The organism is Pseudomonas sp. UBT (genome assembly GCF_050915955.1).
In the GTDB taxonomy this organism is placed as follows: domain Bacteria; phylum Pseudomonadota; class Gammaproteobacteria; order Pseudomonadales; family Pseudomonadaceae; genus Aquipseudomonas; species Aquipseudomonas antarctica_A.
Map to the genome: position 1 here is coordinate 2949654 of NZ_CP168079.1, position 55264 is coordinate 3004917.

General features: G+C 61.5%; 52 protein-coding genes and 4 pseudogenes (1 of these 56 running past the window's edge). 28 read left to right on the top strand and 28 right to left on the bottom strand.

Annotated features, from left to right (window positions below):
• Window positions 1-79: 79 nt before the first annotated feature.
• From argE to ACDZ94_RS13450, 4 genes are read right to left on the bottom strand one after another with little or no spacing between them, the layout of a single operon-like run.
• On the bottom strand, window positions 80-1225 hold the full coding sequence (gene argE / locus ACDZ94_RS13435) for an acetylornithine deacetylase (RefSeq protein WP_432750279.1): 1146 nt from the start codon (window positions 1223-1225) through the stop codon (window positions 80-82).
• On the bottom strand, window positions 1222-1899 hold the full coding sequence (locus ACDZ94_RS13440; protein WP_432750280.1) for a DUF1028 domain-containing protein: 678 nt from the start codon (window positions 1897-1899) through the stop codon (window positions 1222-1224). Before ACDZ94_RS13440 ends, argE begins: the two co-directional genes overlap by 4 nt.
• A 10-nt stretch (window positions 1900-1909) precedes the next feature.
• A complete protein-coding gene (locus ACDZ94_RS13445; protein ID WP_003207327.1) occupies window positions 1910-2320 on the bottom strand; it encodes a RidA family protein in 411 nt (136 codons plus the stop codon).
• 22 nt (window positions 2321-2342) lie between these two features.
• Window positions 2343-3674, bottom strand: a complete 1332-nt coding sequence (locus ACDZ94_RS13450) for a flavin-containing monooxygenase (protein ID WP_432750281.1) — start codon at window positions 3672-3674, stop codon at window positions 2343-2345.
• 214 nt (window positions 3675-3888) lie between these two features.
• Between ACDZ94_RS13450 and ACDZ94_RS13455 the strand changes: the two genes are divergently transcribed.
• Window positions 3889-4323: a GNAT family N-acetyltransferase gene (locus ACDZ94_RS13455; RefSeq protein WP_432750282.1), complete on the top strand. Its 435-nt coding sequence runs from the start codon at window positions 3889-3891 to the stop codon at window positions 4321-4323.
• 12 nt (window positions 4324-4335) lie between these two features.
• Window positions 4336-4809: pseudogene (locus tag ACDZ94_RS13460) on the top strand (GNAT family N-acetyltransferase).
• Window positions 4810-4945: 136 nt separating this feature from the next.
• Here ACDZ94_RS13460 and ACDZ94_RS13465 read toward each other — a convergent pair.
• Window positions 4946-5428: an HIT family protein gene (locus ACDZ94_RS13465; RefSeq protein ID WP_432750283.1), complete on the bottom strand. Its 483-nt coding sequence runs from the start codon at window positions 5426-5428 to the stop codon at window positions 4946-4948.
• 140 nt (window positions 5429-5568) lie between these two features.
• Here ACDZ94_RS13465 and ACDZ94_RS13470 point away from each other — a divergent pair, with 140 nt between their 5' ends.
• Window positions 5569-5898: a DHCW motif cupin fold protein gene (locus tag ACDZ94_RS13470; protein ID WP_432750284.1), complete on the top strand. Its 330-nt coding sequence runs from the start codon at window positions 5569-5571 to the stop codon at window positions 5896-5898.
• 238 nt (window positions 5899-6136) lie between these two features.
• Here the strand turns inward: ACDZ94_RS13470 and ACDZ94_RS13475 are convergent, their stop codons facing one another.
• Together ACDZ94_RS13475 and ACDZ94_RS13480 are read right to left on the bottom strand one after the other, a co-directional pair.
• Window positions 6137-6613, bottom strand: a complete 477-nt coding sequence (locus ACDZ94_RS13475) for a copper chaperone PCu(A)C (protein WP_432750285.1) — start codon at window positions 6611-6613, stop codon at window positions 6137-6139.
• Window positions 6613-7221 (bottom strand): SCO family protein, encoded by a 609-nt coding sequence (locus ACDZ94_RS13480; RefSeq protein ID WP_053255622.1) that lies wholly within the window; start codon window positions 7219-7221, stop codon window positions 6613-6615. The genes ACDZ94_RS13475 and ACDZ94_RS13480 overlap by 1 nt, the downstream gene beginning before the upstream one ends.
• Before the next feature lie 194 nt (window positions 7222-7415).
• On the opposite strand from ACDZ94_RS13480, the gene ACDZ94_RS13485 reads away from it, so the two are divergent.
• The gene (locus tag ACDZ94_RS13485; RefSeq protein WP_432750286.1) at window positions 7416-7799 is read left to right on the top strand and encodes a DUF2946 domain-containing protein; all 384 of its coding nucleotides are present in this window, start codon (window positions 7416-7418) and stop codon (window positions 7797-7799) included.
• 62 nt (window positions 7800-7861) lie between these two features.
• Complete coding sequence (locus ACDZ94_RS13490) at window positions 7862-8407, top strand: putative natural product biosynthesis protein (RefSeq protein ID WP_432750287.1); 546 nt, start codon at window positions 7862-7864, stop codon at window positions 8405-8407.
• Window positions 8408-8518: 111 nt separating this feature from the next.
• Here ACDZ94_RS13490 and ACDZ94_RS13495 read toward each other — a convergent pair whose 3' ends face one another.
• The 3 genes and pseudogenes from ACDZ94_RS13495 to ACDZ94_RS13505 all read right to left on the bottom strand — a co-directional run bounded on the left by ACDZ94_RS13495 (window position 8519) and on the right by ACDZ94_RS13505 (window position 9707).
• Window positions 8519-8806 carry a hypothetical protein gene (locus tag ACDZ94_RS13495; RefSeq protein ID WP_432750288.1) on the bottom strand — a complete coding sequence of 96 codons (288 nt, stop codon included), beginning with the start codon at window positions 8804-8806 and terminating at the stop codon, window positions 8519-8521.
• Window positions 8807-8866: 60 nt separating this feature from the next.
• A pseudogene (locus tag ACDZ94_RS13500) lies at window positions 8867-8974 on the bottom strand (general stress protein); the annotation flags it as partial.
• Between the two features lie 175 nt (window positions 8975-9149).
• On the bottom strand, window positions 9150-9707 hold the full coding sequence (locus tag ACDZ94_RS13505) for an ATP-dependent Clp protease proteolytic subunit (RefSeq protein ID WP_064451927.1): 558 nt from the start codon (window positions 9705-9707) through the stop codon (window positions 9150-9152).
• Between the two features lie 160 nt (window positions 9708-9867).
• Between ACDZ94_RS13505 and ACDZ94_RS13510 the strand changes: the two genes are divergently transcribed.
• Window positions 9868-10074: a hypothetical protein gene (locus tag ACDZ94_RS13510; protein ID WP_064451928.1), complete on the top strand. Its 207-nt coding sequence runs from the start codon at window positions 9868-9870 to the stop codon at window positions 10072-10074.
• A gap of 60 nt (window positions 10075-10134) precedes the next feature.
• On the opposite strand, the gene ACDZ94_RS13515 is transcribed toward ACDZ94_RS13510, so the two are convergent.
• Together ACDZ94_RS13515 and ACDZ94_RS13520 are read right to left on the bottom strand one after the other, a co-directional pair.
• Window positions 10135-10695 carry a type 1 glutamine amidotransferase domain-containing protein gene (locus ACDZ94_RS13515; protein WP_432750289.1) on the bottom strand — a complete coding sequence of 187 codons (561 nt, stop codon included), beginning with the start codon at window positions 10693-10695 and terminating at the stop codon, window positions 10135-10137.
• A 29-nt stretch (window positions 10696-10724) separates the two neighbouring features.
• Window positions 10725-11228, bottom strand: coding sequence for a DUF4142 domain-containing protein (locus ACDZ94_RS13520; protein WP_064451930.1), 504 nt, complete (start codon window positions 11226-11228; stop codon window positions 10725-10727).
• A 202-nt stretch (window positions 11229-11430) separates the two neighbouring features.
• Between ACDZ94_RS13520 and ACDZ94_RS13525 the strand changes: the two genes are divergently transcribed.
• Genes ACDZ94_RS13525 through ACDZ94_RS13535 form a run of 3 tightly spaced genes read left to right on the top strand, consistent with a single transcriptional unit; the run spans window position 11431 to window position 12814 of the window.
• Window positions 11431-11655 (top strand): hypothetical protein, encoded by a 225-nt coding sequence (locus ACDZ94_RS13525; RefSeq protein WP_064451931.1) that lies wholly within the window; start codon window positions 11431-11433, stop codon window positions 11653-11655.
• Between the two features lie 2 nt (window positions 11656-11657).
• The gene (locus ACDZ94_RS13530) at window positions 11658-12089 is read left to right on the top strand and encodes a hypothetical protein (protein WP_064451932.1); all 432 of its coding nucleotides are present in this window, start codon (window positions 11658-11660) and stop codon (window positions 12087-12089) included.
• A complete protein-coding gene (locus ACDZ94_RS13535; RefSeq protein WP_407017492.1) occupies window positions 12086-12814 on the top strand; it encodes a DUF72 domain-containing protein in 729 nt (242 codons plus the stop codon). Before ACDZ94_RS13530 ends, ACDZ94_RS13535 begins: the two co-directional genes overlap by 4 nt.
• Here the strand turns inward: ACDZ94_RS13535 and ACDZ94_RS13540 are convergent.
• A complete protein-coding gene (locus ACDZ94_RS13540; protein ID WP_407017491.1) occupies window positions 12779-13564 on the bottom strand; it encodes a DeoR/GlpR family DNA-binding transcription regulator in 786 nt (261 codons plus the stop codon). The two genes, ACDZ94_RS13535 and ACDZ94_RS13540, sit on opposite strands and share 36 nt — an antisense overlap.
• 121 nt (window positions 13565-13685) lie before the next feature.
• Here ACDZ94_RS13540 and ACDZ94_RS13545 point away from each other — a divergent pair.
• Window positions 13686-14847 (top strand): annotated as a pseudogene (locus ACDZ94_RS13545) (alpha-hydroxy acid oxidase).
• Window positions 14848-15039: 192 nt separating this feature from the next.
• Here ACDZ94_RS13545 and ACDZ94_RS13550 read toward each other — a convergent pair.
• Window positions 15040-15966, bottom strand: coding sequence for an alpha/beta hydrolase (locus tag ACDZ94_RS13550; protein ID WP_221294477.1), 927 nt, complete (start codon window positions 15964-15966; stop codon window positions 15040-15042).
• A gap of 162 nt (window positions 15967-16128) precedes the next feature.
• On the opposite strand from ACDZ94_RS13550, the gene ACDZ94_RS13555 reads away from it, so the two are divergent.
• The gene (locus ACDZ94_RS13555) at window positions 16129-16269 is read left to right on the top strand and encodes a hypothetical protein (RefSeq protein WP_432750290.1); all 141 of its coding nucleotides are present in this window, start codon (window positions 16129-16131) and stop codon (window positions 16267-16269) included.
• Here the strand turns inward: ACDZ94_RS13555 and ACDZ94_RS13560 are convergent.
• Window positions 16248-17399, bottom strand: a complete 1152-nt coding sequence (locus ACDZ94_RS13560) for a GGDEF domain-containing protein (protein ID WP_064451937.1) — start codon at window positions 17397-17399, stop codon at window positions 16248-16250. The two genes, ACDZ94_RS13555 and ACDZ94_RS13560, sit on opposite strands and share 22 nt — an antisense overlap.
• Before the next feature lie 116 nt (window positions 17400-17515).
• Between ACDZ94_RS13560 and ACDZ94_RS13565 the strand changes: the two genes are divergently transcribed.
• The 8 genes from ACDZ94_RS13565 (at window position 17516) to uvrA (ending at window position 29567) form a co-directional block, all read left to right on the top strand.
• Window positions 17516-18103, top strand: coding sequence for an NUDIX domain-containing protein (locus tag ACDZ94_RS13565; protein ID WP_064451938.1), 588 nt, complete (start codon window positions 17516-17518; stop codon window positions 18101-18103).
• Between the two features lie 6 nt (window positions 18104-18109).
• Complete coding sequence (locus ACDZ94_RS13570; RefSeq protein ID WP_432751500.1) at window positions 18110-19273, top strand: lipase family protein; 1164 nt, start codon at window positions 18110-18112, stop codon at window positions 19271-19273.
• A 222-nt stretch (window positions 19274-19495) separates the two neighbouring features.
• Window positions 19496-20113 (top strand): transcriptional repressor LexA, encoded by a 618-nt coding sequence (lexA, locus tag ACDZ94_RS13575; RefSeq protein WP_064451939.1) that lies wholly within the window; start codon window positions 19496-19498, stop codon window positions 20111-20113.
• A complete protein-coding gene (imuA, locus tag ACDZ94_RS13580) occupies window positions 20113-20727 on the top strand; it encodes a translesion DNA synthesis-associated protein ImuA (RefSeq protein WP_064451940.1) in 615 nt (204 codons plus the stop codon). The genes lexA and imuA overlap by 1 nt, the downstream gene beginning before the upstream one ends.
• A gap of 7 nt (window positions 20728-20734) precedes the next feature.
• Window positions 20735-22150: a Y-family DNA polymerase gene (locus ACDZ94_RS13585; RefSeq protein WP_064451941.1), complete on the top strand. Its 1416-nt coding sequence runs from the start codon at window positions 20735-20737 to the stop codon at window positions 22148-22150.
• Window positions 22126-25218 (top strand): error-prone DNA polymerase, encoded by a 3093-nt coding sequence (locus ACDZ94_RS13590; protein WP_262667594.1) that lies wholly within the window; start codon window positions 22126-22128, stop codon window positions 25216-25218. Before ACDZ94_RS13585 ends, ACDZ94_RS13590 begins: the two co-directional genes overlap by 25 nt.
• A 120-nt stretch (window positions 25219-25338) precedes the next feature.
• Entirely contained in the window at window positions 25339-27051 is a 1713-nt protein-coding gene (locus ACDZ94_RS13595) for an ATP-binding protein (protein WP_432750291.1), read from the top strand.
• Window positions 27048-29567, top strand: coding sequence for an excinuclease ABC subunit UvrA (gene uvrA, locus ACDZ94_RS13600; protein WP_432750292.1), 2520 nt, complete (start codon window positions 27048-27050; stop codon window positions 29565-29567). The genes ACDZ94_RS13595 and uvrA overlap by 4 nt, the downstream gene beginning before the upstream one ends.
• Window positions 29568-29678: 111 nt before the next feature.
• Here the strand turns inward: uvrA and tkt are convergent, their stop codons facing one another.
• Window positions 29679-31739, bottom strand: coding sequence for a transketolase (tkt, locus tag ACDZ94_RS13605; RefSeq protein ID WP_221294485.1), 2061 nt, complete (start codon window positions 31737-31739; stop codon window positions 29679-29681).
• 175 nt (window positions 31740-31914) lie between these two features.
• On the opposite strand from tkt, the gene ACDZ94_RS13610 reads away from it, so the two are divergent.
• Window positions 31915-32154: a YdcH family protein gene (locus ACDZ94_RS13610; protein WP_064451946.1), complete on the top strand. Its 240-nt coding sequence runs from the start codon at window positions 31915-31917 to the stop codon at window positions 32152-32154.
• 124 nt (window positions 32155-32278) lie between these two features.
• Here the strand turns inward: ACDZ94_RS13610 and hglS are convergent, their stop codons facing one another.
• On the bottom strand, window positions 32279-33667 hold the full coding sequence (gene hglS, locus ACDZ94_RS13615; protein ID WP_432750293.1) for a 2-oxoadipate dioxygenase/decarboxylase HglS: 1389 nt from the start codon (window positions 33665-33667) through the stop codon (window positions 32279-32281).
• A gap of 287 nt (window positions 33668-33954) precedes the next feature.
• Between hglS and ACDZ94_RS13620 the strand changes: the two genes are divergently transcribed.
• From ACDZ94_RS13620 to ACDZ94_RS13630, 3 genes are all read left to right on the top strand, one after another.
• On the top strand, window positions 33955-35364 hold the full coding sequence (locus tag ACDZ94_RS13620) for an OprD family outer membrane porin (RefSeq protein ID WP_064451948.1): 1410 nt from the start codon (window positions 33955-33957) through the stop codon (window positions 35362-35364).
• Window positions 35365-35509: 145 nt separating this feature from the next.
• Window positions 35510-38152: an MGH1-like glycoside hydrolase domain-containing protein gene (locus ACDZ94_RS13625; protein ID WP_064451949.1), complete on the top strand. Its 2643-nt coding sequence runs from the start codon at window positions 35510-35512 to the stop codon at window positions 38150-38152.
• Window positions 38153-38195: 43 nt separating this feature from the next.
• A complete protein-coding gene (locus ACDZ94_RS13630) occupies window positions 38196-38816 on the top strand; it encodes a hypothetical protein (protein WP_432750294.1) in 621 nt (206 codons plus the stop codon).
• Between the two features lie 81 nt (window positions 38817-38897).
• Here the strand turns inward: ACDZ94_RS13630 and ACDZ94_RS13635 are convergent, their stop codons facing one another.
• Together ACDZ94_RS13635 and ACDZ94_RS13640 are read right to left on the bottom strand one after the other, a co-directional pair.
• Window positions 38898-39212 (bottom strand): SCP2 sterol-binding domain-containing protein, encoded by a 315-nt coding sequence (locus ACDZ94_RS13635; RefSeq protein ID WP_003215671.1) that lies wholly within the window; start codon window positions 39210-39212, stop codon window positions 38898-38900.
• Between the two features lie 56 nt (window positions 39213-39268).
• Window positions 39269-39979, bottom strand: coding sequence for a histidine phosphatase family protein (locus ACDZ94_RS13640; RefSeq protein ID WP_064451951.1), 711 nt, complete (start codon window positions 39977-39979; stop codon window positions 39269-39271).
• Window positions 39980-40173: 194 nt separating this feature from the next.
• Between ACDZ94_RS13640 and sohB the strand changes: the two genes are divergently transcribed.
• Window positions 40174-41199 (top strand): protease SohB, encoded by a 1026-nt coding sequence (gene sohB, locus ACDZ94_RS13645; protein WP_064451952.1) that lies wholly within the window; start codon window positions 40174-40176, stop codon window positions 41197-41199.
• A gap of 114 nt (window positions 41200-41313) precedes the next feature.
• Here the strand turns inward: sohB and ACDZ94_RS13650 are convergent, their stop codons facing one another.
• Window positions 41314-42849 (bottom strand): MFS transporter, encoded by a 1536-nt coding sequence (locus ACDZ94_RS13650; RefSeq protein ID WP_432750295.1) that lies wholly within the window; start codon window positions 42847-42849, stop codon window positions 41314-41316.
• A 150-nt stretch (window positions 42850-42999) separates the two neighbouring features.
• On the opposite strand from ACDZ94_RS13650, the gene ACDZ94_RS13655 reads away from it, so the two are divergent.
• Window positions 43000-43896: a LysR family transcriptional regulator gene (locus tag ACDZ94_RS13655; RefSeq protein ID WP_262667609.1), complete on the top strand. Its 897-nt coding sequence runs from the start codon at window positions 43000-43002 to the stop codon at window positions 43894-43896.
• On the opposite strand, the gene dhaL is transcribed toward ACDZ94_RS13655, so the two are convergent.
• From dhaL to ACDZ94_RS13690, 7 genes are all read right to left on the bottom strand, one after another.
• A complete protein-coding gene (dhaL, locus tag ACDZ94_RS13660) occupies window positions 43853-44500 on the bottom strand; it encodes a dihydroxyacetone kinase subunit DhaL (RefSeq protein ID WP_407017479.1) in 648 nt (215 codons plus the stop codon). The genes ACDZ94_RS13655 and dhaL overlap by 44 nt on opposite strands.
• A 3-nt stretch (window positions 44501-44503) precedes the next feature.
• Entirely contained in the window at window positions 44504-45505 is a 1002-nt protein-coding gene (locus ACDZ94_RS13665; protein ID WP_407017478.1) for a dihydroxyacetone kinase subunit DhaK, read from the bottom strand.
• 156 nt (window positions 45506-45661) lie between these two features.
• Window positions 45662-46777: an MDR/zinc-dependent alcohol dehydrogenase-like family protein gene (locus tag ACDZ94_RS13670; RefSeq protein WP_064451957.1), complete on the bottom strand. Its 1116-nt coding sequence runs from the start codon at window positions 46775-46777 to the stop codon at window positions 45662-45664.
• A 26-nt stretch (window positions 46778-46803) separates the two neighbouring features.
• The gene (locus tag ACDZ94_RS13675) at window positions 46804-47559 is read right to left on the bottom strand and encodes an SDR family oxidoreductase (protein WP_064451958.1); all 756 of its coding nucleotides are present in this window, start codon (window positions 47557-47559) and stop codon (window positions 46804-46806) included.
• A 152-nt stretch (window positions 47560-47711) separates the two neighbouring features.
• Window positions 47712-48719: a substrate-binding domain-containing protein gene (locus ACDZ94_RS13680; protein ID WP_064451959.1), complete on the bottom strand. Its 1008-nt coding sequence runs from the start codon at window positions 48717-48719 to the stop codon at window positions 47712-47714.
• 58 nt (window positions 48720-48777) lie between these two features.
• Window positions 48778-49755, bottom strand: a complete 978-nt coding sequence (locus ACDZ94_RS13685) for an ABC transporter permease (protein WP_064451960.1) — start codon at window positions 49753-49755, stop codon at window positions 48778-48780.
• The gene (locus ACDZ94_RS13690) at window positions 49752-51239 is read right to left on the bottom strand and encodes a sugar ABC transporter ATP-binding protein (RefSeq protein ID WP_432750296.1); all 1488 of its coding nucleotides are present in this window, start codon (window positions 51237-51239) and stop codon (window positions 49752-49754) included. Before ACDZ94_RS13690 ends, ACDZ94_RS13685 begins: the two co-directional genes overlap by 4 nt.
• Window positions 51240-51522: 283 nt before the next feature.
• Here ACDZ94_RS13690 and rpiB point away from each other — a divergent pair, with 283 nt between their 5' ends.
• From rpiB to ACDZ94_RS13705, 3 genes are all read left to right on the top strand, one after another.
• Window positions 51523-51984 carry a ribose 5-phosphate isomerase B gene (rpiB, locus tag ACDZ94_RS13695; protein WP_432750297.1) on the top strand — a complete coding sequence of 154 codons (462 nt, stop codon included), beginning with the start codon at window positions 51523-51525 and terminating at the stop codon, window positions 51982-51984.
• A 63-nt stretch (window positions 51985-52047) separates the two neighbouring features.
• Window positions 52048-53028: a sugar-binding transcriptional regulator gene (locus ACDZ94_RS13700; protein ID WP_053255665.1), complete on the top strand. Its 981-nt coding sequence runs from the start codon at window positions 52048-52050 to the stop codon at window positions 53026-53028.
• A gap of 372 nt (window positions 53029-53400) precedes the next feature.
• Window positions 53401-54966 (top strand): TerC family protein, encoded by a 1566-nt coding sequence (locus tag ACDZ94_RS13705; protein WP_064451962.1) that lies wholly within the window; start codon window positions 53401-53403, stop codon window positions 54964-54966.
• A gap of 100 nt (window positions 54967-55066) precedes the next feature.
• Here ACDZ94_RS13705 and ACDZ94_RS13710 read toward each other — a convergent pair.
• Window positions 55067-55264: pseudogene (locus ACDZ94_RS13710) on the bottom strand (thioredoxin domain-containing protein); its annotated part runs 15 nt beyond the window's last position; the annotation flags it as partial.

Below are 55264 nucleotides of genomic sequence, written 5' to 3' on the forward strand. Positions count from 1 at the left end.
GTGTTGGCGGGTACACCGCCATCGCAGGCAAGCCAGCTCCCACAGGAGAGCTGTGTTGCCCATTGGGGGTGTGTTCGGCTCAGGTGCGGATCGAGTCGAGCATGCGCTGCAGCATGGCGTCACAGCCTGCCAACTGCTCGATACTCACAAACTCATCCGGCTTGTGCCCCTGGTCCATACTCCCGGGCCCGCACACCACCGTGGGAATGCCCACTGCTTCAAACAACCCGCCCTCGGTGCCGAATGCCACGGTGCCGAAGTCCCTTGAGCCGCTGAATGCCGCAATCAATTCCGCTGCCTGGCTGCGCTCATCGGTCACCAACCCCGGGTACGCCGACAGCTCGGTAAACCGGATCGCACTCTGCGCACTCACCGCCTGCATGCGCGGTAATACCTGTTGCAGGGCGTAGGCTTGCAGTTCCTCGGCCACTTCACCCGGGTCCATAGAAGGTAATGCGCGAATCTCGAAATCAAACCGGCAGTCTGCCGGGACGATATTCAGTGCTTTACCCCCGGCAATCACGCCGGTCTGCACGGTGCTGAAGGGCGGATCAAACCTCGGGTCCTGCGTCTGCCGCAGCCGCTGGCCAATTCGCCCCAGTTCACCGATCAAGTCGGCGGCATGCTCAATCGCGTTCACCCCAGACGGCGCATACGCCGAATGGCAGGCCTCGCCATGCACGTCGCAGCGCATCGCCAGCTTGCCCTTATGGCCGAGCACCGGTTTCAGTTCAGTCGGCTCGCCGATGATGCACAGCATCGGTTTCACCGGCCGTTGCTCCAACACCGCGAGCAACGAGCGTACGCCCAGGCAGCCGACTTCCTCGTCGTAAGACAGGGCGATATGCACCGGTAGGCGCAAGTTGGCCTTGACCAACGCCGGCACCAGCGCCAGCACACACGCGATGTAGCCCTTCATGTCCGCCGTGCCACGGCCAAACAACTTGCCGTCGCGCTCGGTCAATTCAAACGGCGGCAGCGTCCACGGCTGGCCGTCCACCGGCACTACGTCGGTGTGCCCCGACAGCACAATGCCCGGCAACTCCACCGGACCGATGCTGGCGAACAGGTTGGCCTTGCTGCGTTCCGCGTTGTAGACCAGCTCACTGGCCACGCCGTGCCCCGCCAGGTAATCGCGCACGAACGCGATCAGCAACAGGTTGGATTCGCGGCTGGTGGTATCAAACCCCACCAGCGCGCGCAGCAACTCGCGGCTGCTGCTCATCGGTCGTCTCCGGCTACGCCGTAACCGGGGGAACGGTCGGGGGCGAGGGCGCGGTCGATGTAGTCCTGCACTTGCGGGCGGTAGGCGTCCCAGAGTTTTTGCAGTTCGCCGATGGGGTGCGCATCGGCCCAATCCACCCGCAGGTTGATGATTGGCCAGGTCAGCTCGCCCACCACCACCAGTGCGGCGGAATGCACCGGCCCGGCTTCGCCACCGGCGGCGATGGCGGCGTGCATCGCCGCCAGCAGGCGGTCTGCCAACTGGCCTTCGCCGTGCTCGAAGGCCTTGACCATCGCTTCGATCACTGCGCGGTCGGCGAGCATGTTGCCCGCCGCCACGCACTGTTCGCCCGATACGGCATTGTGCGTGCCGAGGGTTTCACTGCCGCTGAAATGCACACTGCGGCCCAGGTGATCAATCGCCGTCAGCTGCCGGTATTGGCTGTAGCCGTTGCGCGTCAGGGCTTTGTCGACGGCCTCGGCCGGCGCCAGGCCTTGTTCGAGCAGGTCGAGCACGTCCGGGCCCAGCGCCGGCAGGGTGATGTTCTGGGTCGAGACCGCGCCCACACCGGGCCGCAGCCAGGGGCAGCGGGCGCCCACGGCGATGCTCGATGAGCTGATGGCGATGCCCAGCTGGCCGGTGTCCGCGCAACGGGCGACGATTGAAAAGGTCATGGGTGGCTCCTTATTCGGGGATGACCGCGATCACGTCAATTTCCATCAGCCACTGCGGCTGGCCCAGGGCCGAGACCACCAGCCCGGTGGAGATCGGGAACACGCCTTTGAGCCATTTGCCGACTTCCTGGTACACCGGCTCGCGGTAGCGTGGGTCGATCAGGTAAGTGGTGGTCTTGACGATATGGCTCAGGTCGCTGCCAGCTTCTTCAAGCAGTTGCTTGACGTTTTTCATCGCCTGTTCGGCCTGGGCACGCGGGTCGCCGAGGCCAATCAGGTTGCCGTCGAAATCGGTGCCCACCTGGCCGCGCACATACACGGTGTTGCCGGCGCGCACGGCCTGGCACAGGTCGTTGTCGAGGCTTTGGTTAGGGTAGGTTTCCTTGGTGTTGAACATGCGGATGCGAGTGTGAGTAGGCATCAAAAAACTCCAGAAAAAAGGATCAGGCGCTGACAGGGGCGGTGTGAACAACCGGTGCGGCTTCGCGGTACTCAAGGTATTGGCGCTGGATGGCGATGTGGTCGGCCACGTACTTGGCGTCATGCCACACGCCCCAGATAAACGATGAGCCACGGCGCGACTGCCACGGCAAGCCGAGGAAGTAGATGCCCGATTCGCTGGCCACGCCGCGCTGGTGCTGCGGCTTGCCGGCGGCGTCAAACGCATCGACTTTCAGCCAGCTGTAATCCACGGCAAACCCGGTGGCCCAGATGATCGAGGTGATACCGGCCTCGGCCAGGTCGAGCTCAAGGATCGGGTGTTTGATGCATTCGGCGTCGGGGAACACGCGGCGGGCTTCGGGTTCCACGGGCAGGTCGAGGCCGTTGCGCTCGATATAGGCATCCGCCGCTTCCAGCAGCGCCAGGTAGTTCTCATCGCCGCGTGCCAGGTTGTCCACCAGGTTGGGCTGGAAGGTGGCGGTGCTGCCATTGAACGCTTGCGTGAGGCCAACCAGGGTCATGCCTTGCTGGGCCAGTTCACGGAAGTCGATGGTCTTGCCGCCGTGGGCGCCGCTCACGGCGATGGTTACGTGCTCGCGGCCGGGTTTCATCGCGGCCTGATCCCACTCGCCCAACACGCCCAGCCACCAGCAGAAATCACGGTTGCGATAGGCCCGCGGCGGGCGGTCATGGGCGCCGACCGACAGGTACACCCGGCGCCCGGCGCGCTGCAATTCATCGGCGATCTGCACGCCGGACGAACCGGCGCCCACCACCAGCACCGCGCCTGCCGGCAGTTGCGCCGGGTTGCGGTAGTCGGCGGAATGGATCTGGTGCAGCGCGGTGTCTTTAGGCGCGATGGCCGGAATCACCGGTTTCTGGAACGGCCCGGTGGCCGCGACGACGCGGTTGGCTTCGATCACGCCGTCGCTGGTGTGCACGGTAAAGCCCGGGCGGCCGACATTGCGTACCACGGAGGTTACGTCCACACCGGTGCGAATCGGCGCATTGAATTTGCGCGCATAGGCTTCGAAGTAATCCGCCACGCGTTCTTTCGGCGCGAAGCCATCGGCAGCGACGTCGTCGAATTCAAGCCCCGGAAAGCGGTCATGCCAGGCCGGCCCGTTGGCCACCAGCGAATCCCAGCGCCCGGTGCGCCAGCGCTCGGCGATACGGCTGCGCTCCAGCACCAGGTGCGGCACGCCTTGCTTGCTCAAGTGCTCGCTCATGGCCACGCCAGCCTGACCGGCTCCCACCACCAGGGTGTCTATTGTTGTTATTGCTTGCGTCATGTGTCTGTCCTTGCGTAATGCAGTTGGATTCAGCTTGGGCATGACTTCAAGGTAGGGGGAGGGCGGTTTTTAATAAAATATTATTAAGCTGGGAACAGAGCATAAATATCGGATGCAGAGGCGGTGGATAGGTTTATCAACCACCCTGAATCCTCTGTGGGAGTGGGCTTGCCCACGATTGCAGTCGTCCAGGTGATAGAGTCCCGACTGACCCACCGCCATCGCGGGCAAGCCCGCTCCCACAAGGTTTCATGCCATGCCTACGATCCGCGTCATGACCCCAACCGACTACGACGCTGTGCTCGAACTGATGCAAAACACCCCCGGTATTTCCCTGCGTGACGCCGACTCCCGCGAGGCCACGCAGCGTTATCTGGCGCGTAACCCGCAGATGAGTTTTGTCGCCGAAGCCGAGGGCCGGTTGATCGGCTGTGTGATGTGCGGCCATGATGGGCGTCGCGGGTATTTGCAGCACCTGCTGGTGTTGCCGGACTATCGTCGCCAAGGCGTCGCCCAAGCGTTGGTGCAACGCTGCCTCGCTGCGCTGGCGCAGCAGGGCATTCACAAATGCCACCTCGACGTTTTCAAAACCAACACCCACGCGGCCGAGTATTGGCAAGGGCAGGGGTGGACACTTCGAACGGATATCGACCGTTATTCATTCACCCGAAAGGGCAATGAAAACGCATGAAAGGACAACGCAATGCTCGAGATCAAACGGGCCACGCCCGACGACGCCAACGCCGCGTTTAACATCCGCCGCGAAGCCATTCGTAGCCAATGCATCGGCGCCTACACCGCTGAACAAATGGCGCTGTGGACGCGTGGCTCCGCTGAGGACGGCTACAGCGTGCTGATGGACAAGCCGTTTTACCTGGGCTGGGTACAGGGTGAACCGGTCGCCACCGGCATGCTCGACCTCGACAACAACGAAGTGGGCGCGCTGTTCGTGCTGCCTGCGTTCACCGGTCGCGGGTACGGCAAGAACATGCTGGACCATCTGGAAAAGATCGCGCGGGAATCAGCGATTGAACAGGTGGTGCTGGACGCCACGTAGAACGCGGCGAGCTTTTACAGGGCGTGCGGGTATGTGGGCGATGAGCAGGCGGTGTATCACTCGCCGTCGGGATTAACGTTGGCGTGCATCCCGATGGTAAAGCGGCTGTCTGCGATGTAATGAACACCGCCGAACCCCTGTGGGAGCTGTCGAGCCCCGGCGAGGCTGCGATGGCGGCGGCACTGTCAAAATAGTTGCCGCCTGATACACCGCTATCGCAGCCTCGCTAAAGCTCGACAGCTCCCACACTTGATCTTCACTCGACGCTGAAGGCCGCACGCAGCCGCTCAATCACCTGCTCGACCGAAGCCCCCTGAATCATTGGCGGCGTCAGGCTCTCGCCAAACTCGCGCCACACAAACAACGTCAACTCCGCCCCATCGGTAAGCGCCTGTTCGTGTGCGCCAAAACCTTGCAGCACCCGATACCGCTCATCCCGCCAAAACGCCTGTTCCACCCAGTCATACACCGGGATGAAATGAAAATGCAGTGGAAAGCCCGGCATATGCCCATAGCGGCTGATATACAGCCATTTCGGCTGCAGCTGTGCCTCCATCACCCGTTGGGTGTTCGCCAGTAAGCCACCCAGCTCCGCGAGTGCGGCTTCGGGCATGTCGGCGAGGGTGTCGATGGCGGCTTTGGCGCCGAGCATCAGGTAACCCGGCAGCTTCGAGGCCAGGTGATGGTTGAGTAACCAGTGCTCGGTTTGATGAAGGATGAAAGCGGGGTCGATCTGCATAAACACGCGTCCATGAGAACAGGGCGGGCAGGATAACAAGCACGGGCGCCTGTATCGCGCAAAAGCGCGCGATCTGTGTCTACCCCTGCGTCTGCCGAGTGGATAGTGTCGAGCCCCGTTCACTGATTTGCGAGCACACGATGGAACTGACTGCCGTCCCGTTTAGCATCACCGACTGGTCCAGCCTCGACGCCGTGATCCATCCCGGCGTTACCGGCAATGCCCTGTGGCGCACTTGCCAGTTTGGCACCACCCGTGTGCGCATGGTCGAGTACACCCCCGGCTACCTGGCCGACCACTGGTGTTGGCGCGGCCACGTCCTGCTGTGCCTCGAGGGCGAGTTACATACGGAGCTGGAGGATGGCCGCCAGTTCACGCTGAAGGCCGGGATGAGTTACCAGGTAGGCAATGACATGGAAGGGCATCGCTCATCCACAGGCGTGGGGGCGAAGCTGTTTATTGTGGATTGAGCCTCACCCTTGCGAAACATCCTACCCAACTCCCGCGCCAAGCCAATGCTGAACTCAATCAACGGTGGAGCTGGCTTGCCTGCGATGGCATCGACGGTGTGTCACTGATGGGCCGGGTTGCCGCATCGCAGGCAAGCCAGCGCCCACAAAAAAGCGAATCTGCGGCGTACGCAAATTCGCTGTTGATCTAACCACTCAGGGCCAGGCGCGGTGCCGGGCTTTTGCTTACTGTTGCGGCTTAATGCATCTTGCTATGGTCCATGCCACCCATGTCGTTCAAGGCGCGGGCCGGCGCTTTCACGTCGATCGACTGCTTCTCGCCCTTGGCGTTTTCGACGGTCAGGGTCAGTGGCACCTGGTCGCCTTCCTTGATCTGGCCGGTCAGGCCCATCAGCATCACGTGGTAGCCCTCCGGGTCGAGCTTGATCGCTTTGTCGGCGGGCAGGGCGACCGCGTTCACCGGGCCCATGCGCATCACGTCGTCTTTCATGCTCATTTCATGGATCTGCACGTCCTTGGCCACCGGCGACGCCACGCTGAGCAATTTGCTGTCGCTGTCGGCGGTGAGGGTCATGAACGCGCCGCTGGACGGTTGGCCCGCCACGGTCGCGCGGACCCACGCGTCGGTCACTTGTACCTGGGCGCTGGCGTGTGCCGCGAGGCCCAGCAGGGTCAGGCCGAAGGTGATGCGCTTGAGGTGTTGAACGGCAGTCATTAGCAGACCTCCATGACGGTGAGCAGGTCTTCTGCGCACTCTTTAGCGGTAAGGGATGCCGACAGGCCCAGGCGCAGGTTGCCACGGGTGTCGAAGACGAAACTGGTCGAGGTATGGGACAGGGTGTAGGTGTCACCGGCGGGGATCTTTTCATAAAAGATCCCGAATTCCTTGGCGGCCACGGCGATTTCTTCCGGAGTGCCGTAGAGTGCTTCGAAGCTGGGGTCGAAGGCCTTGACGTAGCGGTCGAGCAGTTCCGGTGTGTCGCGCTCGGGGTCGAGGGTGATAAACACCACCTGCATGATCTCGCCGTCGCGGCCCATCAGCTTCTTGGCCTGGGCGGCGCGGGCCAGGGTGGTCGGGCACACGGCCGGGCACTGGGTGAAACCGAAGAACACCACCGGCATGAGGCCACGGAACGAGCTCAGGGTGACGGTTTCGCCGTCAGTATTCTTGAGCTTGAAGGTGCGGCCCATGATCTTGTCACTGAGGTCCTTGCCGTACTTGAAGTTCAGCTTGGGGCTGTAGTCACAGCCGCCCAGTAAACTGCCGAGGCCCAGCAGGCCCATACCGGTCAGCACTTTGCGGCGGGTGAATAACGTACTCATCAACTGTGCATCCTGTGAAACGCCTGCATTGCTCTGGATCTACACATCAGGCTTTGACAGCCAGGCATTGAAACGTAGAAACGAGGAGGGCGCCCAGTCTACCAACCCTGGCCAGCCCGCGTAATCTGCGACGTTCTGCCACAGGGGCGCGTGGCGCTTCATCCTTTTGCGGCTTCGATGGTAAAGTCGCCGCCATGAAATTGAGCCACCCTGACCGTTCGCTGATCGCCTGGGCCCTGTACTTTTGCGTGCTGATGAACCTGTTCGCCTGCGGTTTGGGGCATGGGCAAATGTTGGGCCAGCAGCTCAATGGCATCGGGGGGGCGTTCTGTTCGGTGGGCGGTAGCCAGGCGCCAGTTTCCGACAAAGGGTCAGGTATCCCGGCCTCCAGCAACATCTCGAACTACTTTGCCTGCCCGGTGTGCGCTGCCGTGACGGTGGCCATCGTGTTCCTCATCGGCCTGGCCTGGTTGCTGAGCCTTAAGCAAACCCCGCGCCCTACCCACGAGCGCCGCAACAAAGCCCCTCCGCGCTACTCATGGCCCTCGGCCAACCCTCGCGCTTCCCCCGCATTCTGACGTGTGCCTTGGGCCTCCTGTGATCAGGAGGCGTTCTATCGTCACGACTGTGAGTGCGTTTCATGAACCCTCTATTGCCTGCCGGCGCCAGCCGCCTGGTCAGCAAGGCGTCCCGTCGCTTGCGCGCGGAGCCGTTGCGGCCCGAATACCCCAGCAATTCCCGCTGCTTCGTGCATTTGGATGCACGCTTGTTGCCGCATTGGCATGCCTTGTTCGATATTTGCCCGGCACTGCTCAAGCTTGATCCGCCGGAGGGCTTGAACCTGTTTCGCAGCTTCATGACATGGGCCTATCGCAACCAGACGCCGCAGGATTGGACCTATCACCTGAATGTCTGCCGCTGGCTGCTCACGTCGCCGTATCGATTACAGATCGACGACGAACCCATTGAGGCGTTTATGGCGGCAGCGGCAGCCCGCTGGATCAATACCGATGAAAGCCAGGCTCAGGGCGTGGTTCTTGGCTGGCGCGATTCGACGGTGTTTGATTGGAAGAGCGCTGCGGTGGTCGGCGTCGAACAGCAGGTACTGCCGGCCCCTACAGGCGACTTTGCCTGGTGCCCGCTGACCCGGCAGGCGGGCTTCAGCGGCTGGTTGCCGGTGCCGTAGGGTTAAGGCGAACCCATTGCGCAACGCTGGCCACGACGATGCCTTGAGCGCAGGCCGGTGGCGGCCTCAATCGCGAAGCGTTTCGTCACGGCTTGAAGGCGATGCGGGCGGCTAGCTGCCGCTGCGCGTTGCCTTCTTCTTGGTCTTCTTGCTGGTGGGCTGCTTGTTTGACGAGCCACTGGTGGAGGCCTTTTCTTTCGGCGGTGTGTCAGCTTTTTTGGTGGAGTCCGAAGGGCTGCTGGGATAGGTGCCCGGAGGCAATGCGGAGCCGGCGAAGCGGTTGCCGTTAAGCGAGTTTGCCGGAGCGACATTATCGCCAAAAGCGGCGAAGGCTGGGCTTGCCAGCAGGGCCGTAAAACCGACGATAAGCAAAATCCTTTGGGAAGTACTGGTCTTCATGACGCTTTCCCCTTGATTAGGCCGAAGCCCGGAAAAAACCGGGCCCCGGTGGTGTTTCAATCAAGACTTCTTGCCGCCGCCGGCGCTGTGCGCGCCGCCTTTTTTACCGGCTTCAGAAGCCTTTTCACGGTCATTGGCAAAATTGCCGCCGGAGCCTTGACCACCGCTTTTGTGCGGGGTGTCCGGCTTGCCTTTGCCGCCTGCGCCTGTCGTGGTTTTTCCGTTAGTAGCCATTTCCAAATTCCTCATCAATGAGTGAATCAATTCAATGGTGTCGCTTAATTGGGAATGCGCCATCCAAATCAAAGTTTGAAAAAGTTCGCGAGCATGCGACGAGCGGTTATTACCCGCCGCTGACTTTCCAATGCTTGATGTCTTCGGAAAACACCACCTGCTTGACCTCATGGGCGATCCCGTAAGCCAGTGATTCATGGGCGGCAATGACTTTTTCCTCGGCCGACAGGCACTTGAAAATATCCAGCTGGGTATCGGCCTGGGTGGTCTCCAGCTCATAGATTTTCACATAGCGCGCCAAATCGTTATCCAGGCTCGACAGGTACTCGCGCAGGCGCTGGTGGTCCACCGAGCTTTGGCTGAAATACCAGTTCATCGGGTGGATCAAAAAACGCGAGTGCGGTGTGGTGATGCGACGGTTCGCCGCCAGGAACATGATGATGCCCATGGATTCGATATTGCCCGCGTTAATCGCGCACAACGGCACCGGCAGCGCCTTGAGGAAGGTGTAGAGGGTAAAGCCGAAATTGGTGCTGCCACCGGTGGTCGAGAGGTTCAGCAGCAGGGAACTGGCGCCTTCGTCAATCGCATCCAGGCAACAGTCGCGAAAGCGTTCGCTGGTACCCTGGTCGATCTGGCAGTGAAAGTGAATAACGTGCTCTGTCATCCTGAACCTCCGTAGTCCAACGCAAAAGAGGTAACTGGGGTTGAGTCTAGAAGGTTGCTCAAGATGCGCCGCGATGATTGGGCGTGAGTGCTGGCTGAAAATCAGATGGAACCCTGAAGCGATCTGCTTGACCTAACGCATAGACCTCAGGAGGTGAATCATGCAATTAGAATATATCTGGATCATTTTGGCAGTGGTTCTGCTGATTCTGGAATTGTGGGCGATCAACGTCGTTTTGCGCAGCACCGGTGGCTGGGAGACCAAAGGGTTGTGGTTGATCATTCTGATCTTCGTACCGCTGTTCGGGCTGATCGCCTGGGCCATGTTCGGGCCAAAACGCGAGATGCCTGAAGTTCGAAAAAACTGACGCTGAACCCGACTGAAAACAGGCGCCCAAGGGGCGCCTGTTTGCATTCCAGGCCCTGCGTTAACCTGCAACGGCCTTGGCAATCGCCTCGTTGAACGCCGGCAAGTCATCCGGTGTACGCGAGGTAATCAAGGTCCAGCCATTGGCGGTGCACGCTTTGACTTCGGCGTCGACCCAGCCGGCAGCGCCGGCATTTTCGAGGTCGATGCGTACGCTCTTGTAGGAGGTCAAGGTCTTGCCCTTGATCACCCCCGCGTCGATCAGCGCCCAGGGTCCATGACAGATTGCTGCGATGGTTTTGCCGGCCTTGACGAAATCGTTGATCAGTTTCAACGCTGCCGCATCCTGGCGCAGGGTGTCGGCATTGACGGTGCCGCCAGGGATGACCAGGGCGTCAAAGTCGCTGCTGGTGACATCCGCGAGCTGCACGTCGGATTCCACGGCTTGATCCTTCTCGGTATCGCCGACGAAGGTCTGGGTGGTGCCACCTTTGCTGGAGGCGTGAGTGACAGTCGCACCGTAACCGCGCAGGGCTTGCAGCGGCTTGAGCAGTTCATCGCGCTCGATACCGGTGTTGGAGGTGATGATGAGGATGTTCTTGCCGTTGAGTTGCGAACTCATGGTCGAGTGTCTCCTAAGTCAGGGAAGGATCAATGGGCGTGATTGGCTTGCAGCTCCTTGGCCATTTTCAGGTGGGCTTCAAGGGTCGGCAGCGTTTTGGTGGCGAAGGCTTTCAACTCGGCGTTGTCCGAAGAAGCAGCTTCTTTCTTGAACAGTTCGACGGTTTTTTCGTGGGCCGCCACCTGGTTGTTGGCGTAGGCCTTGTCGAACGATTCGTCGCGCAGTTCCAGGATGGCCTTCTTGGCTTTGTCGGTCAGCGCGGCGTCATCGGGGACTTCGATGTCCAGCTTCTTCGCCAGTGCCGCCAGTTCCTGGTTGGCTTTGGTGTGGTCGGTGACCATGTGTTGGGCGAAAGTCTTCACGTCGCTCGCGCTGCTTTTTTCCAGCGCCAGCTTGCCGGCTTCCACCTCGGTGATACCGCCTTGGGCGGCGTCGTCGACAAAGCTGTTGGACGTGGCGGCCATGGCCGTGGTCATGGAGCCCGCAACCAGCACAAAGGTCAGGCCCATTTGTTTCATCAGCAGAGTAGTCATGGTGAATCTCCTTGAAATCGACAATGGCGTGATGCCGTACCTGATGGTTGAGCGAGTGCTGGAGCAAAAGGTTTAAATTAATTCGCAGTTATTTCGCCGGTGGCACTGGCGGGCAATTTCCTTGAACTAACCCAATTCGCAGGGCTCTGCTGCATAAGTGCCTGCCGATTTAGGTGGGCGTTCAACTGCCTGGAGATACACCGTGACCGATCACAAAACCGTCGATAAAACCCCGTCGCCCATCAGTTCGGAAGACGCGCAGAAAGGCACCGAAAAACCTGCCAAAGGGCAGACGCTGGAACGTGCGAACCCGCATACCGAAACCGTGGACAAGGTGCTGACGCCCACGTCGATCAAGGACACCGAGCGCCAGACCGACGCCATCAACGAGCAGGCCGCCAAGGCTGAGCGCAAGTTGGGCCACTGAGCATGGCTCGGTCCATTACGGCGTCTGAACTGGGCATCGAGCTCAAGCCCGGGGATGACGCCAGCCTGTTCAGATGGTTCATTGCCAGCTTCCTGATGGGCAAGCGTATCCAGGCGCCCATTGCGGCGCAGGCTTACAAGGTGATCGTGGAAGAGCAGGGCCGCGACACTGCGCGCAAGTTGCAGCACTGCACATCGCGTGAACTGGTCAGCATGCTCGGGCGCGCCCATTACGTGCGTTACGACGAAACCACGGCGCAGCGCTTGCTCGACCTCAGCGCCAAATTGAACGCCGAGTACGCCGGCAAAATCACCCATATTCGCAGCGCCAGCCAGGACCGTCAGGCTTTTGAAAAGCGCTTGGGCGAATTCGATGGCGTCGGGCCCAAGACGATCGAGATTTTCATGCGCGACGCGGCCACGGTGCTGTTTTGACGGCACGGCTGTATGTGGGGTGTGCCGGCTGGAGTTTGCCCCGCGAACGCTGGCCGGACTTTGCCGGCCAGGGCACGCATTTGCAGCGTTATGCAGCGCGTTTCAATGCGGTGGAAATCAACAGCTCGTTTTACCGCCCGCACCAGCCCAAGACTTACCAGCGCTGGGCGGAATCGGTGCCGCCGGCGTTTCGGTTTTCGGTCAAGGTGCCCAAGCGCATCACCCATGAACTGCGTTTACAGCACTGCGAGGCGGCGCTGGATGAGTTCCTTGGGCAGTGCCTGCATCTGGGGGAAAAGCTCGGCTGCCTGCTGGTTCAACTACCGCCTTCGCTGAGCTATGACCCCGTTGTGGCCGCAGGGTTTTTCAGTGCAGTGCGCCAGCGCTTTGCCGGTGCCGTTGTGCTGGAACCGCGCCATGCCACGTGGCTTGAGGCTCAAGCGTTGTTGGTGGAGATGCAGATGGGGCGCGTGGTCGCCGACCCAGCGGTGATCGACGCGGGCGTGGGTTGGCAGGGCGTACAGTATTGGCGCCTGCACGGTTCGCCGCGTATCTACCACAGCGCCTATGGCCCGCAACGGGTGCAGGCGTTCGCGCGACAGTTGAACCACGCTGTCGCAGCCGGCGTTCCCACCTGGTGCATCTTCGATAACACCGCCAGCGGCCACGCAGTGACCGATGCGTTGTGTCTAGTCGACCTCCACGCGCAGCACTTCCAGGCCTAACTGCTCATACGCCTCGACACTCGGCACATGCCACTCCGTGATAAGCGTATGGATTCGGTTGCACGGCGCGACCACAAAGGGTTCCACCGCGCCGAGCTTATCGGCCAGGGTCACGGCCACGACATGGGATGCGCTGTCGAGCAAGGCTTGTTTGACCGCTACTTCATCGAAATGCAGCGAGCTGATACCGACCTGTGGATGCAGCGCGCACACGCCGGTAAACAGCAGGTCGGCCTTGATGCTCTGGATCAGGCGCACGGCATCCTGGCCGCTGGTGGACAAGGTGGCGGGGTTGAGCTGGCCACCGGCGAGGATCACTTTTACCTCGGGATGATCCGCCAGGGCGATGGCGATCATCGGCGACGGCGTGACCACGGTCAGGCGGATCGAGCGCGGTAACGACTGGGCAATCTGCAGTGTGGTAGAGCCGGAATCGAACAGTACGATCTGGCCATCCTCCACCAGGTCAGCCGCCAGTTGCGCGAGGTGGCGCTTGACCTCGTTGGTCTCGCCGACGCGGGTGAAGAAGTCCTTTCCGGTGTCTTTGGGCCGGGGCAGGGCGCCGCCGTGCACGCGTTGTAACAAGCCGGCAGCGGCGAGTTCGCCGAGGTCGCGGCGAATGGTGTCCTGGGACACGGCAAAGTGTTCAACCAGCTCAGACGCGGTGACTTTACCGTCGCGCTCCAGCAGCAACAGGATCTTTTGTTTGCGCAAAGAAGGCAGGTCGACAGCTTGGTGGGTGTTGTGCATGTTTGTGCTTCTTTTTGCGGGTTTATGCGAGATTAATCATCTGCCGAAGTAAACGCAATGGCTGGTTGCGCAGCCGATCGGCGGTTACTCTCTGCGCTCAGTTCAGGGAGAGGTGACCCAGATGTCGTTGATCACAACCATCGAAGACTTACGCAAACTGGCGCAGAAACGTGTCCCCCGGATGTTTTACGATTACGCCGATTCCGGCTCCTGGACTGAAAGTACCTACCGGGCGAATGAAAGTGATTTTGCCCGCATCAAATTCCGCCAGCGGGTGGCGCGCAATATCGATGAGCGTTCGATCCGCGCCACCATGATTGGCCAGGACATGGCCATGCCTGTCGCCCTTGCGCCCACTGGTCTGGCGGGTATGCAGCATGCCGATGGCGAGATCCTGACCGCCCGCGCCGCCGCCGCTTTTGGCCTGCGCTATACCTTGTCGACCATGAGCATCTGCTCGTTGGAAGACATTGCCGAACACGTAGGCCAGCCGTTCTGGTTCCAGCTGTATGTGATGCGTGATCGCGGGTTTATCGAGCAGTTGATCGAGCGCGCCAAGGCCGCCGGGGTGGACGCGCTGGTGCTGACTCTCGACTTGCAGATTCTCGGGCAACGCCATAAGGACTTGATCAACGGTCTGTCGGCGCCGCCCAAACTGACCCTGCCGAATATCCTCAACATGATGACCAAACCGCGTTGGGTGATGGGCATGCTGGGCACCCAACGTCGCGGCTTCGGCAATATCGTCGGGCATGTGAAAGGCGTGGCGGACATGAGTTCGCTGTCGTCGTGGACCGCCCAGCAATTCGACCCGCGCCTGAGTTGGGATGATGTGGAGTGGATCAAGAAATGCTGGGGCGGCAAGCTGATCATCAAGGGCATCCTTGATGTGGAAGATGCGCGCCTGGCGGCCAATTCCGGTGCGGATGCGTTGGTGGTGAGCAACCACGGTGGCCGTCAGCTGGATGGGGGCGCCGTCGAGCATCAGCCAGTTACCGGCGATTGTCGAGGCGGTGGGCAATCAGATTGAAGTGTGGCTCGACGGCGGCATTCGCTCCGGCCAGGACGTACTTAAAGCCATGGCATTGGGCGCGAAAGGCACCCTGATCGGCCGCCCGCATTTGTATGGTTTGGGGGCAATGGGCGAGGCGGGCGTGACCAAGGCCCTTGACATCATCGCCCGTGAGCTGGATGTGTCGATGGCACTGTGCGGCTATAACGATATACGCAATGTGAATCGCGAGATTTTGCTGCCGGGTACCTTTCCCACAGGCGTTTATTGAGCAAAAAAATCGTAAAAAAGTAAAAAGAGTTGTCCACGAAAACCGTGGGTATCTCTGTGGATAACTTTGCGAAGGCCCGGCAGGGTTGGCGATTTAACCCTCGGTTAATATTTGATCAACTGTCGGCGCGGGCCAGTATGGGCAGGGTTTACGCTTGACAGCCAAGCGCGAACCCAGTGCCGAAAAGCATTTTTATGAGTCGTCACCACGGCCTGTGGAGTGCGTGACCACCTGCGCCGGCCCCTTTGATCGCATCAGATTGTCCAGCGCCTGGCCATAACTGTGGCCGGCCAGGCTCATGCTGTTGTTATGGGTGGCGCCGGGCACCAGCAATAACCGCTTGGGTTCCTGGGCGGCTTCAAACAATTGTTGGCTGAAACGCGGTGGCACGTACTGGTCGGCGAGGCCATGCACGACCAGCAGGGGCATGTGCACGTCGGCAATCTTGTCGATGGAATCGAACTTCTGCGACAGCAACCAGCGCACCGGCAGCGAGGTATTGGCCACGGCTGCGGCCGCGTCCCCGAGTGAAGTGAAGGTGGACTCGATCACGAGCCCGCGCACGGGAACCGGCGTCTGTTTACTCAACTGCGCGGCCAGGTCGATGGCGACCGCACCGCCCAGTGAGTGCCCGTAGATCAGGCGTTTGCCGGGGTCGGGCTGCAACACCTGAAAGCGCTCCCAGGCAATGCGCGCGTCTTCATACACCGTGGTTTCCGAAGGCAGGTCACCGTGGCTTTGGCCAAAACCCCGGTAGTCGATGGCCAGCACCGAGAAGCCCAGCGCGTGCAATTGCTCAATGCGAAACAGTTGCCCGGTGAGGTTCCAGCGCACGCCGTGCAGGTAGAGGATCGCCGGCGCATCCTGCTTGTCCGCCGGGTACCACCAGCCGTGGAGGTTCTGCCCTGGTTTGAAACTGGCGGGCTTGATATCGAATTCCTGTACGGCCTTGGGCAGGCCGGTGTACCAACCGGCGGTGCCCGGCTCGATGCGAAACACCAGCTCGCGTTCCTTGTGTTGCAGCACCGCGCAGCCCACCGGCAGGCCGATGATCAGAATGGCCATGCACAGCAGGGGAAACCAGCGCAGGCCCAGGCGAGACAGAAAACGAGATGGCATGAAGGTTCCAGGACAAAGGCGAAGCACGCGTTTTACCAGATGGTGCAAGACCGCAGGAATTAATTCGACAGTCGACCCAGGGGTTTGCTTGCAAAGTGTTACCGCATTGAATGCCGCGTGCGCAGGTTGTTAGGGTGGGCGATCGAACAGGAAAGTACGCACATGGATTTCATAGGTAAAACGGCAATCGTCACCGGTGGCGCGCGCGGGCTGGCACAGGTAAAGGCGGGCAGCGCTGAAGACGTTGCGGCCCAGTTGCATCGCATCAAACAGCCGCCGGTTCAGGCTGCTGCCATCCCCTGAACCCGATTGCGTCCCTGTGCCTTGGCCAGGTACAGCGCCTGGTCAGCCTGGGAGAGCAAGTGCGAGAGGTCGTGGCCTGCCGCATCGGTGGTGACGATGCCGATGCTGACGCTCAAATAGCCAGGCGCCAGCAGGTCGAGTTCGGCAAATGCCTGGCGAATCCGCTCGGCGACGTGAAAGGCACCGGTTTCATCGCTGTCGGCGAGCAAGCAGGCGAACTCTTCACCGCCAATGCGTGCGAACACGTCGGCGTTGCGCAGCGCGGCTTCAGTCACCCGGCTGAACGCGATCAGCACTTTATCGCCCATTGGGTGGCCAAAGCTGTCATTCAGGCGCTTGAAGTGGTCCAGGTCGCACAGCAGCAGGGCCGCGCACTGGTTGCGACGGGCGCTGTCCGCCAAGAGTTTTTCTCCCTTGAGCATAAAGGCGCGGCGGTTGCCGACACCGGTCAGCGCGTCACTGAAGGCGGCGGCCTTGAAGCGCAGCTCGGCGCGCTCCTTGACCATCGCCAGCGTGACGTAGGCGATGCCGATGGCGTACAGCATGGACTCAAACAGCATGAGCGAGAAAAACGGTACGCCTTCGCCGCCCGATAGCTGGGCACTCTTGATGGGCAGGCCGGTGTCGGTAAATGCGCGGATAGCATAGAAACCGGTGTGCGACAGGGTCAGTACCAGCGCGGGTACATAGGCCACTTCCAGGCTATCGCGTTTGCGCCACAGCTCCAGGACCGACAGCACTCCATACCCTGCCGCCAGCAGTGAATACAGGGTGACCCGCGCCGATAACGAGGCATAGAACTGCGGCACCAGGCACACCAGCAGCCACAGCCCGGCACCGGCAAAGATGCCCGGCACACTGGGTGGTTTCTGCACGAAGGTACGCATGGCGGTCCAGTTCATCGCGGCACTGAGCAACAGCACCACGTTGCCGATGATCAGCGCGACGAAGTCCATGCCCATGCCGCGCACCACGATCAGCCCCGTGCCCAGGGAGGCGAGCAGCAGCATGATGCCGAGGTAGCCCAGGGTCGGCTCGCGGCCACGGCTCCAGGCATGCGCCGTGAGCAGGCCCATCAGGCAGAATACGAACACGGCCACTATCAGTAGCGTCGGGATGTGCAGCATCATTTCCTTGAACCCGCAGAGAGATCCTTCTTGGGGCGCGATTGTAGCGGCAACTCATCCGCTTGACGCTGGTATTGCCGCCGCGACATGCTCCTGTTCCTTTGAGCCAAGACCTGACCATGGAAAACAGCCCCGTTCGCATCACCGCCGAAGAGACCCTCTCGGACAACTGGTACCTTCTGAAAAAATACAGTTTTGACTTGCGCCGCCGAGATGGCACCTGGCAAGCCCAGACCCGTGAAGTGTATGACCGAGGCAACGGGGCGACCATCCTGTTGTACAACCGTGAGCGGCGCACGGTGCTGCTGATCCGGCAGTTTCGCATGCCCACGTTCGTCAATGATTACCCGGGTTACTTGATCGAAGCCGCGGCCGGTTTGCTGGACAACGCCAGCCCCGAAGAGCGCATTCGCCTGGAAGCCGAGGAAGAGACCGGCTACCGCGTGGGCCATGTGGAAAAAATCTATTCGGCGTTCATGAGTCCGGGGTCGGTGACCGAGCGGATTCACTTCTTTATCGGCGAGTACCAGCCGGCGGACCAGGTCGGCACGGGTGGCGGCCTGGAGGAGGAGGGCGAAGACATCGAGGTGCTGGAGCGGGGTTTTGAACAGGCGCTGGCGATGGTGCAGAGCGGTGAGATTGTGGATGGCAAAACCATCATGCTGTTGCAGCACCTTGAATTGCGCATGTTGAAAGAAGGGTGGTGACGCTTGATGCGCTGGTGTGCATTGCTGTGTGTGCTGGCGGCGGGCACTAGCCAGGCGGCCGATGCCTTCTATTTTTGGGCTGACCCTGTGCCGAAAACGCCGGGGACATTGTTGCGCAGCGAAGCACTGACGCCGCAGCAAAGCCTGGCCTCGGCCGCGCAGAACCTGCGGATTTTGTATGCCTCCACTGATGGCCTCGACGACACCACACCCATCGCGGTGTCCGGTGCGCTGTTCCTGCCCAAGGGCACACCCCCTGTGGGTGGCTGGCCGCTGATGGCCTGGGCCCATGGCACGGTCGGCAGCGCTGACCGTTGTGCACCGTCGCTTAACGAGCGCAGCCCACGGGATACGCGCTACCTCAATTATTGGCTCGACCAGGGCTACGCGATTGTGGCCACCGATTATCAGGGCTTGGGCACGCCGGGCCTGCACCCTTACGGGCTCACTCGGCCGCTGGCCTATGGCGTGCTGGACAGTATTCGTGCTGTGGGTGCGGCAGATTTCAAACTGTCCAGGCGCGTGGTGGTGTTCGGGCAGTCCCAGGGCGGTCGGGCGGCGTTTGCCACGGCGGTGTTGGCCAAAGGCTATGCGCCAGAGCTGGAGATTGTGGGGGTGGTGGCGACGGGGACGCCGTATGCCACCGCACACGCCCAAGGCCAAAGCCCGGAGCTTGAAAACGCCCGCCGTTCGGTGGTGCCCACGTTTGCCTATAACCTGTTGCGGCTGAGCACGGCCAGTTTGCTGGACCCCGCCTTTGTGCCGGCCGATTACTTGGCCGAACAGGCGCTGCCAGCGTTCAAAGCCAGTCAGGATGAGTGCCTGCATGCCATCGAGCAGCGGGTGGTGGCGGACGGGTTGACCTTTAACACCAGCTTCAAGCAGTCGCCCAAGGCGGCGCTGGAGCGGGTTAATCGGGCGTCGGCTTACCCCTCGTTGAAAACGGAAATTCCGATTTTTCTCGGCACGGGGGGCAAGGACCTTGATGTGTTTGTGCCGGGGCAGAAGGCGTTGGTACGGGATGCGTGCAAGGTTGGGGACCGGGTTGAATGGCATTTTTATCCGGAACTGGATCACTCCGCGACTGTTAATGGGTCTTTGGGCGATTCGACCGGGTTTGTTCGGCGGGCGTTTGCGGGGGCGGTGATTGGCGGAAATTGTGGGCGCTGATGTGTGTCGGCGCCCTGCACCGATGCGATGCGAGCACCTCGGTCTATCAGTGACATTCAGCCGATGCCATCGCAGCGGTTCGGCGGTCCGACAAGCCAGCGCCCACATTTGACCGAATCCGTTCCATGATCAGGTCGGCTGCCAGGCCGCCTCGCTTTCAAAAACCAACAACACCCACTCCCGACTACCGGCTATTGTCAGAAAATTCGCACAGGAGTACAAATGTACTCCATGACGACCTTAACCCCCCGCCGTACTGCCATCCTGACCTTTATCCGCGACCGTATCGCGCAACAAGGCCAACCCCCCAGCCTCGCCGAGATCGCCGAGGCGTTTGGCTTTGCCTCGCGCAGTGTCGCTCGCAAGCATGTGGTGGCCCTGACCGAAGCCGGCTTCATTGAGGTCAACCCCAATCAGGCGCGCGGTATCCGCCTGCTCAACCAACCGGCACGCCCCGAATGGCTGGACGTCCCCGTCCTCGGTCGCGTCGCGGCAGGCTTGCCCATCGGCGCCGACGCCGAAGTGCACAGTCGCCTGCAACTCGACCCTGGCACCTTCGCGAAAACCCCTGACTACCTGCTGCGTGTGCAGGGCGACTCAATGATCGAAGACGGCATCCTCGATGGCGATCTGGTGGGCGTACGCCGCAGCGCCGAGGCCTTGAATGGGCAGATTGTAGTGGCGCGCCTGGACGGCGAAGTCACCATCAAACGCTTCGAACGTCACGGCGACCATGTACGCCTGCTGCCACGCAACCCCGCGTATCAACCCATCGTGGTAGGCCCTGATCAGGACCTGGCTATCGAAGGGGTGTTCTGCGGCCTGGTGAGGCAAGGCTGATGGGCGCCGTCGTTGCACTGGACTCGCTGTTCAATGGCGGCCGAGTCTGGAAGGGCCGGCCTGCCGCACCAGCGGCCAGCGTGCATCCCACAGGGCTTGCGGCGCTGGATGCGGTGCTGCCCAGCGGCGGCTGGCCAGAATCGGCCTTGAGTGAAATCCTGATGGCCAAGGAGGGTGTCGGCGAACTGCAATTGGTACTGCCGACCCTGGCGCGCTTGTCGGCGGCAGGGGAGCGCATTGTGCTCGTGGCACCGCCCTACACCCCGTACCCTCACGCCTGGCAGAACGCCGGGGTGGATTTGCGCCAGCTCTCGGTGATCCAGGCCGAGGAACGTGATGCATTGTGGGCGGTGGAGCAGTGCCTGCGTTCCGGCAGCTGCGGCGCGGTGTTGTGCTGGCCGCGCAAGGCCGATGACCGGGCCTTGCGCCGCTTGCAGGTGGCGGCGGAAACCGGGCAGACCCTGGCGTTTGCCTGGCGATCCTTGAATGAGGCGGTCAACGCGTCGCCCGCCGCCTTGCGCCTGGCGGTCGAAGCCAGGCCTGCCCAGGTGCGGGTGCTCAAGTGCCGCGGTGGGCTGGCCCATCCGGCGCCGATTGCGCTGGCGGGGCACTGAGGTTGCCATGCGCTGGGTGTGTATTGTCTTCCCGCAATTGGCGCTGGACGGGGTGCAGCGTGTGCATCCCGAACCCGACCAACCGCTGGCGCTGCTGGCCGGTACGCCGCAGCGCCGTGTGCTGCAAACCGTCAATGACGCCGCGCGCGCCTTGGGTTTACGCCCCGGCCAATCCCTGACGGCGGCGCATGCCCTGGCCAAGACCTTTGCCAGCGCCGAATACGACCCCGCAGAGATCGAGCGTTGGCAGCAGTTTCTCGCCGCCTGGGCCTACCGTTTCAGTTCCCAGGTCAGCGTGTATTACCCGCGCGCCTTGTTGTTCGAGATCGAATCGAGCCTTGGGCTGTTCGGGCCGTGGCCGCAGCTCGAGGCGCGTTTGCGCCAGGAGCTGACCGAGCTGGGGTTTCGCCACCGTATCGTTGCCGCCCCCAACCCGGCGGCGGCGCGGGTGCTGGCGAATAGTTACGATGGCCTGGCCGTGGCCGATGATCACGCCTTGATGCAGGCGTTGGCGCCACTGCCCATCGACCGCGCCGGTCTCGACCCGCAGGCTGCCACGGCCTTGTCGCGCATGGGCCTGCGTACGTTGGCCCAGGTGCAGGCGTTGCCCCGGCATACCCTGGCACGGCGCTTTGACGCCGATTTGCTCAAGCACCTGGATGCGCTGAGCGGGCAGCGGCCGTTGGCCCTGGCGTTCTATCAGCCGCCGGACCGCTTCGATGTGCGCATCGAGTTGAATTTCGACGTGCAGTCCCACCAGGCGCTGCTGTTCCCCTTGCGTCGTTTAACTGGCGACCTGTCCGCCTTCCTGTGTGGGCGCGACAGTGGCGTGCAGCGTTTCGACCTGCATTTGGAACACGCCCAGGCGCCCGACAGCGTGATCAAGGTCGGCCTGCTCAGCGCCGAACGTGAGCCGGCGATGCTGTTTGAGCTGGCCCGAGGGCGCCTTGAGCAGGTGCAAGTCACCGCGCCGGTACGCGGCTTTCGCTTGGTGGCCCAGGACTTGCCGGTGTTTGTGCCGCAACGCCAGGACCTGTTCGACGATCGCCCGCAACAGACCTTGCCCTGGGCGCAACTGCGCGAACGCCTGCGTGCGCGTCTGGGCGATGAGGCGGTGCAAGGCCTGCGTTTTCACGCCGACCACCGCCCCGAATGCGCCTGGCAAGCGGCCGCCGACAACCGCGCGTGCCCGACCTTGAACAAGGTGCAACGCCCCGGTTGGTTGCTGCATGAACCGACCTTGCTGGCCGAGCACGGTGTACAGATTTTGATGGGCCCGGAACGCATCGAATCCGGCTGGTGGGATGGCGCCGATATCCGCCGCGACTATTACCTGATCCAGACCCGCGCCGGCCAGCAAGGCTGGGCCTATCGCACCGTGGGGCAAAGCGATGGGCTGTGGCTGCAAGGCTGGTTTGCATGAGCTACGCCGAGCTGCATTGCCTGTCCAATTTCAGTTTCCAGCGCGGCGCCTCCAGTGCGCTGGAGTTGTTCGAGCGCGCCAAGCGTCAGGGCTACAGCGCCCTGGCGATCACCGACGAATGCACGTTGTCGGGCATCGTGCGTGCCTGGCAGGCAGCGAAGGCGGTGGACTTGCCGTTGATTATCGGCAGCGAGATGCGCATCGAGAACGGCCCGAAACTGGTGTTGCTGGTGGAGGACCTTACCGGCTACCAGCACCTGTGCCGCTTGATTACCGTGGCCCGTCGCCGCGCCGAAAAAGGCCGCTATCGCCTGCTGCACGAGGACTTCGCACAACCGCTGCCCGGCCTGCTGGCGCTGTGGGTGGCCGAAGACAGCGACACCCAGGCCTCGATCCAATGGCTGCGCCACACCTTCGCCGAACGCCTGTGGCTGGCGGTGCATCTGCACTGCGGCCAGGACGATACGCGCCATCTGGAGCAGCGCTTGCACTTGGCCGCCAGCCTGCAGATTCCGGCGGTGGCGTGCGGCGATGTGCACATGCATGCGCGTGGCCGCCGCGCCCTGCAAGACACCATGACCGCTATCCGCCATCACGTGCCGGTGGCCGAAGCCGGCACGCGTTTACATCCCAATGGCGAACGGCACTTGCGCAGCCTGCAGGCCCTGGCCGCACTGTACCCGCAAGCCTTGCTTGACGAGACCTTGGCCATCGCACGTCGCTGCACCTTCGACTTGAGCCAATTGCGCTACCACTACCCGCGCGAGTTGGTGCCCGACGGCCATAACGCAAAATCCTGGTTGCGCGCCGTGACCGAAGAAGGCATCGCGCAGCGTTGGCCGCAGGGCGTCGATGCGAAGACCTTGCAGCAGATCAACCATGAACTGGAGCTGATCAGTGAGCTGGGCTACGAAAGCTATTTCCTCACGGTGCATGACATCGTGCGCTTCGCCCGCAGCCGCTCGATCCTGTGCCAGGGCCGGGGCTCGGCGGCCAACTCGGCGGTGTGTTTTGCCTTGGGCATCACCGAGATCAACCCGAGCCTGATGAATATGTTGTTCGAGCGCTTCCTGTCCAGGGAGCGCAACGAGCCGCCGGATATCGATGTCGATTTCGAACACGAACGCCGCGAAGAAGTGCTGCAGTACGTGTTCCAGCGCTACGGCCGCACCCGCGCGGCATTGACGGCGGTGGTCAGTTGTTACCACGCGGCCGGCGCGGTGCGCGATGTGGCCAAGGCCCTCGGCTTGCCGCCGGACCAGATCAATGCCCTGGCCGAGTGCTGCGGGCGCTGGAGCGAAGACGCGCCGCCGCTTGAGCGCCTGCGTGAAGGCGGCTTCGACCCGCAAAGCCCGATCCTGCGCCGGGTGCTCACGCTGACCCAGCAATTGATCGGCTTCCCTCGACACCTGTCCCAGCACCCCGGCGGCTTTGTGATTTCCGAATACCCGCTGGACACCCTGGTGCCGGTGGAAAACGCCGCCATGGCCGAGCGCACCATCATCCAGTGGGACAAGGACGACCTCGACGCCGTCGGCCTGCTCAAGGTGGATATCCTGGCGCTGGGCATGCTCAGCGCGATCCGCCGCTGTTTCGATTTGCTGCGCCGCCATCGCAACCTGAACCTGTCACTGGCGGACATACCCAAGGAAGATGCCGCCACCTACGCGATGATCAGCAAGGCCGACACCATCGGCGTGTTCCAGATCGAGTCGCGGGCGCAGATGTCGATGTTGCCGAGGCTGCGGCCGCAAACGTTCTACGACCTGGTGATTGAAGTCGCCATCGTACGGCCCGGGCCGATCCAGGGTGGCATGGTGCATCCGTATTTGCGTCGGCGGAACAAGGAAGAACCCACCACCTATCCTTCCCCGCAGCTCAAGGCGGTGCTGGAGCGTACCTTGGGGGTGCCGCTGTTTCAGGAGCAGGTGATGCAAATCGCCATGGTGGCCGCCGACTACGGCCCCGGCGAAGCCGACCAGTTGCGGCGCTCGATGGCTGCCTGGAAACGCCACGGAGGGCTTGAACCGCATCAGGAGCGCCTGCGCACCGGCATGCTCAAAAACGGCTACAGCGAGGCCTTTGCCGCGCAGATCTTCGAGCAGATCAAAGGCTTTGGCAGCTATGGCTTTCCCGAGTCCCACGCGGCCAGTTTCGCCTTGTTGACCTACGCCAGTTGCTGGCTCAAATGCCATGAACCGGCGGCCTTCGCCTGCGCGTTGATCAACAGCTGGCCCATGGGCTTCTACAGCCCGGACCAGATCCTGCAGGACGCGCGACGCCATCGGTTGCAGGTGCGCCCGGTGGATGTGCTGGCCAGTGACTGGGATTGCAGCCTGGAGCCCATCGACGGCCAGCAACCGGCGATTCGCATGGGCCTGCGCATGATCTCGGGGTTTCGCGAAGAGGACGCGCGGCGCATCGAAGTGGCGCGCCAATACCGGGCCTTCAGTGACATCGCCGACCTCGACGCGCGCGCCGGGCTGGATGCCCGGGCCCAAGCGTTGCTGGCAGATGCCGGTGCGTTGCGCGCGCTGGCCGGCAATCGACACGCCGCGCGCTGGGAAGTCGCTGGCGTACACAAGCAACTCGGGCTGTTTGCCGGCCTGCCCAGCCCTGACGAAGCCGTGGTAGAACTGCCGGAGCCCACGGTCGGTGAGGACTTGCAGGCTGACTACGCCACGGTTGGTACCACCCTTGGCCCGCACCCGTTGGCGTTGTTGCGCGATGAACTGCGTAAGCGGCGCTGTCGCAGCTCCCTGGAGTTGATGGCGGTGGCGCATGGGCGCAATGTCAGCGTTGCCGGCCTGGTCACCGGCCGGCAACGCCCAGGCACTGCCAGTGGCGTCACCTTCGTCACTCTGGAGGATGAGTTCGGCAATCTCAATGTGGTGGTCTGGCGCGACCTGGCTGAGCGTCAGCGCCAGGCCCTGGTCGGCTCGCGGCTGCTGAAAGTCGACGGGCGCTGGGAGGCGGTGGGCGAAGTACGGCACCTGATCGCTGGGCGTTTGACTGACCTGACGCCGTTGTTGGAAGGGATCAATGTGCGCAGTCGGGATTTTCACTAGTTGCCCATGTCTTCATGGATAAGCTATATGGAATGAAACGATTTATTGCAGCCAGGCTCCAAGCTTTAATAAGCGGAGCTGCGCCACCTACCCACCGTTTTGTTCGCCAAGAGCCAACCGATGCATTTTTTATCCAACACCCATGGCTGCCAAGGCTGGGGCGGTGAAATGGCCCAGCGGATCCGTGCGTTCGACTGGTCATCAACCGAGTTGGGGCCGATTGACGCGTGGCCCTACAGCTTGAGCTGCGCCGTACAGATGCTGCTGGCATCGCCCATGCCCATGGTGATGCTCTGGGGGCCGTTGGGGTACATGATTTACAACGACAGTTATTCGGTGTTTGCCGGTGGCCGGCATCCATACCTGTTGGGCACACCCGTGGAGCTGGGCTGGCCGGAAGTCGCTGACTTCAACCGCAATGTGCTGGATACGTGCCTCGCGGGTGGCACCTTGTCGTACCGCAACTTTCCGTTGGAGTTGCTGCGTAACGGTATGCCGGAAGAAGTCTGGATGGATCTTTCCTACAGTCCCGTGGCCGATGATAATCAGCAACCGGCCGGGGTTCTGGTGATCGTTACCGAGACCACTGAGCACGTGAAGTCCGAACGGGTGCGTCAGGAACTGACCCACAACCTCGAACAACGCGTGGCCGCCGAAGTGCAGGCGCGTTCCGCCGCTGAAGACCAACTGCGTCAGTCGCAAAAGCTCGAAGCCATCGGCGGCCTGACCGGCGGCGTAGCCCATGACTTCAATAACCTGCTGCAAGTGATCGCCGGCAACCTGCACTTGCTGGCCCGGCATGAGCCGGACAATGCCCAGGTGCAGCGCCGTGTCTCAGCGGCCATCGCAGCGGTGGAGCGTGGGGCCAAATTGTCATCGCAGCTGCTGGCTTTTGCGCGTCGCCAACCGTTATCGCCGGCGGTGTACAACCCGCAACGCATCTATGCAGGGCTGGGTGAGCTGCTGCAACGGGCGCTGGGGGAAACCATTCATCTCGACGTGCAACTGCCTCAGGACTCCTGGTGCATCAATGTCGACCGCAACCAGCTGGAAAACGCGCTGCTCAACCTGGCAATCAATGCCCGGGATGCCATGCAAGGCGAGGGCGTGATTCGCATCAACGGCGAAAACATCATTCTTAACCCTGGCGATTGCATCGGTAAAAGTATCAAGCCGGGTGAATACGTGCGCCTGGCGGTGACCGACACGGGCGTCGGTATGACGCCGGAGGTGCTCAAGCGCGCCTTCGAGCCGTTCTTTACCACCAAGCGTGAAGGGCACGGCACCGGCCTGGGCCTGAGCATGGTGTTCGGCTTTGTGCGGCAAAGTGGCGGGCATGTGGAGGTGTGGAGCGAGGAGGGCAACGGTTCGGTGGTGCAGATGTATTTCCCCCGCAGCCTGGAACCGGAAAGCTTCGATGAGCACAGCGAGATGGCGCCCCACAGCGGTGGCCAGGAAACCATTCTGGTGGTTGAAGACAATGAGGGCGTGCGCCTGACCGTCGTCGAACTGCTGCAGCAATCGGGCTACACCGTACTCACGGCCGAGGACGGCGACCGAGCGATGCAAGCGTTGCAAGGCGGGGTGCAGCCGGACCTGATTTTTACCGACGTGGTGATGCCGGGTCGGGTCAAAAGCACCGACCTGGCCGACTGGGCGCGCGTGCAGCAGCCGCCTGTCGCGGTGCTGTTCACCTCCGGCCACACCCGCGACACTCTCTCCACCAATCACCTGTTAAGCCCCGACATTCATCTGCTGAGCAAACCCTATAGCCCCGAAGCGCTTACGCATAGGGTGCGCAGCGTGCTCACCGCAAGACAAGGCTGCTCATGACTTCACAGCGCAACACCCCCCCGATCACGGCCCAACACCTCGGGTTTGTCCGTGTGCGGGGTGCCCGCGAACATAACTTGCGTAACGTCGATGTGGACATTCCCCGGGATGCCCTGGTGGTATTCACCGGTGTCTCGGGTTCCGGCAAATCATCCCTCGCGTTTTCCACGGTGTATGCCGAAGCCCAGCGCCGCTATTTCGAATCGGTGGCGCCCTATGCGCGGCGCCTGATCGACCAGGTCGGCGTACCCGATGTGGACTCCATCGAAGGCCTGCCACCGGCCGTGGCCCTGCAACAGCAGCGCGGCACGCCCAGTGCGCGTTCTTCGGTGGGCAGCGTCACTACCTTGTCGAGCCTGATCCGCATGCTGTACTCCCGCGCCGGCAGCTACCCGCCGGGGCAGGCGATGCTGTATGCCGAGGACTTTTCGCCGAACCTGCCCCAAGGGGCCTGCCCGCAATGCCATGGTTTGGGCCGTGTGTATGAGGTGACCGAGGCGCTGATGGTGCCCGATCCTTCCTTGACCATTCGCCAGCGCGCGGTGGCGTCCTGGCCGTTGGCATGGCAAGGGCAGAACCTGCGCGACATCCTGGTGACCCTCGGCTATGACGTGGACATCCCCTGGCGCGACTTGCCGAAAAAGCAGCGTGACTGGATCCTATTCACCGAAGAAACCCCGACCGTACCGGTGTACGCAGGCTTCACCCCCGAACAGACCCGCGACGCGTTGAAACGCAAGTTGGAGCCGAGCTACCAGGGCACGTTCAGCGGCGCGCGGCGCTATATCCTGCACACCTTCACCCATACCCAAAGTGCGCTGATGAAAAAGCGCGTCTCGCAATTCATGCAGGGCAGCGCCTGCCCGGCGTGCGAGGGCAAGCGGTTGAACCAGGCGGCGCTGTCGGTGAAGTTTGCCGGGGTGGATATCGGAGCGTTGTCGCAGCTGTCATTGGCGCAACTGGCCGAGTTGTTGCGTCCGGTGGCGGCGGGGCAGGACACCCTGAAACTGTCGGTGGAAAAGCGCCTCGCCGCCCAGCGTATTGCCCAGGACCTGCTTGAGCGCGTCAGCACGCTCACCGAGTTGGGCCTGGGCTATTTGTCCCTGGAGCGCAGTACGCCGACGTTGTCCTCCGGGGAGCTGCAGCGCCTGCGCCTGGCGACGCAATTGGGCTCGCAATTGTTCGGGGTGATCTATGTACTGGATGAGCCGTCCGCGGGCCTGCATCCGGCGGATGGCGAGGCACTGTTCACCGCGCTTGATCGATTGAAAGCCGCAGGCAATTCATTGTTTGTGGTGGAGCATGACCTGGAAACCATGCGCCGCGCCGACTGGCTGATCGACGTGGGGCCTGCGGCCGGTGAGCACGGCGGGCAAATCCTCTACAGTGGGCCGCCAGCCGGTTTGGCGGATGTGCAGGCCTCGCAGACGCGCGAGTATTTGTTCGCTGAGCGACGCCCGTCGCCCCCGGCGCGACGTGAGCCCGCTGGCTGGCTGAAGCTCGAAGGCGTGACGCGCAATAACCTCAATGAGGTGCGCGTGGACTTTCCGCTGGGCTGCTTTACGGCGGTGACCGGTATCTCCGGCTCGGGTAAATCCAGCCTGGTCAGCCAGGCGCTGCTGGAACTGGTGGGTACCGGCCTGGGCCGCGTGGTGCAAAGCGACGAAGAGCCGAGCCTGGAAGACGACACCCCGCAAAGCAGTGGCGGGCGGATCAGCAGCGGGCTGGAGCACATCCGCCGTCTGGTGCAGGTGGACCAGAAACCCATCGGCCGCACGCCGCGCTCCAACCTTGCGACCTACACCGGGCTGTTCGACAACGTGCGCAAACTCTTCGCCGCCACACCCGCGGCCAGGAAGCGCCACTATGACGCCGGGCAGTTCTCCTTCAACGTCGCCAAGGGCCGCTGCCCCACTTGCGAAGGGGAAGGGTTTGTCAGCGTCGAGTTGTTGTTCATGCCCAGCGTGTACGCGCCATGCCCGACTTGCCATGGTGCGCGCTATAACCCCGAGACGTTGGCAGTCACCTGGCAAGGCCTGAGCATTGCCCAGGTGCTGGGGCTCACGGTGGAGCAGGCGGTGGAGGTGTTTGCCGAACAGCCCGGTGTGTTGCGTTCGTTGCAGGTGCTGCGGGATATCGGCTTGGGGTATTTGCGCCTGGGCCAGCCGGCCACCGAACTGTCCGGCGGCGAGGCGCAGCGGATCAAGCTCGCCACCGAACTGCAACGCAATGCGCGGGGCGCCACGTTGTATGTGTTGGATGAGCCGACGACCGGCTTGCACCCGCGGGATGTGGACCGCTTGCTCAGCCAGCTTAATCAGCTGGTGGACGCAGGGCATACGGTGGTTGTGGTGGAACACGAAATGCGCGTGGTGGCCCAGAGTGACTGGGTGATTGATATCGGGCCCGGGGCCGGGGATTTGGGCGGGAAGGTGGTGGCCTGTGGCACGCCGCAGACAGTCGCGAAAAGCAAGACCAGCCGGACCGCTCCGTTTCTGGCGCGAGAGCTGCCCTAAGCGTCAGCGCCAAACAAAGGTGGGAGCGGGCTTGCTTGCGAATCGCGAGTGTCAGTCTAAATAGCTATCGACTGATCCAGCGCATTCGCGAGCAAGCCCACTCCCACAGGATTACCCGTGTTCAGCCAGCTGTTGCTTGGCCAGCTTCACCACGTTTTCAAGCGTAAACCCAAACTTCTCCTGCAAGTTGGCCAGTGGCGCCGACGCGCCAAAGCTGTTCATCACCACTTTGGCGCCGGTCTGGCCGACATAGCGGTCCCAGCCCAACGGGCCTGCCTGTTCCACCACCACCCGCGCCTTGACCGCTGGCGGCAGCACGCTGTCGCGGTAAGCCGCGTCCTGCTCTTCAAACAGCTCCCAGCTCGGCATCGAGACCACCTGCGCGGCAACCCCTTCGGCTGTCAGTTGTTCATACGCCGCCACTGCGAGGCTGACTTCACTGCCCGTCGCCAACAGCAGCACTTCAGGCTTGTCCGCACCGGCCAACACGTAAGCCCCCTTGGCGGCACCCGATGCGGCCGCGTACTTCATACGATCCAGCGTCGGCAAAGCCTGACGTGACAACACCACGCAACTTGGCCGATGGGTTTGCGCCAGGGCGACTTTCCACAGTTCCAGGGTTTCGTTGGCATCGCCCGGGCGCAGGGTCAGCAGCCCCGGCGTGGCACGCAGTTGAGTCAGGTGTTCGATCGGTTGGTGGGTCGGCCCATCTTCGCCCACACCAATCGAGTCATGGGTAAACACGAACACCACCGGCAATTCCATGATCGCCGCCAGGCGGATCGGCGGCTTCATGTAGTCGCTGAATACCAGGAACGTCGAGGTATACGGGCGCAGGTAGGACAGCGCCATGCCATTGGCGATTGCGCCCATGGCGTGCTCGCGGATGCCAAAGTGCAGGTTGCGCCCGCTGTAGTCGTCAGCACTGAAACGCCCGGCCCCGTCGAAGGTGAGGTTGGTCTTGGTCGACGGTGACAGATCCGCCGAGCCGCCGAGCAGCCAGGGGATTTGCTGGGCGAAGGCATTGAGCACCTCACCACCGGCGGCACGGCTGGCCACGCCTTTGGCGTCGGCGTTGAAGGTGGGCAACTCATCCTGCCAATGCTCCGGCATTTCGCCGGCGCGCATGCGGCTCAGTTCGTCCGCCAGTTCAGGCTCGTACTGTGCCAACTGCGCCAAGTGCCGGTTCCATTCTTCATACAGCGGCTCGCTACGCTCCAGCAGTACATCACGCAGCACCGTGCGGGCTTCATCGGGCACCAGGAAGCTGGAATCCTGCGGCCAGCCGTAAGCGGCTTTGGTCAGGCGGATTTCTTCAACGCCCAGGGGTTCGCCGTGGGCGGCGGCGGTGTTGTGTTTGTGGGGCGAGCCGTAGCCGATCACGCTGTCGACCACAATCAGGGTCGGCGCGCCGGTGTTGGTCTTGAAGGTTTCCAGCGCTGCGCTCAAGGCCTGCAGGTCATTGGCATCGGTGACGTGCACGGTGTGCCAGCCATAGGCCTGAAAACGCTTGGCCACGTCTTCACTGAACGCCAGTTCGGTGTGGCCCTCGATACTGATGGTGTTGTTGTCGTAGATCCAGCAGAGGTTATCCAGCTTCAAATGCCCGGCCATGGACGCCGCTTCGCTGCTGATGCCCTCCATCATGTCGCCGTCACCGCACAGGGTGTAGACGTTGTAATCGAACAGCACTTTGCCGTCGCGGTTGAAACGCTTGCCCAGCCAACGCTCGGCCATGGCCATGCCGACGCTGTTGGCGCAACCCTGGCCCAGCGGGCCGGTGGTGGTTTCTACGCCGGTGGTCATGCGGTACTCGGGGTGGCCCGGGGTCTTGGAACCCATCTGCCGGAACTGCTTGATATCGTCCAGGCTGATCGCCGGCTGGCCCGAGCGTTTGCCGTGGGCATCAATCTCGACCACACCGGCCAGGTGCAGCAGCGAATACAACAGCATCGACGCATGCCCCACCGACAACACAAAACGATCACGGTTGGGCCAATCTGGATGGTGCGGGTGATAGCGCAGGAACCGGCTCCACAGCGTGTACCCCACCGGCGCCAGGCCCATGGGCGTGCCGGGGTGGCCGGAGTTGGCCTTCTGCACGGCGTCCATGGCCAGGGTGCGAATCGTGTTGATGCATTGGGTGTCGACAGCAGTGGCAGCATGAGTCATGAAACCGTTCTCCCTCAGGTGGCGATCTACAGTGGAGGGCAGGGGGCGGCAAAGGTTTGATCCCATCGGTCGCGCTGCGACGAACGGGGCTGCATTGACCCAAGACATGACAAGACCCCTTGGAATGGGCTAGCTTCAAGAGCGTAGGCCATTGATCAACTTGCGGAGGTACTCCATGCCAGTGAAACACGACCTGTATCAGGATTTGGGTTTGAGCAAGGAAGTCGTTCACGAACGCAGGAGGAGCGATGACCGCTTGAATTCGCTGCTCGAACAATACGATGCCGCCGACAAGGAGGTAGTCGTTTTCGAATCGTCAGGCGGAGCGGATGACGAACTGGAGAAGTTGAAGAAGAAACGGCTGTCGGTCAAAGACAAGATTGTGCTGCAACTCGCTCCTACAACGGGGCGGTAATATTTGTTCAGAATTGTCTGAGGGACAGGCGGCGTTTCACTGATTATGATGCCCGCCGTCCACCCGGCTCTGGGGACTGTTGCGGCGCAAGGATTGCGCTGCTGAGCCGGGTGGGCAACCTGTTTCACACCCGCCTCATACCCGCCAGCGCTTGAATGCATTCATCCATCGAGCGTTGCTGCGTCTCGCCATACAGCCTCAATTCATCAATCGTCTGGCGGCCCAGCGCCGTCTCGAACTCGGCCTGATTTGATGTGGCCGCATAGTGACTTTGCGCGGCATCGCCCAGGTTTGACTGGAAGATCCCCGCTGCACTCACCGGCAGAAAGTCTTCATACACCAACGGCTCCACATCCACGTGCCCGGCAGCAATCAACGCCTCCAGCGTTTGCGGTTGATCGGCCTGGCCCCGTGCCGCCAAGCCTCGCTCCGTGGCGAAGTAGCGAAAGTACGCGAGGCCCTGTTCACGCATCTGCGCGTGGTTATCGGGGAAGGCCTGGAAGTGTTGCTCCATCAACGCCACATAACGTGCCGCGTTACCCTCATTCGGGAATGCGCCCAGTTCGTCGCGCGCCGCGTTCAGCAGTTGGTCGTACAGGGCGCGGCCTTTGGGCGTCAGCGCCACACCGCGCTGTTCAATTTCGCCGAAACGAGCACTGTGGCTGCCTTGGGCGTCGGTGAAGGCGATGGGCTCGTCGAGGGCCTTGAAGCTGGTCTGGCGCAGCAGGATCGGACACTCGCGGCGTGGCGGACCTTCGATCACCGCTTTGGGGGTAATGCCTTTGCCCGGCATGGCGGCCTGCACCTGGTCGATGTCCAGGGTGCGCGGTGTCAGGTGGTTGATGTGTGGGCCTTTGAACGCCACCACGTCGGCGACCAGGCGGTGTTGGTCGCTCAACTGCTGGTACTGCGCGCCGGTGACGGTGGCGGTGTGGTGCCAGCGAAAGGTTTCCAGGGCCTGGTGGATAAATGCATCGGCATCAGACGCACTCAGGCCGCCGTCCCGTTCTGCTTGTTCGACCAACGCCAGCGCGCCGGGGGTGAAGATCGAGCGCTTGGCCAGGGCGTTTTCGGCGAAGGCGCGCAGTTCAAGGTTTTCGATCAGTTCCAGGCGTAACAGTGAGGTAAACACCCGGAACGGGCTGGCCTGCAATGAACGTTCATGCACCGCGCGAAAGGCGGTGGAGTGCACGGGCACGCCGGCCGGCGTCAGGTCGTAATAGCCCACCGGTTGCATGCCCATCACCGCAAACAGGCGGCTGATGGTTGCCAGCTCAAGGGCGGTGCCCAGGCGGATGGCGCCGTGACGTTCCATGTCCAGGCGCTCTATTTCGCCAGTGCGCCGCAACTGCCGGGCCAGGCTTGAATCACTGCCCAGCACCCGCGCATTGGTCTCGGCTACCAGCTCCATCAGCGCGCCATACAGTGGAACTTCATCTCGGTACATGTCGGACATGGCCCTGGAAAAGTCTTTGCGTATCTCGTCGGGGCTGACATAGGCGGCGCTTGGCATAGAAAAATTCCTGAACACTGTAAAGGAGGCTTGGCATTTCTCTGGATTTTGTTGGGCTGGCGCTAGGCTTGCAAACGAAGAATCCTCAGGACTTCATTCTGCAAATGACTGATATGACGCGAATATGACAAAAACTGACGTTTGAAAAATTTCATTTTTCAGCGGCTTTTCTAACAAATTCTTCACGAGGCGCGCCCCGGTCCTCATGAAACAATCGTCACGTTTGTAGGGATGAAAACGCCGTTTGCACACAACGCACATAAAAAAATGTTTAGGGGCTGCCACACATGAAAATTTCTACACTGGCGTTATCCATCACCGCTGCATTGCTCGCGCAACAAGCTTGCGCGGATGATTTCGGGCTCGGCGCTCTGGGCACTGGCACGGGGCACAGTGGCTTTCTTGAAGACAGCCACGCGGCGGTCAGTTCGCGGACGATGTACTACAGTGCGGACAACCGCTCGGGCACCAGCAACGATCTGCGCGAAGCTGCGACATTGCTGCGGTTCGACTACAAATCCGGCTACACCCAAGGCACCCTTGGCGTCGGTTTCGACGTGATGGCGTTCGGTGCCCTGCGCCTGGACGGTGGCGATGGCCACGCCGCAGGCCCAGGCCTGTCGGGTAACGGCAACAGCTTCTTCCCGACCAAAAACAACGGCACCGAGCCTGCCGACAGTTTCGGCCGCGCTGCGGGTAACGTGAAATTCCGCATTTCCCAGACCGAGTTGCACGTCGGCGGTGCTTTGGCCCCGGTGTTGCCTATCCTGGTCTCCAACGACAGCCGTGTTGCGCCGCAGACCTTTGACGGCGGCATCCTCACGTCCAGTGACATTCCTAACGTGACCTTTACCGGTGGTGAGCTGAACAAGGCCGAAGGCCGTGCTTCCAGCAACTCCACAGGCTTGAGCGTCGCTGGCGGTACCCGCGACAGCGACAGCTTCAAGTTCGGCGGTGTGGACTACAAACCGTTCGGTTCGTCCGACAACGCCATCGCTAAAAACCTGACGTTGCAGTACTACTACGCCGACCTGCAGGACTTCTACAAACAGAACTACTTCGGCCTGGTTCACCTACTGCCGCTGGGCAACGACCAGTCGTTCAAGACTGACCTGCGTTACTTCGACAGCACCAGCGATGGCAAAAACGGTGAGGCTGGCTACCAGTTCAACAACAACGGTGGCTACGCCAAGCACGCTGGCGAAGTGGATAACAAAACCTACAGCGCCGCGTTCACCTACCAGTTGGGCGGCAGCAGCCTGATGCTTGGCCACATCGGTGTCAGCGATGACGGCGGCTTCGTCTGGGTCAACCAGGGCAGCATCGCCGATCCAAACGCACAAGGCGCGGGCGGCAGCGACTTCTACCTGTTTACCGATGCCGTGGTGGGCCAGTTCTCCCGCGCGGGCGAGCAGGTCAATTTTGGTCAGTACTCGTATGACTTCAAGGCGTTCGTACCTGGCCTGAAAGCGTCCGTGGCTTATCTGGACGGCACGGGCATCAAGTCCAAAGTCGCCGGCGGTCCTGACCAGAAAGAAAACGAAACCGACTTCCGCCTGGATTACGTCGTGCAGCAAGGCCCGCTCAAAGGCTTTGGTACCACCTTCCGTACCGGTACCTACAAGGGGCATAACACCGGTACTGCGGATCAGGACCAAACCCGTCTGATCTTCAACTATACCTACGCGATCTTCTAAGAACGCGCGTGCTTTTGCAGAACCAAAAAAACCGAGGCCGCCTAATCAGCGGCCTCTTTTTTTGCGCGGGCGGATGAGACTTCATGTGCATCCGCGCATGGATGGGTTCTACACTGCCCCCACTGTGTCAGTGATGGAGGACCCGATGACGGCCACGCCTGCAACCAACATCCGCGCAACGATTGAAGGCCAGCGCCTGGCAACCCAAGAGCCCGAGCGTTGGCGCGACTGGGGCCCTTACTTGAGTGAACGCCAATGGGGCACGGTGCGCGAAGACTACAGCGCCGACGGTGATGCCTGGACCTACTTTCCCCATGAACATGCCCGCAGCCGCGCCTACCGTTGGGGCGAAGACGGCTTGGCCGGTTTCAGCGACAAGGCACAACGCTGGTGCCTGGGCCTGGCGCTTTGGAACGGGCGCGACACGATCATCAAGGAGCGTCTGTTCGGCTTGAATAACGCCGAGGGCAACCACGGTGAAGACGTCAAGGAACTGTACTTTTTCGTCGACGGCGTACCGAGCCATGCCTATATGCGCATGCTCTACAAATACCCGCATGCCGCCTTTCCTTATGCTGACCTGATCGCCGAGAACGCCCGCCGTGGGCTTGAAGATGCCGAGTATGAAATTCTCGACACCGGCGTGTTTGAAGACAACCGCTATTGCGATATCAGCGTCGAATACGCCAAGCATCATCCCGACGATATTTTCATGCGGGTCACCGTGCATAATCGTTCGGACCAGCCGACGCAGCTGCAGGTGCTGCCCCAGTTGTGGGCGCGCAATGACTGGAGCTGGACCTTTGACGCGCCCAAGCCGCAATTGCGGCTGGATGGCGAGCAGGTGCTGGCCCTTCATCATGAACTGCCTGATCGCCATTTCAGCGCCTGGGGGCAGGACGGGCTCGAGTGGGTGTTCTGCGAAAACGAGAGCAATATTCCCCGGTTGGATGGGCAGCCGGCGCCTGGGCCGTTCAAGGATGGCATCAATGATTACGTGGTGGACGGCGTTCAGTCGGCGATTCGCCGCGACGCGGGCACCAAAGTCGCGGCGCGTTTCACCCTTGAACTGGCGGGCCTGGAGAGCAAAACCCTGTACCTGCGGTTTGCGCCTACGGATGCACCCGAGGTCAACGCGCGCAAGCTGTTTGAGCTTCGCCGTCAGGAGGCTGACGACTTCTATGCCGCCCTGCAACAGGGGATCACCAATGAAGATGCGCGCAACGTGCAGCGCCAGGCACTGGCCGGTTTGCTGTGGTCCAAACAGCTTTACTATTTTGACGTAAACCAGTGGCTCGACGGCGACCCGGCCCAACCGGCGCCACCGCCCGAGCGCTTGCATATCCGCAATACCCATTGGCGGCACCTGTCCAACTTCGACATTCTCACCATGCCTGACACCTGGGAATACCCGTGGTACGCCTCCTGGGACCAGGGCTTCCAGGCGGTAGCGATTGCGCTGATTGATCCGGAGTATGCCAAGCAACAGTTATTGCTGTTGGTGAAAGACCGCTTTATGCACCCCAATGGCCAACTGCCGGCGTATGAATGGCGTTTCGACGACGCCAACCCGCCGGTGCATGCCTGGGCCAGTTGGCGGGTGTATCAGCAGGACAAGGCGCTGACCGGGGTCGGCGACATGGATTTCCTTGAGCGCATTTTCCACAAGTTGCTGCTGAATTTTTCCTGGTGGGTCAACCGCAAGGACGCCGAGGGCCGCAACCTGTTCCAGGGCGGGTTCCTGGGCCTGGACAACATTGCCTTGTTCGACCGCTCCGCGGCATTGCCACCGGGCTACCAGCTGGATCAGGCCGACGGCACGGCGTGGGTGGCCGCCTATGCGCTGGACCTGATGCGTATTGGCCTGGAGCTGGCCAAGCGCAATGTGGTCTACGTCGATATCGCCGTGAAGTTTTTCGAGCACTTCCTGTATATCGCCGGTGCGATCAACCGCGTCGACGACAGCGCCGAGGGCCTATGGGATGAGCACGACCAATTCTTCTACGACGTGCTGCACCGCCCCGACGGCCAGAACGAGCCGGTGCGCCTGCGTTCCATCGTCGGCCTGATGCCGTTGTTCGCGGTGCTGGTGCTGGAGCAGCGCGAACATGAAGGCCTTGAGGGGTTGCGTGAACGGTTGCTGGGGTTCATGAAGCACCGGCCGGATTTGGCGAAGCTGGTGTCGCGCTGGAACGAACCGGGGCAGGGCAATCGCCTGCTGCTGGCGTTGTTGCGCGGCGAGCGCACCAAGGATTTGCTGCGGCGCATGCTCGATGACACTGAGTTTCTGTCGGCCTTTGGCGTGCGCTCCTTGTCCAAGGCCTTTGCCGAGCAGCCGCTGGCGCTGAAGATGAATGGCGACACGTTGTGCGCGCGCTATCAGCCCGGCGAATCCGACTCACGCTTGTATGGCGGCAACTCCAATTGGCGTGGGCCACTGTGGATGCCGGTGAATTACATGCTGATCGAATCGTTGCGCGAATTTCACCGCTACTACGCGGACAATTTCTCTGTGGAGTACCCGTCTGGGAGTGGTTATCTGGCGTCCCTGGAGGAAGTGGCTGACGGCCTCAGTCAACGCCTGACTCGGTTGTTTTTAAGGGATGAGGAGGGGCTGCGGCCGTCGATGGCGGGGTATGCGCAGCTGGAGGCGGACCCGGCCAGCCGTGACCTGGTGTTGTTCCATGAGTATTTCCATGGTGAAACCGGGCGTGGGTTGGGGGCTTCGCATCAGACGGGGTGGAGCGCGTTGGTCGCGTTGTTGTTGCATGTTCCGGTCAAGGCCTGAATCAGGTAGATTCGCCGGCCCAGCCCTTACAAGGATGTAAATCATGGTTACCGCTTTAAGCCCGGCCAACCTGTTGCGCGCACTGCTGGTGAGCGCCGGCGTATTCGTCGCAGGCCTGTCTGTTGGCAGCGCCAGTGCGCAGGATTTGCGAGCAATGTGCCTGGCGTGCAGTGACGGCTTTACTGCCGATGCGACGAAATGGGTCAAAAACGGCATGTACCGTCTTGACGCCGTGACGCTTACGGATGACGAGAGGGAGATGGGCGTAGAAGCTGATGAGAAACGCAAGATGACCCGGATCAAACCGTTGGTGCTGGGCGCCGATGAAAATGATGCGTTGGTCCAGGCAAGCGTCAACGCTATCGGCGCGATGGGAAACTCTGGGCGCGATGACATTTTGCTGCAAACGCAGTGGCCCAACCTGACCCGTCGAGCGCGTTACGCGTACAGTCTTTTTACGGCTGAAGATCAACCCGCAGATTTCTATAAAGTCTATGTGCGGGTTGGTCGAAACCAATATGTGGTTGTGATTGGCCGGGACGTGGAGACCGGCGAGTTCGCGATGAGGCCGGGCAAGTGGCGACTCATCAACGAATATGGCAACCCGGGTTCGCCAGAGGATCTGGAGCAGTTTAAAAAAGTCGAGGCCAGCGCTGGGCGTTGATAACCCGCCTTGAGCCAGAAACGAAAAATCCCGCCATTGGCGGGATTTTTCATGTTGAGGCGTGTTTTGCGAACGGCGTTATCAGGCCGGGAACAGTTCGCTCAGCTTCATGGCCAGCATCATGTCGCCTTCGGTGCGCAGTTTGCCGCCCATGAAAGCCTGCATGCCGTCGGTGGAACCGTCAACGATGCCTTTCATGGTTTCGCCGTCCATGACCAGTGTCACCTGGGCGTCCGGGTTTTCGCCTTCCAGCAGTTCGCAGGTGTTGTTCTTGACCACCAGCGAGAAGTTCTGGGTGTCGTCGATACGGAAACCGAACACCAGGTCCAGGCCGTCGGCAGCGGCTGGGTTGAATTTGGCTTTCATTGCTTCTACAGCTTTGGCTACGTCAGTCATGGTTTCGATCCTTTATGGGTGAGTCCAGTGACCTAGGGGTCACGGTTGGCCGCAATTCATCGGAAAGTGATGAGCTGCGGCGCCTTCAACAGTTGCAAGTGGGTATGACTGTTGAAGGAAGCCAGTGCCACCTCGCGACCACGGAATTTCAGCTGGTTGAGCGAGGTGTTAACAATTTGCCAGTTCAATTCGAAAGCCTGGGCAGCAGGCATTCGGGTAATCAGGTGGAGCAGGGCAGTGATGGTTCCGCCGGAGGTAAACACGGCGATCTTGTGCGCGTTATCGGCCGCTTCAAGAATGCGTTGCAGGCCACCTTGTACACGTTCGACAAACCCCAGCCAGCTCTCCAGCCCGGGCGGATCATAGGTGCCGGCCAGCCAGCGCTCGATGATCAGCGCGAAGATGCGTTGGAATTCGCTGCGGTTCTGCGCACCATTGCGCAGTACATCTACAGCGTGGGGTTCGCTGGCGAGCAAGTCAGGGAGCAGGGCGCGGATGATCGCTTCGCCGTCGAATTCGTTGAAGGCCGTGTCGATTTCCAGCGCTGGTATTGGCTGGCCGAGGGCGCTGTATTGTTCGAATGCGGCAGTGGCGGTGTGTTGCTGACGACGCAGGTCACCCGAGACACAGCGGTCAAACGTAATGCCCAGGTCCGCCAGGTGGCGACCGAGCACTTGCGCTTGTTCCACGCCGACGGGCGACAGGACGTCATAGTCGTCTGCACCGAAGGAGGCCTGGCCATGTCGAATCAGATAAATGCTGCCCACGTCCGTTTTCCCGGTACGTTGAAAGTCTGGCGAGGTTATGAGGATGCCTGCGAGCTGTCAATGAAAAAACATACGCTTGTTTTAAAAGCGCGTTAGAGGGCCGCTGCTGGCGGTTTGAGCACTGGTCCGAAGGCAGTGCCATCGGTATGCTGAGACCATCCGCGCCTGGCGCACTGCAACTTGTAAGGAGTCACATGGATTTTCTGGCCGAATACGCGAGTTTTCTGGCGAAGACCGTCACCTTGGTGGTCGCTATTCTGGTGGTACTGATCAGCTTCGCGGCGTTGCGCAGCAAGGGCCGTCGCAAATCCGCCGGCCAATTGCAGGTCAGCAAGCTCAATGACTTCTATAAAGGCCTGCGTGAGCGCCTGGAATCGAGCCTGCTCGACAAGGACCAGCTCAAGGCCTTGCGCAAGTCCGAAAGCAAAACCGAAAAGAAGAAAGGCAAGAAGAAACCCGAGGCCAAGCCACGGGTGTTCGTGCTGGATTTTGACGGCGACATCAAGGCTTCGGCCACCGAGAGCCTGCGCCATGAAATCACCGCGCTGCTGAGCCTCGCCACGCCGAAGGACGAAGTGGTGCTGCGCCTCGAAAGCGGCGGCGGCATGGTGCACAGCTATGGCTTGGCCTCTTCGCAACTGGCGCGTATTCGTCAGGCCGGCGTGCCGTTGACCGTGTGCATCGACAAGGTCGCGGCCAGCGGCGGCTACATGATGGCGTGCATTGGCGAGAAGATCATCAGCGCGCCGTTCGCCATCCTCGGCTCCATTGGCGTGGTGGCGCAGTTGCCTAACGTGAACCGCCTGCTGAAAAAACACGACATCGATTTTGAAGTGCTGACCGCCGGTGAATACAAACGCACCCTCACCGTGTTTGGCGAAAACACCGAGAAGGGTCGCGAGAAATTCCAGGAAGACCTGGACATCACTCATCAATTGTTCAAGAACTTCGTGTCGCGCTATCGCCCACAGTTGGCAATCGACGAAGTGGCGACCGGTGAAGTGTGGCTGGGTGTTGCCGCCCTCGACAAACAACTGGTCGACGAGCTGCAAACCAGTGACGAATACCTGGCCACCAAGGCCAAGACCGCCGAGGTGTTCCACCTGCATTATGCCGAGCGTAAAAGCCTGCAAGAGCGGGTAGGCCTGGCGGCCAGCGGCTCGGTAGACCGTGTGCTGTTGACCTGGTGGAGCCGGTTGACCCAGCAGCGCTTCTGGTAAGTCCAGAAGGTAGCCGATCCCAATGTGGGAGCGGGCTTGCCCGCGATAGCGATGTCCCAGTCGATACATCTACCGACTGACCCGCCGCCATCGCGGGCAAGCCCGCTCCCACATTTAGTTCTGAGTCAGTCTGGAAGACTGTTGTTGTACTGAGGGAATTGGTTTTCGCATCAACATCCCCACCACCAACGCCCCCAGCAGCCCCAACAATCCCGCCACCCATAACACCGTGCTGAACCCGCCCACAAATGCCTGCCGCGCCAGCGGTTGCACTTGCGCCCGTGCGGGCTCCGGCAACAAGCCCATCGCCGCCGGCATATCCCCGGCCACTACCCGCGAGGCTATACCCGCCACCTGGTCCTGCCATTGCGTGTCGATACTCGCGCGCAGCAACTGCTCACTGTGGCTGCTCAGCAATGCCCCATACACACCAATGGCCAACAGGATCGCGCTGAAGCGCATGGTGGTGCTCATGCCCGACGCCATCCCCGCCCGGTCGCGTGGCACGCAGGCCATGATGTTTTTCTGCGTGTCGCCATTGAGCAGGCCGGCCCCGGCGCCCGTGACGGCAATCGCCAGCGCGAAGGGCAGGTAGCCGCCGACATTGACCGCCCAGGCGCTCAACACGTTGCCGCAGCCGACCAGGGTCAAACCCGTGGCCATCATTGTCGCTGGCGCAAAGCGCACCGCCAGGCGTGCACCGATGCGTGGGCAGATCAGCATGGTCAGGGCAAACGGCAACATGCCCAGGCCCGAAGCAATGGCCGAGAAGCCCAGGCCGTTCTGCAAGTAGAACGGCAGCAACGTCATCATCACCTGGGCGCAGCCGGCATAGGCAAACATCCCGAGCAGGGCGCCGATAAACCGTGGGTGGCGGAACAGTTGCAGGTCCACCATGGGCCGTTGTTGCGCGCGCTCGACCCGTACAAACACACCCAGCAACACAGCCCCGCCGATCAGGCGCGCAGAGGTCAACGGACTGTCCCAACCGATGCGATTGGCCTCGATCAGCCCCCAGATCAGGCACAACAGGCTGGCACTGAATGCCAGGCTGCCCCATGGATCCAGGCGTGCTGACTGAGTGTCGCGGGACTCTGGAATCGCACGCAGCACCAGCGCCATCAACCCCAGGCCCACGGGCAGGTTGAGGTAGAAAATCCAGCGCCAGCCCAGGTATTGGGTAATCAGGCCGCCCAACGTTGGCGCGGCGGTCATCGCCACGCCCATGCATGCGCCCCAGAACGCCCAGGCTTTGGCGCGTTCCACTTCATCGTGAAAGGTATGGCCGATGGAGGCCAGGGCCGACGTCAGCAGCAAAGCTGCGCCGACGCCTTTGACGGCGCGGGCAATGTCCAGAAACATGGCATTCGGCGCTGCGCCACACCCCATGGACGCCAGGATGAAAAGGCTCAAGCCCCAGACCAGGGTCTTCTTGCGCCCAAAACGGTCGGCGATGCTGCCGGCCGGTAACAGCAGTGCGGCGAACGCGAGCATATAGGCGCTGACCACCCACTCGATATCGGCGAAGTTGGCGCCCAGGTCGCGGGCAATGCTCGGCAGCGTCACGGCGACGATATTGGTGTCGAGCACGATCAGCGAACAAACGCCGGAGGCGGTCAGCAACCTCAAGCGCGGACTGACCTGGCTCATGGCTGAATTACCTTACGGGCAATATGGAAAAGGCAGTTGACGTACATCGCAAGGGCTCTCTAGTGTTGAGGTCTTGTGAGCTTATCCCTGGCGCTTGCTTGAGTTGTTAGCTGGGCTGAAGCACTTCATTACCTTTGAGCTAATCCTGCGATGGAAATCCGCCACTTCCGCTATTTCCTGGCGGTCGCCCGCCAGCGCAATTTCACCCGCGCTGCCGAGCAATTGGGCATCGCGCCGCCCACCCTGAGTCGGCAGATACAGGACATGGAAACCGCCCTGGGCACGCGTTTGTTTATCCGTCAGCAGCGCGAAGTCAGCCTTACCGAGGCGGGCGCTGCGTTACTGATCGAGGCGGAAGTCACCGTGCGTCAGTTCGAGTTTGCCCAGCGCAACGCCCAGCGCGCCGGACGTGGGGATATCGGGCATGTCGAACTGGGCTACGTGGCCTCGGCGGTATACTCGGGGCTGTTGCAGCGGCAAATGCAGGCGTTCAGCCAGGCGTTTCCGGATGTGAGCGTGAATGTGCGCGAATGCGCGATGGCCACATTGCCGACGGCGGTGGCGGACGGGCGCTATGACATCGGCTACATCCGCTCGCCGATGACGCTGCCCGATGGGGTGGAGGCAGTGCGCCTCGACAGCGAAGGTTTTGTGCTGGCGCTGCCGCAGGATTCCTGGCTGCTGGGGCTCAAGGCCATCGGCTGTGAACACCTGCAAAACGAGACCTTTATCTTGCCGGAGCAAATCAGCGGGACGTTGCACGTGGCGGCGCAGGGCGGTTATGCGCCGCGCCTCGGGCCGCAACCGGGCGGCTTGGTGGCGGTGGTGGCGCTGGTGTCGTTAGGGCAGGGCGTCGCGGTTGTGCCGGCGTCGATGGTCGGGCATGTGAGCTTGCCGGGTGTGGTCTACCGCAGTATCCACGGCAGCGAGGCGGCGTCCTGGCTGTCGTTGATTCACCGGCGCTTTGAGCAAGCGCCGGCAGTGGCGCGGTATATCCAGCAAATCAAACGCTCAGTCGGGGCTGCACCGAGTCCGCCAGGCGCGTGAGGATCAGGCAGCACGACACGGCGCCGGCATCCAGCACGCCGAGGGAGCGCTCGCCCAAACGGCTAGCCCGGCCGATTTTGGCGACCAGGTCTTTGGTTGAATCGCGGCCTTGTGACGCGGCGGCTTTCATCGCCTCCAGCGCATCGTTGAAACCAGCGCCTCCCGCATGCGCACGTTCGAAGGCTTCAACCGCCGGGATCAGCGTGTCCATCAAACACTTGTCACCCACGCCCGCTTCGGTGATGTCCTGCAGTGAGGTCAAACCGCCGCGCAGCAAGTGAGCAAAGGTCGCGGCGTCGATATTCTCGCTGCTGCGCACTTCGTCGGCCATGCCGATAAACAGGCTGCCATACAACGGCCCCATGGAGCCGCCGATGCCTTCCATCAAGCTCAGGGTCAGTTCGTCCAGGGCCTGGGCCAGCGTCAGTTGGCGGCCTTCGATCATGCGGCCGCAATGGGCGAATCCCTTGGCCATGTTGATGCCGTGGTCGCCGTCGCCAATCGCGCCGTCGACTTCGCTGAGGTATTCACGGTTGGCCACGATCACGCTGACCAGGTCGGCGACGATGGCGCTGCCGTCGCGGGTGGAAAAATGCTGGCTCATGGTTCACTCCGCCTGGGTCATGCCGATCGAGCGGCACGGTTGGTCGATAAGGGTTTTCAGCTCGGCGTCGAGGCCGAGCAGGGTGAGGGTGACGCCCATCATTTCCAGGGAGGTGAAGTAGTTGCCCACATAGCAACGGTGAATCTTCAAGCCCTTGGCCTTGAGCTGTCGCTCAACCTCGGCGTAAAAAATATACAGCTCCATCACCGGCGTGGCGCCCAGGCCCGAGACCAGCACCACCACACTGTCGTCCTTGCTGAAATCACGGTCAGCCAGGATCGGCGCGAGCATGCGTTCGGCCATGGCAGCGGCGGGTTCGATGGGGACGACTTCAATGCCCGGTTCGCCGTGATGGCCGATGCCCAGTTCCATCTGGCCGTCGGGGATCTGGAAGTTTGGTTTGCCCACCGCCGCAATGGTGCAGGGCGTGAGGCCGATGCCAATTGAGCGGCAGTGATCGACCGTTTTCTGGGCGACGCGAATCACGCCATCGAGGTCGTAATGCTGGGCAGCCGCGGCACCGCCGATCTTCCACATGAAGATCTCCCCGGCCACGCCGCGCCGCTTGGCGATATCGGCCTGGGGGGCGGAGGCCACATCGTCGTTGGCGACCACGGTACGGATGCGCATGTCTTTGCTGGCGGCCATTTTCATTGCCAGCTTTACGTTCATGTTGTCGCCGGCATAGTTGCCGTACAGGCAGGCTACGCCGGCGCCATGGTCGGCGGCGCGGAAGGCATCGAAAAAGCTCTTGGCGGTGGGCGAGGAGAAAATCTCGCCGACGGCCACGGCGTCTACCAGGCCCTGGCCGACGTAGCCGAGAAAGGCCGGCTCATGGCCCGAACCGCCGCCGGTCACGATGCCAACCCGGCCTTGCCCCGATGGCCTGGCTTTGACGATGACCCGAGGGTTGCTCTCGTATTGGCGCAGTTCGGGGTGGGCGACCAGAATACCGTGCAGCATGTCCTCGACCACTTGGTCCGGATCGTTGATGACTCGATTCATAACGCGGGTTCCTGTTCTTGTTCTAAAGGGCAACAACAATTCAATGTGGGAGCGGGCTTGCCCGCGATAGCGGTGGTTCAGTTGATAGATGTGTTGACTGATATACCGCCATCGCAGGCAAGCCAGCTCCCACAGGGTGGTGTGTTGCTGCTGGGATCAGGGCTCCAATACCACTTTGAGCGACTTGTCCCCGCGCTCCATCACCGCAAACGCTTCCTTGAAATCCGCCAGTGCGAATTTATGGGTCACCACGTCGCGCATGTCGATCTTGCGGTTGCCGATAAAGTCGATGGCGCGCGGGTACATGTATGGCCCCAGGTGCGAGCCCAATATGTCCAGTTCCTTGCGGTCGCCGATGATCGACCAATCTACCGTGGCTTCGTCATTAAATACGCTGAACTCGACGAAGCGCCCCAGCTTGCGCAACATCGCCAGGCCCTGGTTCACCGCCTTGTGGTGCCCGGTAGCTTCGATATAAATGTCGCAGCCATAACCGTCGGTGATCGCGCGGATTTTTGCCAGGACGTCGACGTCGGCCGGGTTCCACACTTCGTCGGCGCCCATGCGCAGGGCGAGGGCGGCGCGTTCGGGTTTCATGTCCAGCACGATCAGCTTTTTCGGGTTGCGCAGGCGCACGGCGCCGATGATGCCCAGGCCCAGGGTGCCGGCACCGGCCACCACCACCACGTCGTCATGGTCGACATTCGCGCGCTCGGCGGCATGCAGTGAGCAGGCCAGCGGTTCGATCAGGATCGCTTCGTCGGGGGCGATGGATTCCGGCACTTTGTGGATGATGCCTTCCTTGGTGAAGATCATGTACTGGGCCATGGCGCCCTGCACATTGTTCTGGAAGCCATACAGGTCATGCTTCTGGCACATCCAGTACTGGCCGTGGTTGCAGAAGCGACAGCCCCAGCACGGCACAATCTGCTCGGAGATCACCCGGTCACCCACCGCCACGCCGCGTTTTTCGGCGCCTGGGCCGAGGGCAACCACGCGGCAGACGAATTCATGCCCGGGGATCATCGGCGGTTTCACGTAGCGCGGTTGCTCGGCGTCGCCCCAGAACGACGGTGCGCCGCGATAGGTCTTGATGTCGCCCATGCAGATGCCGCACAGCTCGACTTTGGTGAGAATCTCGTCAGGCCCGGGTGTGGGCACATCGACGGTTTCCAGGCGGTAGTCTTCCGGGCCATGGCAGACCACGGCCTGCATGGTTTTCGGGATGCTGGGGGCGAGCTGTTCAGGGGTGCGTTCGGTGACGGTGGACATGACAAAACCTCACGACAAAAGATGAATTACTGAATGCTGTAGCCGCCGTCGATCACCATGTTGGCGCCGGTGATCATCTGCGCGGCATCGCTGAGCAGGTACAACGCGAGCCCGGCGATTTCTTGCGGCTGGGCAAAACGGCCCGCCGGGATCTGCAATTTGGCCCGTTCACCCACTTCACCGGCCCAGGCTTTCTTGCCCAGGGCGGTCTCGACGATGGTCGGGGAGATGGCGTTGACGTTGATCTGTGGCGCCCACTCCATGGCCAATACCTTGGTCATGCCGACGATGGCCGCCTTGCTCGCGCAGTAGGCGACGTGGCGGTCCAGGCCGATCACGGCGGCCTGGGAGGCGAGGTTGACGATGCGTCCGCCGCCGTTGGCGAGCATGTGTCTGGCGCACGCCTGGGCCACGAAGAAGCTGGCTTTGAGGTTGATATCCAGGGTGCTGTCCCAGGCGCTTTCGCTGACGTCGACGGCCTTGTCGAGCAGGACGATGCCGGCGCTGTTGATCAGGTAATCCAGGCGCTGGAAGTGTTCGAATACGTGGTCGATGGTGTGCTGCACCTGGTCGATCCGGCTGAGGTCGACCGCAATACCCAGATGCCCGGCGCCCAGGCTCGCGGCCACTTCCACCACGGCGGGGTCACGGTCCAGCAACGCCACGCGTGCGCCGCGCTCCACCAGCAGGCTGGCGCAGGCCAGGCCGATGCCGGCGGCGCCGCCGGTAATCACCGCGCAACGGCCGGTGAGGTCGAAGGCTTGGTTCCAGAATCCAGACATACGATTAACTCCATTTTTGAAAACGGTGGAGATCCAATGTGGGAGCGGGCTTGCTCGCGATGCAGGCGACTCGGTCTTTTAGTCAAACCGAGGTGATGCCATCGCAGGGAAGCCCGCTCCCACAGTTGGAATGCATTCACAGGTCGAAACCGCTACTTACCGCCGCTGACCTGTTTGTACAGCGCATCCGCATTGGCATTGGTCACCGGCACCCACGGCAAGATGTAGTTCTTGGCGGTGCCGTCACCCCATTTCACGTCCTTGGCATAGCGTTCCCAAATCACCGACTGCGGCTTGTAGTCCTTGCCGGCCAATGCGCGCAATGCCACATCCAGCGCGCCCTGAGACTGGGCCTGGGCGTCTTGCAGGAAGGTGGTGACTTCGTCTTTCTTCGCCGCCTGGATCGCATCCGGCATGCCGTCGATCGAGGTGACCGGCACGTCTTTGGACGACAAGCCATGGGACTTCAGGGCTTGCACGGCGCCGAGGGCCATGTCGTCGTTCTGGGCGATCACGCCGTTAATGCCTTTGGGGTGCGCGTTCAGCCAGTCTTCGGTGAGGGTCAGGGCCTGGGCGCGGTCCCAGTTGGCGGTTTTTTTCTCGATGATCTTGATGTCGGGGTGTTTGCCCAACACTTCCAGCTCGCCTTTTTCCCGGTCGATCTGCGCCGACTGGCCAATGGGGCCCTGGATGATCACGACGTTGCCACGGCCGTTGAGCTTGTCGACCATGGCCTGGGCTTGCAGGCGGCCGCCTTCCACGTCGTCATTACCCACATAAGGCACGGACGCATCGGCTACTTTCGTATTGGAGGCGATGACGACCACATCGTTGCTCATGGCTTGTTTTACGGTGCCGACACCGGCCTTGGTGTCGATCGGCACGAACAGGATGGCGTCGTAGTGCTGGGTCACCATGTTTTCGATCTGGTTGTTTTGGGTCAGGGCGTCGTAGTTGCCGTCGAACACGGTCAACTGCACGGTGCCGTCCTTGACCGCCGGATGTTCCTTCAGCTCGCGGACCCAGTTCTGCATGAACTGGCCCTTGAGGCCGTACACGGCGGCGCCGATTTTGTAGGTCTTGCCATCGGCGGCCAGGGCAATACTGCTGGCGAGCAGGGAGAGAGCCGCAACGGCGGCCAACGTCATTCCAGGTTTCATGGTGAGAACTCCGCTTATTGTTGTAGGTCGTCCAGTTCATTTTTTGGAGGAAAAGCGACTAGCGTTTTTTCTTGCGCCACACGTCGATCAGTACTGCGAACACGATGATCAGGCCCTTGGCGACCTGCTGGTAATAGGACGACACGCCGAGCAGGTTCAGCCCGTTGTTGATCACGCCGATCAACAACGCACCAAACAGCGTGCCGACAATGCTGCCGGTGCCGCCCGACAAGCTGGTGCCGCCGATGACCACCGCGGCAATCGCATCCAGCTCATAGGAAACCCCGGCCTGGGGCAGGGCGGAGGTAGTGCGGGCCGACAACACTACGCCGGCCAGCCCGGCGAGCAGGCCAGACACCACGTACACCGAAAACATCACCTTGCGCACGCCGATGCCGGAGGTGCGTGCGCTCTTTTCATTGCCGCCCACCGCGTACACATAGCGGCCGTAAGTGGTGTAGCGCAGCACCATCCAGAAGATCAGCGCGACCACGGCGAAGATGACGATGGGCACCCCAATCGGGCCGATCTTGCCAATGCCCAGCGCCAGATAGGCGTCGGGCAGATCCGTGATGGGGCTGCCGTCGTTGAGAATGAAGGTCATGCCCCGTGCGACGCTGAGCATGCCGAGGGTGGCCACGAACGGCGGGATCGACAGGTTGGCGACCATAAAGCCGTTGACCACGCCGAGCATGGCCCCGGCAAACATCCCGGCACTGACCGCCGCCAGCAGGCCATAACCCTGGGTTGCGACCATCGCGCTGCACAGCCCGGCGAAGGCCAGGATCGAGCCCACCGACAGGTCGATGCCCTTGGTCAGAATCACGTAGGTCATGCCCACGGCGAGGATGCCGTTGATCGAGGTCTGGCGCAGGATGTCCATCCAGTTGCGCCAGGTCATGAAATATTCGCTGGAAAACGCCATCACCACGCACAGCAGGATAAACACCAGCGGCAGGCCGAAGCGGTCGAGGGATAAACGCAGTCGATTGCGCGGCGCGGCAGTCATGGGTGCAGCGATGGTTTTGGCATTCATGAGGCAAGACTCAACAAGGCTTCCTGGGAAAGGGCGGTGTCGGTGCTGATGGTCACCAGCCGGCCGCCCTTGAATACGGCGATACGATCACTCAGGTGCAGCAACTCGGGGGCTTCGGACGACACCACAATGGCGGAGCCACCGGCGCGCACGAACTGGTCGAGCAGGTGGTAAATCTCCTGCTTGGCGCCTTCATCAATGCCCCGGGTCGGTTCATCGCACAGCAGGCACACCGGTTCGGTCGACAGGCATTTGGCAAGCACCACTTTCTGCTGGTTGCCACCGCTCATGGAGGCCACCGGCAGTTCCAGGGATGTGGTTTTGATCTGCAGGCGCTTGACCATGTCCTGGGCGAGTTGGGTTTCCTTGCGCGCATTGATCAGCGACCATCTCGACAGGCGTTTGTAGGCCGACAGCGCAATATTGGAAAGAATGCTGCCGGTGAGCACCAGGCCACTGTCTTTGCGGTCCTCGGTGACCAGCGACATGCCGGCGTTGATCGTGGCTTTGGGCAAGCCGATCGGCATGGGTTTGCCTTGCAGGGTCACGCTGCCGGAGTCCGCGACGGTCAGGCCGTAGATGCAGTTGAGGAATTCGCTGCGCCCCGAACCCATCAGGCCATAAATGCCGAGGATTTCACCCTGGCGCAGTTGCAGGCTGATGTCGTGGAATTCGCCGTTGCGGCTCAGGTTGTCGACTTGCAGGCAGGTCGTGGGGGCGCATTCGCGGCCGACCTTGTGGTCAATGCGCGTCAACTCCTGGCCGACGATGCCGCGCACCAGGTGGTTGCGGTCGATATCGGCCATGCGTCCGCTTTCCACAAAGGCGCCATCGCGAAAGATGCTGTAGTCATCGGCGATCTGCGCCAGTTCGCTCAGACGATGCGACACATAGACGATACCGGCGCCTCGGGCAGTGAGGCGGCGGATGGCTTTGAACAGGGTTTCTGCCTCGCGCTCGCCGATGGCCGAGGTGGGTTCGTCCATGATCATCACCTGGCAGTCATGGCTGAACGCCTTGGCGATTTCCACCAGCTGGATCTGCGCCACGCTCAAGCGGTGCATGGGGCGGGTCGCGTCGACGTCGAACTCCAGGCTTTCGAGCAGCTCGCGGGTGCGGCGGTTGAGGGTCTTGCTGTCGACAATGCAGCCGGCATGGCGCGGTTCGCGGCCCAGCCAGATATTTTCGGCGACGGTCATGTAGGGGATGGGTTCCAGTTCCTGGGTGATCATCGCGATCCCCGCCGCCAGGGCTTCACTCGGGCGGTTGAACTGAACGGGGGCACCGTTGAGCGCAATGGTTCCGGCGTCGCGTTGGGTGATGCCCATCAGGATGCTCAGGAACGTCGACTTGCCTGCGCCATTGCCGCCGCACAACGCATGGACGCTGCCGGCCCGTAGAGAGAGGCGCCCGTCACGCAGGGCAGGCACCCCGGCGTAAGCCTTGGCGACGTGTTCAGCCTGGAGCAGTAATGGCGTGGCCATCGGCGTGTCCTCGTGCTGTGAATTCTTATTAGGTCGCACAGTCATGTTTCGCTGTGATCATATGTGTATCAAATGAAATTCTGATCAGTCAATCTCTTTCACTTAAAACGTAGGAATCTCATCCTGAGTGGTAATGGCGCCCTGTTATAGGGCTTTGACTGTCGAGTCAGTTAAAACTCACTTGACAGAAAGGGCTTAATGCCCGCGAAATGACTGATAGAAATTTCATCTACTGATCATTTGATCGGTCTTAAATGCCCTCTCGGCAGTGGAGCCAGACGCCATGAACACACCTTTCCCGGTGGCTATCGGATGCGATGAAGCGGGTTTTGAGCTCAAATACCTGTTGAAGCGCCATATCGAGGCGCTCGGCTATCCGGTGACCGACTTCGGTACTCACTCCACGGCGCCGGTGCTGTATCCGGACATCGCCCTGGCCGTGGCCACCGCCATCAATGCCGGGCAGCAACGCCTCGGTGTGCTGGTGTGCGGCACCGGGATCGGCATGGCGATCTCGGCCAACAAGGTGTTGGGCATTCGTGCGGCCCAGGCCCATGACACGTATTCGGCGGAGCGCGCGCGCAAGAGCAACGATGCGCAAATCCTGTCCATTGGCGCGCGGGTGATCGGCGCCGAACTGGCCAAAAGCATCGTCAAGTCGTTCCTGGAGTCGGAGTTCGAGGCTGCGCGTTCTGGGGCCAAGGTCGAGCGGATCAATGCGATCGAGCGCGATGGGCATCAGTAGTGGACGTAACGGGGCAAGAGTCGGGAGAATGCGCCTTTGACGCCGAAACGGAAGCCCGTCCCCATGAGTGACAGTACCCAGCGCATTGCCAGCGATATCGATCAGATGACCGAAGTGGCGATGCTCTATTACCTTGAGAACGTCACTCAGGAAGCCATTGCCAAACGCTTCGACCTGTCGCGGGCGAAAGTCAGCCGCTTGCTCAAACGTGCGCGCGATGAAGGGATTGTCGAGGTGCGCGTCTTGCAGCACCCGGCGATGAACAACGAGCTGGAGCGGGCGTTGGTGGAGCGCTTCAAGCTGGACCGCGCCTTGATCGCGGTCGACCACAGCGACCCCGACACCCAGCGCTCGGCTGTCGCCAGCCTGGTGGCGAATTACCTGAACAAGACGCTGAGCGACGGCATGATCGTCGCCGTGGGCATGGGGCGTAACGTCGGTGCCGTGGCGGATAACGTATTTTTGCCGGTGACGCGCAATTGCACGTTTGTCTGCGCCATCGGCGGTTCGCTCAAGGCCGGCGAATACATGAACCCCGACCATATTTGCCGTCGCCTGGCCCTGCGTTTTGGTGGCGAGAGCGAAAGCCTGTACGCCCCGGCGCTGGTGGCAAACCCCGAGTTACGGGGCGTGCTGATCAACAATGACACCGTGCGCTCGACCCTGGACCGTGCGCGGCGCGCGGACATTGCGCTGATTGGCATTGGCGACATGAGCGAGAACAGCAACATGGTGCGCATGGGCTGGTTCTCGCCGCAGGAGATCGCGCAGGCGCGGTTGTCGGGCACCGTGGGCGACATGATGGGGTATGACTTTATCGACATCCATGGCCAGCCGGCGGTCAACGCGATTCAAGGTCGGGTGATCGGGTTGACGGTGCAGGAGCTGTTTCGTATCCCGGATGTCGTGGCGATTGCCAGTGAGAACACCAAGGCAGCGGCGACGCTTGGCGCGTTGCGCTCGGGGGTGATCAATACGCTGGCGACCACGGTAACGAATGCCCACACCATCCTGGCGCTGGATGATGCGACGCGCAAAACCTGATATTGCGCAGGTCAAAATGTGGGAGCGGGCTTGCTCGCGAAGGCGGTGTGTCAGTCGACATATGGATTGACTGAACCTCCGCATTCGCGAGCAAGCCCGCTCCCACATTGGTTTTGTGTGTGCTTGGGGACAGATTTTGTAATAATTTTGCGTTGTAGGAAGTTTGGGTTTCGCCTGTACGATTCAAGTCCTTTTCTCATTGCAGGACTTGCATGAACACCCTCTCGGAGCCTCCCAGTCGTCTTTCCCCAAGACATCCGCTGTCGCTGTTCCCGCTGAAGCACCCCGTATTCCAACTGCTAACCTTGTCCCGGTCCACTGACCGCGCTTTGCCGTGTCCGGCATTCTGAAACCTATAAAGAGACTCTATAAATGGAATGGTTAGCGGATCCAACGGCCTGGCTCGGCCTGTTGACCTTGATTGTGCTGGAACTGGTGCTGGGCATCGACAACCTGGTGTTTATCGCGATCCTGGCGGACAAGCTGCCGCCGGAGCAGCGCGATCGCGCGCGGTTGATCGGTTTGTCCCTGGCGTTGCTGATGCGTTTGGGCCTGCTGGCGAGTATTTCCTGGCTGGTGACGCTCACGCAGCCGCTGTTCGAGGTGTTCGACAAGAGCTTCTCCGGCCGTGACCTGATCATGTTGTTTGGTGGTGTGTTCCTGTTGTTCAAGGCCACCATGGAATTGCACGAGCGCCTTGAAGGCCATGTGGCACAGCGCACGGGCAATGTGGCGTACGCGATGTTCTGGCCGATCGTGGCGCAGATCGTGGTGCTCGACGCAGTGTTCTCCCTCGACGCGGTGATTACCGCCGTGGGCATGGTCGATGAGCTGGCTGTGATGATGATCGCGGTGATCGTGTCCATCGGCCTGATGATCGTGGCGAGTAAACCGCTGACCCGTTTCGTCAACGCGCACCCGACAGTCATCATGCTGTGTCTGGGCTTTTTGATGATGATCGGTTTCGCCCTGACCGCCGAAGGCCTGGGCTTCCATATTCCCAAGGGCTACCTGTATGCGGCGATTGGTTTCTCGATCCTGATCGAGCTGTTCAACCAGATTGCCCGCGCCCGCCGCAAGAAGTCGGCGCAAGGCGTGTTGCCGGTGCGTGAGCGTACCGCCCATGCGGTAATGCGCTTGCTCGGCGGCCGAAGCCTGGCGGTGGAAGAGGTGGGTGAAGACGTGGCCGACTTGCTGGGCGAGCGGGATGCGACCCAGGGTCCGCTGTTTGATCGACGCGAGCGCGTAATGATCAGCGGCGTGCTGCAACTGGCCGAGCGGCCGATCCGTACCTTGATGACGCCACGGGCCAAGGTGGACTGTATCGATCTGGCGGACGATCCCGACACGATCCGCCGCAAACTGATGCATTCGTCCTACTCGCGCCTGCCGTTGATCCGCAACGGCGCGGTGGATGAGCCGCTGGGTTTCGTGCACAAAAAGGAATTGCTCAAGGAATACCTGGCCGGCAACGAGCCTAACCTGGAGCACCTGGCGCGTCGGGCGATCAACCTGCTGGAGAGCTTTTCGATCCTCAACGCCCTGGAGCAGATGCGCCAGGAGTCGACCCACATCGCCTTCGTGATCAACGAATTCGGCGACTTCATGGGCGTGTTGAGCATGACCGACATTCTCGAGTCCATCGCCGGTGAATTGCCGGACGCCAGCGAAATCGAGGGGCCGGATATTGTCGAGGAGGGCGAGGGGTTTCGCGCCAATGGCGCCTTGAACCTCAACCTGGTTCGTCAGCGTACCGGTTTCAATGCCGTTTCCACCGAGGATTATCAGACCCTAGCTGGCTTGGTGATGAGCCTGCTCGATCGCCTGCCGATGGTCGGTGACAGTCTCGAGCATGAAGGCTGGCGCCTGGCTGTGGCGGCGGTGGAAGAGCGACGCGTGACGCAGGTGCTGTTGGCGCCGGTGACGCGTAGTCTTTGAACACCTCCTCCAGGAGTGTTTCCTGTTCATGGGGGTCACCGATGCCCTTGAGGTTTTCGACCTCAAGGGCGTCTTTGTAGACCACCAGCGTGGGGGTGCCGCTAACCCCGTGAATCGGCGGGGTTTGGGTGGTGTCGAGGATCATGCTTTTTACACGCCCGGCGTATTGAGCGGCGATGCGATTGAAACGCAGGTCAGCCCCCAAGCACGCCGGGCAGTAGGGGGAAGTGAACAACACAATCACCAGCGGGTGTTCAGTCAGGATTCTTTGGTATTCGTCGAGGTCACGAATAACCGT

Excerpts from the sequence above, each read along its gene's own strand:
- ACDZ94_RS13565 (WP_064451938.1), top strand. The coding sequence starts at position 17,516 with ATGGAAAACAGCCCCGTTCGCATCACCGCCGAAGAGACCCTCTCGGAC.
- ACDZ94_RS13635 (WP_003215671.1), bottom strand. The coding sequence starts at position 39,212 with ATGACTGACGTAGCCAAAGCTGTAGAAGCAATGAAAGCCAAATTCAAC.
- ACDZ94_RS13630 (WP_432750294.1), top strand. The coding sequence starts at position 38,196 with ATGGTTACCGCTTTAAGCCCGGCCAACCTGTTGCGCGCACTGCTGGTG.
- imuA (WP_064451940.1), top strand. The coding sequence starts at position 20,113 with ATGGGCGCCGTCGTTGCACTGGACTCGCTGTTCAATGGCGGCCGAGTC.
- ACDZ94_RS13620 (WP_064451948.1), top strand. The coding sequence starts at position 33,955 with ATGAAAATTTCTACACTGGCGTTATCCATCACCGCTGCATTGCTCGCG.
- ACDZ94_RS13585 (WP_064451941.1), top strand. The coding sequence starts at position 20,735 with ATGCGCTGGGTGTGTATTGTCTTCCCGCAATTGGCGCTGGACGGGGTG.
- ACDZ94_RS13705 (WP_064451962.1), top strand. The coding sequence starts at position 53,401 with ATGGAATGGTTAGCGGATCCAACGGCCTGGCTCGGCCTGTTGACCTTG.
- ACDZ94_RS13490 (WP_432750287.1), top strand. The coding sequence starts at position 7,862 with ATGAACCCTCTATTGCCTGCCGGCGCCAGCCGCCTGGTCAGCAAGGCG.
- lexA (WP_064451939.1), top strand. The coding sequence starts at position 19,496 with ATGTACTCCATGACGACCTTAACCCCCCGCCGTACTGCCATCCTGACC.
- ACDZ94_RS13450 (WP_432750281.1), bottom strand. The coding sequence starts at position 3,674 with ATGCCCAAGCTGAATCCAACTGCATTACGCAAGGACAGACACATGACG.
- hglS (WP_432750293.1), bottom strand. The coding sequence starts at position 33,667 with ATGCCAAGCGCCGCCTATGTCAGCCCCGACGAGATACGCAAAGACTTT.
- ACDZ94_RS13690 (WP_432750296.1), bottom strand. The coding sequence starts at position 51,239 with ATGGCCACGCCATTACTGCTCCAGGCTGAACACGTCGCCAAGGCTTAC.
- ACDZ94_RS13495 (WP_432750288.1), bottom strand. The coding sequence starts at position 8,806 with ATGAAGACCAGTACTTCCCAAAGGATTTTGCTTATCGTCGGTTTTACG.
- ACDZ94_RS13700 (WP_053255665.1), top strand. The coding sequence starts at position 52,048 with ATGAGTGACAGTACCCAGCGCATTGCCAGCGATATCGATCAGATGACC.
- argE (WP_432750279.1), bottom strand. The coding sequence starts at position 1,225 with ATGAGCAGCAGCCGCGAGTTGCTGCGCGCGCTGGTGGGGTTTGATACC.
- ACDZ94_RS13480 (WP_053255622.1), bottom strand. The coding sequence starts at position 7,221 with ATGAGTACGTTATTCACCCGCCGCAAAGTGCTGACCGGTATGGGCCTG.
- sohB (WP_064451952.1), top strand. The coding sequence starts at position 40,174 with ATGGATTTTCTGGCCGAATACGCGAGTTTTCTGGCGAAGACCGTCACC.
- ACDZ94_RS13470 (WP_432750284.1), top strand. The coding sequence starts at position 5,569 with ATGGAACTGACTGCCGTCCCGTTTAGCATCACCGACTGGTCCAGCCTC.
- dhaL (WP_407017479.1), bottom strand. The coding sequence starts at position 44,500 with ATGAGCCAGCATTTTTCCACCCGCGACGGCAGCGCCATCGTCGCCGAC.
- ACDZ94_RS13670 (WP_064451957.1), bottom strand. The coding sequence starts at position 46,777 with ATGTCCACCGTCACCGAACGCACCCCTGAACAGCTCGCCCCCAGCATC.
- uvrA (WP_432750292.1), top strand. The coding sequence starts at position 27,048 with ATGACTTCACAGCGCAACACCCCCCCGATCACGGCCCAACACCTCGGG.
- ACDZ94_RS13550 (WP_221294477.1), bottom strand. The coding sequence starts at position 15,966 with ATGCCATCTCGTTTTCTGTCTCGCCTGGGCCTGCGCTGGTTTCCCCTG.
- ACDZ94_RS13465 (WP_432750283.1), bottom strand. The coding sequence starts at position 5,428 with ATGCAGATCGACCCCGCTTTCATCCTTCATCAAACCGAGCACTGGTTA.
- tkt (WP_221294485.1), bottom strand. The coding sequence starts at position 31,739 with ATGACTCATGCTGCCACTGCTGTCGACACCCAATGCATCAACACGATT.
- ACDZ94_RS13610 (WP_064451946.1), top strand. The coding sequence starts at position 31,915 with ATGCCAGTGAAACACGACCTGTATCAGGATTTGGGTTTGAGCAAGGAA.
- ACDZ94_RS13595 (WP_432750291.1), top strand. The coding sequence starts at position 25,339 with ATGCATTTTTTATCCAACACCCATGGCTGCCAAGGCTGGGGCGGTGAA.
- ACDZ94_RS13560 (WP_064451937.1), bottom strand. The coding sequence starts at position 17,399 with ATGATGCTGCACATCCCGACGCTACTGATAGTGGCCGTGTTCGTATTC.
- ACDZ94_RS13520 (WP_064451930.1), bottom strand. The coding sequence starts at position 11,228 with ATGACTACTCTGCTGATGAAACAAATGGGCCTGACCTTTGTGCTGGTT.
- ACDZ94_RS13675 (WP_064451958.1), bottom strand. The coding sequence starts at position 47,559 with ATGTCTGGATTCTGGAACCAAGCCTTCGACCTCACCGGCCGTTGCGCG.
- rpiB (WP_432750297.1), top strand. The coding sequence starts at position 51,523 with ATGAACACACCTTTCCCGGTGGCTATCGGATGCGATGAAGCGGGTTTT.
- ACDZ94_RS13650 (WP_432750295.1), bottom strand. The coding sequence starts at position 42,849 with ATGAGCCAGGTCAGTCCGCGCTTGAGGTTGCTGACCGCCTCCGGCGTT.
- ACDZ94_RS13485 (WP_432750286.1), top strand. The coding sequence starts at position 7,416 with ATGAAATTGAGCCACCCTGACCGTTCGCTGATCGCCTGGGCCCTGTAC.
- ACDZ94_RS13555 (WP_432750290.1), top strand. The coding sequence starts at position 16,129 with ATGGATTTCATAGGTAAAACGGCAATCGTCACCGGTGGCGCGCGCGGG.
- ACDZ94_RS13445 (WP_003207327.1), bottom strand. The coding sequence starts at position 2,320 with ATGCCTACTCACACTCGCATCCGCATGTTCAACACCAAGGAAACCTAC.
- ACDZ94_RS13685 (WP_064451960.1), bottom strand. The coding sequence starts at position 49,755 with ATGAATGCCAAAACCATCGCTGCACCCATGACTGCCGCGCCGCGCAAT.
- ACDZ94_RS13455 (WP_432750282.1), top strand. The coding sequence starts at position 3,889 with ATGCCTACGATCCGCGTCATGACCCCAACCGACTACGACGCTGTGCTC.
- ACDZ94_RS13570 (WP_432751500.1), top strand. The coding sequence starts at position 18,110 with ATGCGCTGGTGTGCATTGCTGTGTGTGCTGGCGGCGGGCACTAGCCAG.
- ACDZ94_RS13515 (WP_432750289.1), bottom strand. The coding sequence starts at position 10,695 with ATGAGTTCGCAACTCAACGGCAAGAACATCCTCATCATCACCTCCAAC.
- ACDZ94_RS13510 (WP_064451928.1), top strand. The coding sequence starts at position 9,868 with ATGCAATTAGAATATATCTGGATCATTTTGGCAGTGGTTCTGCTGATT.
- ACDZ94_RS13540 (WP_407017491.1), bottom strand. The coding sequence starts at position 13,564 with ATGCACAACACCCACCAAGCTGTCGACCTGCCTTCTTTGCGCAAACAA.
- ACDZ94_RS13625 (WP_064451949.1), top strand. The coding sequence starts at position 35,510 with ATGACGGCCACGCCTGCAACCAACATCCGCGCAACGATTGAAGGCCAG.
- ACDZ94_RS13655 (WP_262667609.1), top strand. The coding sequence starts at position 43,000 with ATGGAAATCCGCCACTTCCGCTATTTCCTGGCGGTCGCCCGCCAGCGC.
- ACDZ94_RS13530 (WP_064451932.1), top strand. The coding sequence starts at position 11,658 with ATGGCTCGGTCCATTACGGCGTCTGAACTGGGCATCGAGCTCAAGCCC.
- ACDZ94_RS13665 (WP_407017478.1), bottom strand. The coding sequence starts at position 45,505 with ATGAATCGAGTCATCAACGATCCGGACCAAGTGGTCGAGGACATGCTG.
- ACDZ94_RS13440 (WP_432750280.1), bottom strand. The coding sequence starts at position 1,899 with ATGACCTTTTCAATCGTCGCCCGTTGCGCGGACACCGGCCAGCTGGGC.
- ACDZ94_RS13475 (WP_432750285.1), bottom strand. The coding sequence starts at position 6,613 with ATGACTGCCGTTCAACACCTCAAGCGCATCACCTTCGGCCTGACCCTG.
- ACDZ94_RS13505 (WP_064451927.1), bottom strand. The coding sequence starts at position 9,707 with ATGACAGAGCACGTTATTCACTTTCACTGCCAGATCGACCAGGGTACC.
- ACDZ94_RS13680 (WP_064451959.1), bottom strand. The coding sequence starts at position 48,719 with ATGAAACCTGGAATGACGTTGGCCGCCGTTGCGGCTCTCTCCCTGCTC.